57 protein-coding genes (1 of these 57 only partly in view) are annotated in these 56313 nt (G+C 59.0%); 30 read left to right on the plus strand and 27 right to left on the minus strand.

Annotated features, from left to right (window positions below; translation table 11 throughout):
• The 6 genes from Q1B27_RS22415 to Q1B27_RS22440 all read left to right on the plus strand — a co-directional run.
• Positions 1-74, plus strand: a 74-nt coding sequence (locus tag Q1B27_RS22415) for a hypothetical protein (RefSeq protein ID WP_202814033.1), incomplete at its 5' end; no start/stop codon positions are given.
• A 102-nt stretch (positions 75-176) separates the two neighbouring features.
• A complete protein-coding gene (gene rpsJ, locus Q1B27_RS22420) occupies positions 177-485 on the plus strand; it encodes a 30S ribosomal protein S10 (protein ID WP_085802629.1) in 309 nt (102 codons plus the stop codon).
• 15 nt (positions 486-500) lie between these two features.
• The gene (gene rplC / locus Q1B27_RS22425; RefSeq protein WP_299851563.1) at positions 501-1367 is read left to right on the plus strand and encodes a 50S ribosomal protein L3; all 867 of its coding nucleotides are present in this window, start codon (positions 501-503) and stop codon (positions 1365-1367) included.
• Positions 1364-1981 (plus strand): 50S ribosomal protein L4, encoded by a 618-nt coding sequence (rplD, locus tag Q1B27_RS22430; protein WP_299851566.1) that lies wholly within the window; start codon positions 1364-1366, stop codon positions 1979-1981. The genes rplC and rplD overlap by 4 nt, the downstream gene beginning before the upstream one ends.
• A complete protein-coding gene (locus Q1B27_RS22435; protein ID WP_299851569.1) occupies positions 1978-2274 on the plus strand; it encodes a 50S ribosomal protein L23 in 297 nt (98 codons plus the stop codon). The genes rplD and Q1B27_RS22435 overlap by 4 nt, the downstream gene beginning before the upstream one ends.
• Positions 2275-2424: 150 nt before the next feature.
• Positions 2425-2871 carry a hypothetical protein gene (locus tag Q1B27_RS22440; RefSeq protein ID WP_299851574.1) on the plus strand — a complete coding sequence of 149 codons (447 nt, stop codon included), beginning with the start codon at positions 2425-2427 and terminating at the stop codon, positions 2869-2871.
• A gap of 304 nt (positions 2872-3175) precedes the next feature.
• Here Q1B27_RS22440 and Q1B27_RS22445 read toward each other — a convergent pair whose 3' ends face one another.
• From Q1B27_RS22445 to Q1B27_RS22460, 4 genes are all read right to left on the minus strand, one after another.
• A complete protein-coding gene (locus Q1B27_RS22445) occupies positions 3176-4369 on the minus strand; it encodes a diaminopropionate ammonia-lyase (protein ID WP_299851578.1) in 1194 nt (397 codons plus the stop codon).
• Complete coding sequence (locus Q1B27_RS22450) at positions 4369-5517, minus strand: amidohydrolase (RefSeq protein ID WP_299851581.1); 1149 nt, start codon at positions 5515-5517, stop codon at positions 4369-4371. Before Q1B27_RS22450 ends, Q1B27_RS22445 begins: the two co-directional genes overlap by 1 nt.
• Before the next feature lie 164 nt (positions 5518-5681).
• Positions 5682-6170, minus strand: coding sequence for a type VI secretion system tube protein Hcp (locus Q1B27_RS22455; protein WP_299851584.1), 489 nt, complete (start codon positions 6168-6170; stop codon positions 5682-5684).
• A 234-nt stretch (positions 6171-6404) separates the two neighbouring features.
• Positions 6405-7970, minus strand: a complete 1566-nt coding sequence (locus Q1B27_RS22460; RefSeq protein ID WP_299851587.1) for a hypothetical protein — start codon at positions 7968-7970, stop codon at positions 6405-6407.
• On the opposite strand from Q1B27_RS22460, the gene lepA reads away from it, so the two are divergent.
• Positions 7969-9768, plus strand: a complete 1800-nt coding sequence (lepA, locus tag Q1B27_RS22465; protein WP_299851590.1) for a translation elongation factor 4 — start codon at positions 7969-7971, stop codon at positions 9766-9768. The two genes, Q1B27_RS22460 and lepA, sit on opposite strands and share 2 nt — an antisense overlap.
• Positions 9769-10292: 524 nt before the next feature.
• The gene (locus Q1B27_RS22470) at positions 10293-10838 is read left to right on the plus strand and encodes a hypothetical protein (RefSeq protein WP_299851593.1); all 546 of its coding nucleotides are present in this window, start codon (positions 10293-10295) and stop codon (positions 10836-10838) included.
• 232 nt (positions 10839-11070) lie between these two features.
• On the opposite strand, the gene Q1B27_RS22475 is transcribed toward Q1B27_RS22470, so the two are convergent.
• Positions 11071-11568 (minus strand): transposase, encoded by a 498-nt coding sequence (locus Q1B27_RS22475; protein ID WP_299851596.1) that lies wholly within the window; start codon positions 11566-11568, stop codon positions 11071-11073.
• A gap of 394 nt (positions 11569-11962) precedes the next feature.
• Here Q1B27_RS22475 and Q1B27_RS22480 point away from each other — a divergent pair, with 394 nt between their 5' ends.
• Entirely contained in the window at positions 11963-12205 is a 243-nt protein-coding gene (locus tag Q1B27_RS22480; RefSeq protein ID WP_299851599.1) for a hypothetical protein, read from the plus strand.
• A gap of 14 nt (positions 12206-12219) precedes the next feature.
• On the opposite strand, the gene Q1B27_RS22485 is transcribed toward Q1B27_RS22480, so the two are convergent.
• Positions 12220-12378 carry a hypothetical protein gene (locus tag Q1B27_RS22485; RefSeq protein ID WP_299851601.1) on the minus strand — a complete coding sequence of 53 codons (159 nt, stop codon included), beginning with the start codon at positions 12376-12378 and terminating at the stop codon, positions 12220-12222.
• A 55-nt stretch (positions 12379-12433) separates the two neighbouring features.
• The gene (locus Q1B27_RS22490; RefSeq protein WP_299851604.1) at positions 12434-12586 is read right to left on the minus strand and encodes a hypothetical protein; all 153 of its coding nucleotides are present in this window, start codon (positions 12584-12586) and stop codon (positions 12434-12436) included.
• A gap of 466 nt (positions 12587-13052) precedes the next feature.
• Between Q1B27_RS22490 and Q1B27_RS22495 the strand changes: the two genes are divergently transcribed.
• A complete protein-coding gene (locus tag Q1B27_RS22495) occupies positions 13053-13229 on the plus strand; it encodes a hypothetical protein (RefSeq protein ID WP_299851607.1) in 177 nt (58 codons plus the stop codon).
• Positions 13230-14227: 998 nt separating this feature from the next.
• On the plus strand, positions 14228-14410 hold the full coding sequence (locus tag Q1B27_RS22500) for a CTP synthetase (protein WP_299851610.1): 183 nt from the start codon (positions 14228-14230) through the stop codon (positions 14408-14410).
• Positions 14411-14534: 124 nt separating this feature from the next.
• Here Q1B27_RS22500 and Q1B27_RS22505 read toward each other — a convergent pair whose 3' ends face one another.
• Complete coding sequence (locus Q1B27_RS22505; RefSeq protein ID WP_299851613.1) at positions 14535-15293, minus strand: alpha/beta fold hydrolase; 759 nt, start codon at positions 15291-15293, stop codon at positions 14535-14537.
• A 91-nt stretch (positions 15294-15384) separates the two neighbouring features.
• On the opposite strand from Q1B27_RS22505, the gene Q1B27_RS22510 reads away from it, so the two are divergent.
• Entirely contained in the window at positions 15385-15759 is a 375-nt protein-coding gene (locus tag Q1B27_RS22510) for a hypothetical protein (protein ID WP_299851616.1), read from the plus strand.
• 98 nt (positions 15760-15857) lie between these two features.
• Here Q1B27_RS22510 and glyA read toward each other — a convergent pair whose 3' ends face one another.
• The gene (gene glyA, locus Q1B27_RS22515; RefSeq protein WP_299851619.1) at positions 15858-17141 is read right to left on the minus strand and encodes a serine hydroxymethyltransferase; all 1284 of its coding nucleotides are present in this window, start codon (positions 17139-17141) and stop codon (positions 15858-15860) included.
• Positions 17142-17314: 173 nt separating this feature from the next.
• Between glyA and Q1B27_RS22520 the strand changes: the two genes are divergently transcribed.
• The gene (locus Q1B27_RS22520) at positions 17315-18076 is read left to right on the plus strand and encodes an NAD kinase (RefSeq protein WP_299851622.1); all 762 of its coding nucleotides are present in this window, start codon (positions 17315-17317) and stop codon (positions 18074-18076) included.
• 402 nt (positions 18077-18478) lie between these two features.
• On the opposite strand, the gene prpE is transcribed toward Q1B27_RS22520, so the two are convergent.
• Positions 18479-20371, minus strand: coding sequence for a propionate-CoA ligase PrpE (prpE, locus tag Q1B27_RS22525; protein WP_299851625.1), 1893 nt, complete (start codon positions 20369-20371; stop codon positions 18479-18481).
• A gap of 240 nt (positions 20372-20611) precedes the next feature.
• Positions 20612-22891: an NADP-dependent malic enzyme gene (locus Q1B27_RS22530; protein WP_299851628.1), complete on the minus strand. Its 2280-nt coding sequence runs from the start codon at positions 22889-22891 to the stop codon at positions 20612-20614.
• Between the two features lie 217 nt (positions 22892-23108).
• Between Q1B27_RS22530 and upp the strand changes: the two genes are divergently transcribed.
• Both upp and Q1B27_RS22540 read left to right on the plus strand, forming a co-directional pair.
• Complete coding sequence (gene upp / locus Q1B27_RS22535; RefSeq protein ID WP_299851631.1) at positions 23109-23741, plus strand: uracil phosphoribosyltransferase; 633 nt, start codon at positions 23109-23111, stop codon at positions 23739-23741.
• Between the two features lie 65 nt (positions 23742-23806).
• Positions 23807-24691 (plus strand): hypothetical protein, encoded by an 885-nt coding sequence (locus tag Q1B27_RS22540; protein ID WP_299851634.1) that lies wholly within the window; start codon positions 23807-23809, stop codon positions 24689-24691.
• Positions 24692-24766: 75 nt separating this feature from the next.
• Here the strand turns inward: Q1B27_RS22540 and Q1B27_RS22545 are convergent, their stop codons facing one another.
• The 5 genes from Q1B27_RS22545 to Q1B27_RS22565 all read right to left on the minus strand — a co-directional run bounded on the left by Q1B27_RS22545 (position 24767) and on the right by Q1B27_RS22565 (position 29648).
• Complete coding sequence (locus Q1B27_RS22545) at positions 24767-25792, minus strand: hypothetical protein (RefSeq protein ID WP_299851637.1); 1026 nt, start codon at positions 25790-25792, stop codon at positions 24767-24769.
• A 241-nt stretch (positions 25793-26033) separates the two neighbouring features.
• Complete coding sequence (locus Q1B27_RS22550) at positions 26034-26504, minus strand: SRPBCC family protein (protein ID WP_299851640.1); 471 nt, start codon at positions 26502-26504, stop codon at positions 26034-26036.
• A gap of 157 nt (positions 26505-26661) precedes the next feature.
• Complete coding sequence (locus Q1B27_RS22555; RefSeq protein ID WP_299851643.1) at positions 26662-27171, minus strand: hypothetical protein; 510 nt, start codon at positions 27169-27171, stop codon at positions 26662-26664.
• Between the two features lie 150 nt (positions 27172-27321).
• On the minus strand, positions 27322-27777 hold the full coding sequence (locus Q1B27_RS22560; protein WP_299851646.1) for a DUF6623 family protein: 456 nt from the start codon (positions 27775-27777) through the stop codon (positions 27322-27324).
• A gap of 242 nt (positions 27778-28019) precedes the next feature.
• Positions 28020-29648 (minus strand): AMP-binding protein, encoded by a 1629-nt coding sequence (locus Q1B27_RS22565; RefSeq protein ID WP_299851649.1) that lies wholly within the window; start codon positions 29646-29648, stop codon positions 28020-28022.
• 122 nt (positions 29649-29770) lie between these two features.
• Here Q1B27_RS22565 and Q1B27_RS22570 point away from each other — a divergent pair, with 122 nt between their 5' ends.
• From Q1B27_RS22570 to Q1B27_RS22580, 3 genes are all read left to right on the plus strand, one after another.
• The gene (locus tag Q1B27_RS22570; RefSeq protein ID WP_299851794.1) at positions 29771-30418 is read left to right on the plus strand and encodes a sulfotransferase family 2 domain-containing protein; all 648 of its coding nucleotides are present in this window, start codon (positions 29771-29773) and stop codon (positions 30416-30418) included.
• A gap of 252 nt (positions 30419-30670) precedes the next feature.
• Positions 30671-31303, plus strand: a complete 633-nt coding sequence (locus Q1B27_RS22575; RefSeq protein ID WP_299851652.1) for a Hint domain-containing protein — start codon at positions 30671-30673, stop codon at positions 31301-31303.
• 192 nt (positions 31304-31495) lie between these two features.
• Positions 31496-32182, plus strand: a complete 687-nt coding sequence (locus Q1B27_RS22580) for a LysE family translocator (protein WP_299851655.1) — start codon at positions 31496-31498, stop codon at positions 32180-32182.
• Between the two features lie 134 nt (positions 32183-32316).
• Here Q1B27_RS22580 and Q1B27_RS22585 read toward each other — a convergent pair whose 3' ends face one another.
• From Q1B27_RS22585 to Q1B27_RS22625, 9 genes are all read right to left on the minus strand, one after another.
• Complete coding sequence (locus Q1B27_RS22585) at positions 32317-34512, minus strand: 3-hydroxyacyl-CoA dehydrogenase NAD-binding domain-containing protein (protein ID WP_299851657.1); 2196 nt, start codon at positions 34510-34512, stop codon at positions 32317-32319.
• On the minus strand, positions 34509-34994 hold the full coding sequence (locus Q1B27_RS22590; RefSeq protein ID WP_299851660.1) for a cupin domain-containing protein: 486 nt from the start codon (positions 34992-34994) through the stop codon (positions 34509-34511). The genes Q1B27_RS22585 and Q1B27_RS22590 overlap by 4 nt, the downstream gene beginning before the upstream one ends.
• Before the next feature lie 3 nt (positions 34995-34997).
• Positions 34998-36209, minus strand: a complete 1212-nt coding sequence (locus Q1B27_RS22595) for an acetyl-CoA C-acetyltransferase (protein WP_299851663.1) — start codon at positions 36207-36209, stop codon at positions 34998-35000.
• 14 nt (positions 36210-36223) lie between these two features.
• Complete coding sequence (locus Q1B27_RS22600) at positions 36224-36859, minus strand: glutathione S-transferase family protein (RefSeq protein ID WP_299851666.1); 636 nt, start codon at positions 36857-36859, stop codon at positions 36224-36226.
• Between the two features lie 271 nt (positions 36860-37130).
• On the minus strand, positions 37131-38288 hold the full coding sequence (locus Q1B27_RS22605; protein ID WP_299851669.1) for an acyl-CoA dehydrogenase family protein: 1158 nt from the start codon (positions 38286-38288) through the stop codon (positions 37131-37133).
• A 14-nt stretch (positions 38289-38302) separates the two neighbouring features.
• On the minus strand, positions 38303-38515 hold the full coding sequence (locus Q1B27_RS22610; RefSeq protein WP_299851672.1) for a hypothetical protein: 213 nt from the start codon (positions 38513-38515) through the stop codon (positions 38303-38305).
• 40 nt (positions 38516-38555) lie between these two features.
• Positions 38556-40334: an acyl-CoA dehydrogenase C-terminal domain-containing protein gene (locus tag Q1B27_RS22615; protein ID WP_299851675.1), complete on the minus strand. Its 1779-nt coding sequence runs from the start codon at positions 40332-40334 to the stop codon at positions 38556-38558.
• Positions 40335-40376: 42 nt separating this feature from the next.
• On the minus strand, positions 40377-40778 hold the full coding sequence (locus Q1B27_RS22620) for a MerR family DNA-binding transcriptional regulator (protein ID WP_299851720.1): 402 nt from the start codon (positions 40776-40778) through the stop codon (positions 40377-40379).
• Positions 40779-41113: 335 nt separating this feature from the next.
• Positions 41114-41488, minus strand: a complete 375-nt coding sequence (locus tag Q1B27_RS22625; protein WP_299851722.1) for a MerR family DNA-binding transcriptional regulator — start codon at positions 41486-41488, stop codon at positions 41114-41116.
• Positions 41489-41604: 116 nt separating this feature from the next.
• Here Q1B27_RS22625 and Q1B27_RS22630 point away from each other — a divergent pair, with 116 nt between their 5' ends.
• The 3 genes from Q1B27_RS22630 to Q1B27_RS22640 are packed head-to-tail and all read left to right on the plus strand — an operon-like array spanning position 41605 to position 43848.
• Positions 41605-42027, plus strand: coding sequence for a PaaI family thioesterase (locus Q1B27_RS22630; RefSeq protein ID WP_299851726.1), 423 nt, complete (start codon positions 41605-41607; stop codon positions 42025-42027).
• Entirely contained in the window at positions 42027-42536 is a 510-nt protein-coding gene (locus Q1B27_RS22635; RefSeq protein WP_299851729.1) for a PaaI family thioesterase, read from the plus strand. Before Q1B27_RS22630 ends, Q1B27_RS22635 begins: the two co-directional genes overlap by 1 nt.
• Positions 42529-43848, plus strand: a complete 1320-nt coding sequence (locus Q1B27_RS22640) for an MATE family efflux transporter (RefSeq protein WP_299851732.1) — start codon at positions 42529-42531, stop codon at positions 43846-43848. The genes Q1B27_RS22635 and Q1B27_RS22640 overlap by 8 nt, the downstream gene beginning before the upstream one ends.
• Before the next feature lie 50 nt (positions 43849-43898).
• On the opposite strand, the gene Q1B27_RS22645 is transcribed toward Q1B27_RS22640, so the two are convergent.
• Complete coding sequence (locus Q1B27_RS22645) at positions 43899-44453, minus strand: flavodoxin family protein (protein ID WP_299851735.1); 555 nt, start codon at positions 44451-44453, stop codon at positions 43899-43901.
• 110 nt (positions 44454-44563) lie between these two features.
• On the opposite strand from Q1B27_RS22645, the gene Q1B27_RS22650 reads away from it, so the two are divergent.
• The 6 genes from Q1B27_RS22650 (at position 44564) to Q1B27_RS22675 (ending at position 51128) form a co-directional block, all read left to right on the plus strand.
• Complete coding sequence (locus Q1B27_RS22650; protein ID WP_299851738.1) at positions 44564-45757, plus strand: bifunctional 2-polyprenyl-6-hydroxyphenol methylase/3-demethylubiquinol 3-O-methyltransferase UbiG; 1194 nt, start codon at positions 44564-44566, stop codon at positions 45755-45757.
• Between the two features lie 4 nt (positions 45758-45761).
• Positions 45762-46421 (plus strand): SOS response-associated peptidase, encoded by a 660-nt coding sequence (locus Q1B27_RS22655; protein ID WP_299851741.1) that lies wholly within the window; start codon positions 45762-45764, stop codon positions 46419-46421.
• 181 nt (positions 46422-46602) lie between these two features.
• Positions 46603-46938, plus strand: coding sequence for a cupin domain-containing protein (locus tag Q1B27_RS22660; RefSeq protein ID WP_299851744.1), 336 nt, complete (start codon positions 46603-46605; stop codon positions 46936-46938).
• Between the two features lie 212 nt (positions 46939-47150).
• On the plus strand, positions 47151-50168 hold the full coding sequence (locus Q1B27_RS22665; protein WP_299851747.1) for an aminotransferase class III-fold pyridoxal phosphate-dependent enzyme: 3018 nt from the start codon (positions 47151-47153) through the stop codon (positions 50166-50168).
• A gap of 18 nt (positions 50169-50186) precedes the next feature.
• Positions 50187-50603, plus strand: a complete 417-nt coding sequence (locus Q1B27_RS22670; RefSeq protein ID WP_299851750.1) for a hypothetical protein — start codon at positions 50187-50189, stop codon at positions 50601-50603.
• A 75-nt stretch (positions 50604-50678) separates the two neighbouring features.
• Complete coding sequence (locus Q1B27_RS22675) at positions 50679-51128, plus strand: copper chaperone PCu(A)C (RefSeq protein ID WP_299851753.1); 450 nt, start codon at positions 50679-50681, stop codon at positions 51126-51128.
• 58 nt (positions 51129-51186) lie between these two features.
• On the opposite strand, the gene Q1B27_RS22680 is transcribed toward Q1B27_RS22675, so the two are convergent.
• Positions 51187-51990 carry a helix-turn-helix transcriptional regulator gene (locus Q1B27_RS22680; RefSeq protein ID WP_299851756.1) on the minus strand — a complete coding sequence of 268 codons (804 nt, stop codon included), beginning with the start codon at positions 51988-51990 and terminating at the stop codon, positions 51187-51189.
• A 147-nt stretch (positions 51991-52137) separates the two neighbouring features.
• Here Q1B27_RS22680 and Q1B27_RS22685 point away from each other — a divergent pair, with 147 nt between their 5' ends.
• The 3 genes from Q1B27_RS22685 to Q1B27_RS22695 form a co-directional block, all read left to right on the plus strand.
• Positions 52138-53730: an ABC transporter substrate-binding protein gene (locus Q1B27_RS22685; protein ID WP_299851759.1), complete on the plus strand. Its 1593-nt coding sequence runs from the start codon at positions 52138-52140 to the stop codon at positions 53728-53730.
• A gap of 84 nt (positions 53731-53814) precedes the next feature.
• Positions 53815-55434, plus strand: coding sequence for an amidohydrolase (locus tag Q1B27_RS22690; protein WP_299851762.1), 1620 nt, complete (start codon positions 53815-53817; stop codon positions 55432-55434).
• 128 nt (positions 55435-55562) lie between these two features.
• On the plus strand, positions 55563-56313 hold the 5' portion of the coding sequence (locus Q1B27_RS22695) for a 4-aminobutyrate--2-oxoglutarate transaminase (RefSeq protein ID WP_299851765.1). The gene runs 527 nt beyond the window's last position; 751 of the gene's 1278 nt are visible here — the first part of the coding sequence; it begins with the start codon at positions 55563-55565; the stop codon falls past the right edge of the window.

Below are 56313 nucleotides of genomic sequence, written 5' to 3' on the forward strand. Positions count from 1 at the left end.
ACGGCCTGCGCTTCGCCATCCGCGAAGGCGGCAGAACCGTCGGCGCAGGCGTCGTCGCCAAAATTATCGAATAATCCCTAAAAGGCCCCGGAGCGATCCGGGGCAGGGTTCGACGAGGGGGGCCGGGTGGTCCGGCCTTCCTCCTATCAACTCCAATGCCGTGAAAGGCTAAATGAATGCAAAGCCAAAACATTCGCATCCGGCTTAAGGCGTTTGACTACCGTGTACTGGACGCCAGCACACAGGAAATCGTCAACACTGCCAAGCGTACCGGTGCCGACGTCCGTGGGCCCATCCCGCTGCCGAACAAGATCGAGAAATTCACTGTTCTGCGTGGCCCCCACGTGAACAAGAAATCCCGCGATCAATGGGAAATCCGCACGCACAAGCGCCTGTTGGATATCGTCAACCCCACACCCCAGACCGTGGACGCGCTGATGAAGCTCGACCTGGCTGCCGGTGTGGACGTTCAGATCTCGGTTTAAGGAGGGCACCTGACAATGTTGCGCTCTGGTGTAATTGCAAAGAAAGTCGGCATGACCCGGCTTTTCATGGAAGACGGGCGGCAGGTGCCGGTAACCGTTCTTCAACTGGATAAACTGCAGGTCGTTGCCCAACGCACACCCGAGGCCCACGGCTATGCCGCGGTGCAGCTGGGTGCCGGCACGGCCAAGGCAAAGCGGACCTCGAAAGCCATGCGTGGCCATTTCTCGGCTGCCAAGGTGGAACCCAAGCGCAAGGTCGCTGAGTTCCGCGTGGCACCCGAGGCGATGATCGAAGTCGGCGAGGAAATCACCGCGAACCACTACTTCGAAGGTCAGTTCGTAGACGTCTGCGGCACCTCGATCGGTAAGGGTTTCGCAGGGGCCATGAAACGCCACAACTTTGGTGGTCTGCGCGCCTCGCACGGTGTGTCGATCAGCCACCGTTCGCACGGCTCAACCGGTCAGTGTCAGGATCCGGGCAAGGTGTTCAAAGGCAAGAAAATGGCCGGCCATATGGGCGCTGCTCGGGTGACCACGCAGAACCTGCAAGTGGTCCGCACCGATGCCGATCGTGGTCTGATCATGATCAAGGGCGCCGTGCCGGGCTCCAAAGGCGGTTGGGTGACAGTCAAGGATGCGGTCAAGAAACCGTTCCCTGAAAACGCCATTCTGCCCGCGGGCCTGAAATCCATGGCCGAAGAAGCCGCGAAAGCCGCTGAAGAAGCCGCTGCTGCCGCCGCCGCCGAAGCAGAAGCCGCAGCAGCCGCTGCCGCCGAAGCCGAACAGGCCGCGATGGAAGCTGCCGAGGCAGAGGAAGCCAAGGTAGATACAGTTGCCGAAGCAGAAGCTGCTGAAGCCGAGAAGAAGGAAGGCGAGGAATGAAACTCGACGTGATCAAACTGGACGGCAAGAAGGCCGGCTCGGTCGATCTGGGCGAAGAGATCTTCGGCCTGGAGCCGCGCGCGGACATCCTTCACCGTGTCGTCCGCTGGCAGCGCAACAATGCGCAGGCCGGTACGCATAAGGTCAAGACCCGGTCCGAAGTCAGCTATTCGACCAAGAAGATCTATCGCCAGAAAGGCACCGGTGGCGCACGCCACGGCGCCCGTTCGGCACCGATCTTTCGTGGTGGTGGCGTGTATAAAGGCCCGGTTGTCCGTTCGCACGGGCATGAACTGACCAAGAAGTTCCGCAAGCTTGGCCTCAAGCACGCCCTGTCGGCCAAGATGGCCGCTGGTGAGCTGGTGGTGATTGATGAACTGAAATCGGCAGGCAAAACCGGCGCTTTGGCCAAGCAGGTCAAGGATCTGGGCTGGAAGCGCGCGTTGATCATCGACGGCGCCGAGGTGAACGCAGATTTCGCCAAGGCCGCCCGTAATATCGAAGGTCTGGACGTGCTGCCGTCGATGGGCGCAAACGTTTATGACATCCTCAAGCGTGACACTCTGGTGATCACCAAGGCGGGTGTCGAAGCACTGGAGGCTCGGTTGAAATGAGCGCGAAGGCACAACATTACGACGTGATCCGCAAGCCGGTCATCACCGAAAAGGCCACCATGGCGTCCGAAAACGGCGCGGTTGTCTTTGAGGTGGCGATGGACAGCAACAAGCCCCAGATCAAGGAGGCTGTCGAGGCGCTCTTTGGTGTGAAGGTCAAAGCGGTCAACACCACGATCACTAAGGGTAAGGTCAAGCGGTTCCGCGGCGCATTGGGTCGTCGCAACCACATCAAGAAGGCCTACGTAACCCTTGAAGAGGGCAACACGATCGACGTGACCACCGGTCTTTGATCGAGACGCATTGAAAAGATTGAAAGGCCCTCGCGAAAGCGGGGGCTTTTTTCATTTTTGCCAATAACCGCTTTGAGCCCTTTGTGACGAATGCTGCCCTGAGAGCGAATGACTGTTTAACGACATCAGAGCTGATAGACGAGTGAAGTAGTGAGAAGATTTGAAAACCGCGGACAGAGCGAGTTGACCGAAAGGAAATTCAACTTAGTGCTTTCTATGGTCGCTTGCTTTGTCGCTGTGGAAGCGGGCGCTTTAGTCGTTTGCACTGGGATAATGGTCCTCGAAGGCGGTCTATTCGCAAGTCTTGATGGAATTGCTGTGTGGGCATTCGCACAGCCAGTAATACTTTTCATCGCTCTTGGCTCCATGCCACTGGGAGCACTTTTGCGCATGGTTTTGGGTTTGGCATTTGAGCAGCCGCTTTCTGTTGCTCTAATTGCCGGAGGTATGGTTGGACTAGTTGGATCAGCTCTTTTTGCCTTTTTCACCAATGATGGTTTGTTCGCTTGGGTTCGGGCAATGCCGCTAGGATTGGTTGCCGGGGTCGTCGGCGGATGGACATGGTGGCGGATTGAGAAACCGTTTCTTGATCGTTAAAAATTGTTAGACAGCAAAGACTCATGAAAGCTGCCATTGGAGCAATCGCATCGAAAGTCGGAAAGGCCCGCAGAGCCGATGGCGGCACCAAGATCATTGTGGACTTTTGAGCCGTTCATTCCATCAATCTCGCTCGGCTTGTCCGGGCCGCTACCGGCTTCTTTCAGGAGGGCGCTTTGCAACGTACCAGCCCTTAGGACCGTTGAAGTATCGGTGAAGAATGTGCGTTTAAATTCCGGCCCGATATACTCTCCAGGTCGGGTTGCGGCCCTCCCGCATTTTGCATCGCCACGCAAGTTGCCTTTCAGGCGGCGTCGCGGCCTTCCATGATCATGCTGAAAATCTCGGGGTCCGTCACGCCTTCGGATCCGATCAGCAGTACGCGCGCCTGACCGTCGATGCCAAGCGTATCGGCCAGGGCGGCATCTTCCCGGATTGCGATCAGCACGGCCAGCCCGGCGATGGCGCTTTCGCCCGCCTCAATGGCGGTGTCGCCTTCCAGCGGGCGGGCCATCAGGCGTACGGTCGGGGCCACGATGGCTTCGGGGATGGTCAGGAAATCGCTGGCTTCTTCCGCCAGGATTTCCCAGGCCAGTTGCGACGGCTCGCCGCAGGACAGGCCCGCCATTAGGGTTTCCTCGGCAATCGCCACATTGGTTGCGGTGCCGGTCTTGGCGCTCTCGAACAGACAGGCGGCCAGTTCGGGTTCCACGATCAGCACCCGTGGCATCGCATCGCCCCAATACTGCCGCAACCCGGCGATCACGCCTGCGGCCAGTCCGCCGACACCGCCCTGCAGGAACACATGGGTGGGTGCGCGTTCCAGCGCCTCGCAGATTTCCTGTGTCATCACCCCATAGCCCGACATCACATCGCGCGGCGGTAGTGAATAGCCGGGCCAGGACGTGTCGGACACCACGAACCAGCCGTTTTCCTCGGCCTCGGTCTTGGCCAGCGCAACGGATTCGTCGTAATCGCCGTCGATCCGGATCACATCCGCCCCCAGATCGCGCATTGCGCTTGCCCGGCCTTCGCTGACCTCGGCGTGAATATAGATCCGGCAGGGCGCACCCCACCGCTGACAGCCCCAGGCCAGTGACCGGCCATGATTGCCATCCGTGGCCGACACCAGCGTAATGCCCGCAACCGCGTCTGCGTATTTTCCGGTGCGGATATCGGCCAGGCTTACCTCGTTCCCGGTGCGCCGGGCGACCTCACGCTGCAACACCCGCTGCGCCGCGTAAGAACCGCCCAATGCCTTGAAACTGCCCAGGCCAAAGCGCGGCCCCTCGTCCTTGTACAGGATCTCCCCCACGCCGATCCGCGCCGCAAGCGTGGCAAGCGAGACCAGGGGCGTCGGCGCATGGCCGTCCCACTGGGTGATCTCGGCGCGCGCCGTGGCAAAATCATCGCGCGTCAATACACGGGTCGCGGCATCGCCGGTCTTGCGGGTCGCGGCCACATGGCCAAGGCGGGCAGGGGGAAGCAGAGCGGTCATCATGTATCCTGTCTTGCTGGAAGGCGATCACGAACCAGCGCCGCCCAGAAGGCAGCCCCGATAGGTAAAAGCGCGTCGTTGAAATCATAATCGCTGGCATGCAGCGGTTGTCCGTGCGGGCCATCCTCGCCATTTCCCAAAAGCAGGAAACAGCCCGGCACCGCGGCGCTGAAATGCGCAAAATCCTCGGAAAAACTCATGGGCGGGCGATCCGGGATGGTCTCAAGCCCGGCGGCGCGCGCGGTGCGGACCGCCGCGTCAACCGGCGTTTCGGCGTTGATGACCTCGATGAACTCGGTGTTGAAACGTACCGTCGCACTGATCCCATGCGCCGCCGCCACACCGTTCACGATCTGGCGCATGAACGCCTCGATCGCCTGCCGGTCCTCGGGCAGACGCGCCCGCGCATCGCCCTTCAGGACCGCATGGCCCGGCAGCACATTGCGTTGACCGTCGGTCAGGAATTCCGTCACCGACACCACCGCGCTCGAACTTGGTGCCAACTTGCGCGACACGATGGTTTGCAGCACGCTTACCATCTCGGCGCCCACGGTGATCGCATCGACCCCGACCTGCGGCATCGACGCATGGCCCCCCTTGCCGGTGATCTCGATCTCGAACAGGCTCTCGCTGGCGCAGATCTGCCCCACACGGGTCGAGACCTGACCCACCGGCGCGCCGGGCAGGTTGTGGATGGCATAGACCTCGTCGATGGGAAACCGTTCCAGCACGCCTTCGTCGATCATCGCCTGCGCGCCCAGGCCGTGTTCCTCGTTGGGCTGGAAAATGAACACGACCGTGCCGTCGAAATCGGGATCGCCGGCCAGCGTTTCCGCCGCCCCCAGCAGCATCGTCATGTGCCCGTCATGGCCGCAGGCATGCATCACGCCGGAATTTTCCGAGACATAGCCATGCGTGCTCGTCTCAAGGATCGGCAGCGCATCCATATCCGCGCGCAGCCCGATCGCCCGGTTGCCGCCGCCCGCGCGCAAGATGCCGACCACCCCCGCGCCCTCATGCACCTCAAGGCCAAGCCCGCGCAATATTCCGGCCACGGTCGCCTTGGTCCGCGCCTCCTGAAATCCCAGCTCGGGATCGCGGTGGAAGGCATGGCGTTGCTGGATCAGTCTGGCGTGTAGGTCGTGCATATCGGGTCTCTGCTAAGGTTGCGCGTAGCATAGGTAACCACGGGCGCGGTTTAGCGTCAAAGATCACCTGATCGGTGAGGAAAATTCTACCGAAACCGCCCAGGCTTGATCGTTTTCCAACGACCGGCGGCGCCCGGCCTTCGCCTCATGCACAACCCGCCGGCTCAGACACCGGCCGTAATATCGAATTCTATTTCATGCTCAGTCCCGGCGTTATTGTTGCCGTCCGTCTCGATGTAAAGGATTCCAATATTCTCGAAACTGATCTCGACCCGCTCACTGATCACCTCCAGCGGGTCATCCTGCCCGTCATTGAACATGTGATAGGTCTTCAGCGTGCAATTGGTCATGGTGATCTTGAGGTAATCCAGATGGCTGCGCCCACTTGTTGCGTGATGCACCTTCAGCACGATCTGATCGAACGCCTTTCCCTGCATCACCGCCAGCGCGAGATAGGGCGAGGCGGCATCATAGAACTTGTGCACCTCCAGCGGCGACACCATCGCCCGCCCCTTGGGCCGCCCGGCGCGCGCGCCCTTGACCTTGCGCGTCACGCCCCATTCCAGCCCATGCACGTCAATCGCGTCCGGATGGTTCGCGTCCTTGCTTTCACCAGGGATGTTGGGAATGGTCAGAAAACCCTTGATCGGCATAATGGTATCTCCAAATAAATTTCTATTATGAGCAGAGTGTAGCACGAGAAACTTTTCCCGCGAAGCTGCCTGCGGATAAACCGGTCCCGCCCGGTTTGCCCGGGCAGCGCCCGACCTCCCCCCGGAGGGCGTTTTTGCAACGTTGAGTCAGATAAATGGGCTGGGGCTTTGGATAGGTCGGTCTGGACAAGCTCCGTGCCAAGCGCCCCCAGGTCGGCCGCCGCCCTTCGTTTCCTACATCAATAACGCAAAGATGGTGGCGCCCAGCAAAATTAAATCTTTCAAAGTTAACAACACCTCACCAGACTCATATAGCGGATGCGATTTAATCGCTTTGGTTGTGCGGATCAGAATGCTGATTTTCGCGACTCGGCTGAAAATCCGTGTGGCTTCGTCCGCACCGGGCAAGGCAGGGGCCCCGCTTGGCAATGGTCCGGTTGCATCGTTGATCAGCGTTGGAATATCGTGATCCCAATCGTCGGCCAGCGCAGGCTCGGAAATTGCCCGAAGCATGGGTAAGGCGGCTTCCAGTTTTTCCTTCGCGCCCTCGGGCAGTTCACGGATCACCTGTTCGCTAAGAATTTTCCGGTTTTCTGCCACTTCCGGATGGGTGGCCCTGATCGCGCGTGCGCCTTCCTCGACAGCAGCCTGCAACGCGAGGTTTTCTTCGCTCGGAGGTAATTCATCACTTAGTATCTGCCGTGTCAGACCCGCGTGAACACTGACAAAACCCATCTCGATCTGCTGTGGGTCATTGCCGTATTTCGTCGCGACGCGGCGCAACACCCGCACCTCGCGCGACTGGTCGTGCAAGCCGTTGGACGGGTTGGCTAAGGCGTCGTCCAGCGCGTCCTCTACCTGCGTGAGCGTCGCGCCCAGAAGATCGGGTTTGGCGACCTCAATGGGAACGGTGAAGAACTTCGCGCTTTCCTGATTGAATTCAACCCGCTCGGCCTGAGGTGTCTTTTCTGAAAGGAACTCAGCCCTGATCCGCTCAATCTCCTCGGCCACCGCCTCCGGCCCGGACTCCCAGATCGCGTCCTCAATCAACGCCACCCGCCGCTGAAGTTCCCAATCCATCGGCTTGCCATCGAGAAACCCCTGATACCACTCGCGCCAAAACTGCCCATAGAGCGGTCGAATGATCAGCGCACTCAAAAGACGTTCCGTCGCGTCTCGAAGCTGTTTGGACTTTTTCTCCGGCCATATTGGTTCGAGCAACATAAAGGTAGGGCCTGGTTCCAATGAATTAAGCAAGGCGGGGGATACTTCTAAATCGGTTTCAGTTGCGTACTGGTTGTTCGTACGAAGACGGGTAACAACGTTCACAAATGATTCAAAATTCTGCCTGGTTCTAAGCTCACTGCTTGTATGATCTGCTGGATTGAAAGCAGCCAACCCACCAACATCAAAAAAAGAGAGGAGGACCGGATCATCATCGACCAGATCAATGGCTTGCTTGGTGATTGTTGATTGAAATGTACTTCGCGCTGCATCCTCTGCATCGAGATCGCCATATCGTGCAAATACCCCAAATTGCAAAGTGAACCGAAAAGCCGCAAAATAGGATAAATCCGGCCAACCTTGTGCAGTTTCGATTTTCTTGTCGAAATTCACCAAACTGCGTAATTGCCATAAAAAGGCTAGTGCTCTTGACGAGGTGGCACTTTGATTTCTGAAATCCATATTTTGACGGTGTCCTAGAATAATTGGTACGCCTGATCCGGATTGGCGGGCATAAGTGGTTTGGTTCAAGCCACCTTGACCAACCCCCATTTCCCATACATATCCCGAAACCATGACAGACCTCGCTCATATCCGCAATTTCTCGATCGTGGCCCATATCGACCACGGGAAATCCACGCTGGCCGACCGCCTTATCCAGTCCACCAACACGGTGGCGGATCGGGACATGAAGGAACAGCTTCTCGACAGCATGGATATCGAGCGTGAGCGTGGCATCACCATCAAGGCCAACACCGTCCGCATCGACTATACCGCCGACAATGGCGAGGCCTATGTGCTCAACCTCATCGACACGCCCGGCCATGTCGATTTCGCCTACGAGGTCTCCCGCTCCATGCGCGCGGTCGAGGGCTCGCTACTGGTTGTCGACAGCACCCAGGGGGTCGAGGCGCAGACGCTTGCCAATGTCTACCAGGCCATCGACGCCGACCACGACATCGTGCCGGTGCTGAACAAGATCGACCTGCCCGCCAGTGATTGTGACCGCGTCGCCGAACAGATCGAGGACGTGATCGGCATCGACGCCACCGGCGCCATCCAGGTCAGCGCCAAGACCGGCGTCGGCATCCACGAAACGCTGGAGGCCATCGTCGCCCACCTGCCGCCCCCCACGGGCGACCGTGACGCGCCCCTCAAGGCGATGTTGGTCGACAGCTGGTATGACGCCTACCTTGGCGTGATCGTCCTTGTCCGCATCATGGACGGCGTCCTGAAAAAGGGCGACCGCGTCAAGATGATGTCGAACGGCTCGGTGCACCATGTCGACCGCATCGGCGTCTTCAAACCGGAACGCGCCGATATTGCCGAGCTGGGACCGGGCGAAATCGGCTTCCTCACCGCGTCGATCAAACAGGTCCGCGACACCCGCGTCGGCGACACGATCACGCACGAAAAGAAAGGCGCGACCGAGGCGCTGCCGGGCTTCAACCCGTCCCAGCCCGTCGTCTTCTGCGGCCTCTTCCCGGTCGATAGCGCCGAATTCGAAGACCTGCGCGATGCCATCGACAAACTGGCCCTTAACGACGCCAGCTTCTCGTATGAAATGGAAACCTCCGCCGCGCTTGGCTTTGGCTTCCGCTGCGGCTTCCTGGGCCTTCTCCACCTTGAGGTCGTGCGCGACCGGATCGAACGCGAATACGATATCGAACTCATCACCACCGCGCCCAGCGTGGTCTATCACGTCTACATGCGCGACGGCTCGCAGATCGAACTGCACAACCCCGCCGACATGCCCGACCTGACCATCGTCGACCACCTCGAAGAACCGCGGATCAAGGCCACCATCCTTGTCCCCGATGAATTCCTCGGCGATGTGCTGAAACTCTGCCAGGACCGCCGCGGCATCCAGCTTGACCTGACCTATGCGGGTAGCCGCGCGATGGCCGTCTATGACCTGCCCTTGAACGAGGTGGTGTTCGATTTCTACGACCGCCTGAAATCCGTCACCAAGGGCTACGCGTCATTTGACTACCAGCTCACCGGCTATCGCGAGGATAACCTGGTGAAAATGTCCGTGCTGGTGAACGAGGAACCGGTCGATGCGCTCTCCATGATGGTCCACCGCGACCGGGCCGAGGCGCGCGGGCGTGCCATGGTCGAAAAGCTCAAGGACCTGATCCCGCGCCACATGTTCAAGATCCCGATCCAGGCGGCCATCGGCGGCAAGGTCATCGCCCGCGAGACGCTCTCCGCGATGCGCAAAGACGTGACCGCGAAATGCTACGGCGGCGACGCGACCCGGAAGAAGAAACTGCTGGAGAAGCAGAAGGCGGGCAAGAAAAAGATGCGCCAATTCGGGAAAGTGGATATTCCACAAGAGGCGTTTATCAGCGCTCTCAAGATGGACAGCTAAAGCTGGCCATCTTGCGCGCTGAAAAGGCCAGTGCGGGAAAGCGGTTCACGAAGTGAATTGCGGCCGCACCCCGGTTAAGATGATACGGGATGCTATTGAAGATGGATGGGTGAAGCCGGTAAACATGTTTTGGGAGTCAAATATTGGTAGCATTGACTGAGAATAGTATTGCGTCATTTTGAAAAAATTCACCTGCAATGTTGGCGTTTTTTAACCTGAGAACCAACACTGTTTCGTGACATCTCATTGGCATGCCGCAAAATCGACTTATTTTTTTGGCAATATTTGAACGTCAGAAATATGGGCGCCCTTAAATTGGTGTTAACCTAATCTGTCGTACTCAACCGGGAGTTTCCTAGGGTGTAGACATGCAAATTGACAAATCCTTTATGATTACAGCTCTTTTTGCGTTTTTGACGATGCTTGTTCTAGGCGGCATTTTCCTAGCATTTTTGGCCGCAGCCATTTAAATCTCTCAAATACCTAGATAAACTCGCTGGCTGAGAGTATTTGAGGTCTTTTCAATGTATCAGTGGATAAAAACCGCGTCGGCAACCTTTGCTGGAGGCGCGGTTGCGCTTGGGCTCTTGGCAATTCCGACATACCTATGGTTGCCTCGTGAATTTGACCGGCTTGATTCAAGACTGATCGCCGTAGAAGAAAACCAAAAAACGATCATTACCCAAGCTCAAGAATCATTGCAGATTTCTAAATCGATATCGGAGTCGATTGAGGCCAGTTTGTCGGATGTAGATGGCAACAAAAAGATGATTGGGTATCTCGCCGCTAGCTTCGACAAAGAGAAGTCGGTTTTGATCACGCTACTCCGAGAAAACCTACCGACTGAAATGGTCAATTCTTGGGAAGCAGAAGGAAAGTTCGAATTCCTTGGGGCGTCCATGATCAATGGAGACGGATATCTCTTCATCGATAAGTCGATGCTCGGGAGTTTCACACTGCAAGAACAAGATATTCTTATACGACTTGGTTCCAACGATGGAATTCAGCTGGTCTATTGGGATAAATCGCTTTTTCCAGGATATTCAGCTTTCCAAGAGTCGAAGGAATAGCAAGCGTAGGGTGCGTGCTCGCACGCACCATCTAACCTCGACACCTGCGCAATGGTGCGTGAAATCACGCACCCTACATCTTTGAACATCCGGCGCGACAATCGTATTACCGTGCGCCATCTCGATCCCGGATGCGCGTCCCGCGCTTGCTTGAAACCACGCCCGGCGCTCCGCCCTTTCGCGCCTCAATCCGTCCGCCGAACGGTATGTCGGGTGGTGTCCGACCCGGCGCTCATCCCGGCATCATCAAATCCATGTCGGACTGAAACCGCGCGTCGCGGTGAACGCTGGAATAGCGCCAATCCTGTGGTCTCTCGACAAGCCCGTGTTTCACCGGGTTCATCCAGCAATACCGGACATGGGCCCAATAATCGGCCTCGTTGCGAATGTGATGCTCCCAGAACCGGCGCTGCCAGATGCCCCGTTCGCATCGCGCGTCGTGGCTCGCCCGTGTCCTCGCCTTTGGCACTCCGCGCGAGAACCGGCTTTTGATCAATCGCCACCGTGTCGAGAAATCAGCGTCGCCCATGGGCAATGTCCATACCGCGTGCAGATGGTCGGGCAGGACCACCCAGGCGTCGATGGCAAACGGCCTCTCGGCCTTCGTTGCGCGTACCGCCGTTCGAAGCCGCGCGATTTCAGAGACCAGCAGCCCCGAACCGCGCTGCGCAAGTGCCACGGTGAAAAACACCGTCGCACTGGTCACGTCAGGTCTGCGGTAATCGGACATGTCGCCAACATGGCGGCAGAGTGGTTAACGGTCGGTGAAGCGGGTAGGGTACCTGCTTGCACGCACCAACGTCCGGCCCGACATCACGGTGAACAACCATTCTCATCGGCTGCCGCACCGCGCGTCCTGTTAACTTCGCGAAATACCGATTTCTGCACCGACAAAATACCGACGTAATACCGACGTGATACCGATATGGGATTTTGCCATGATTTCAGCGCCTTAACCCTGATTCCTGCCCCGATCTACGTCAGGTGCGTTCCCGTGCTTTCCCGCATCCGCCAAATGCCGTTTGAGCGAACACCCGCCCTGTCCCGGCCCCGGGGCGCGTCATGGCTGCGGCGCGGGCACTGTCGTGCTATTCTAACGGGGTATTCAACGAAAGGATTGACCGATGAAACCAATTGCACTGGCACTTACAGTTCTGCTCACCGCCACGCCGGTTCTGGCGTCGCAATGCCCCGCGGACATGGCGGCGATTGATGCGGCCCTGGCGGCGGGTACGTCGCTATCCGATGCGGATCTGGCGCAGGTCAAGGCCCTGCGGGACGAGGGCGAAAGCCTGCATGGCTCCGGCGATCACGCGGCCTCGGTCGAGACACTGGCCAGAGCCAAGAAAATGCTTGGTTTGGAATAGGTTAGCGTCAGGCCTCAGAACAGCCCGTCATCGCCGTCCTGCTCGGCGGCCTTGTCGGCCATCAGGGCGCCGGTGGCCCCCACGGCGGCTGCTCCCACCACGGCAGGCGTGCATCCCGCAAGGGCGACGCTGCCTGTCAGCATTGTCAGTGCTACCCAGAATTTCAATGTCATCTCAGCTCTCCTCACCCTCTTTTGGTCTGGCGTTCCGGTCCGTGCAGTTCGGGTCTCAGAAGAGCCCGTCATCGCCGCTGTTTTCCGCCGCCTTGTCGGCCACGACAACCGCCGCCGCCCCCGCGCCCGCGATCACCACTGGGGCACAGCCCGACAGTCCGGCAAACCCGGCAGCAAAGCCCAGGGCAATCCAGATTTTCGAATTCATACCAACTCTCCTCAATTCACGTGCTCTGTGACCAGTCGCGTGGCATTTCCACCCCAACGCCGGCCTTTTTATATGTTTTTGTGCACCCTTGATGGGCGTCACAGCCTGTAGTCGCGCCATTTCTGACTGCCCTCCCTTATCACATTCTTTTCCTGGGCCGAAGCGCCATATCGCCATTTTTGTCGCGAATGTGACAGGGGTTGCAGAAAATCCAGAACCGCCACATTCATGCCGCATTCTGCCAAGGCGTCCGTGGATGCCCTTATCCGACATGCCAGGCTGCAACGCCCTGCCGACGCGCCGCGTCATCTAAGCAATTGAAAATAAAAGAATCCATGAGGCGTTGTCAGCAATATATTTTCCCACAGGGAAACAAACAGTTTCTAACAAACCTATTCTATTTGCCCCATTTTCGTCACAAAATGGCAAGGCTGTAAACTTACTGGTATGGGGAAACGTAACGAGTATGAATGTTGACTATGTAGCGGTCGCGCGCCAGCGCCGTTTGTCGGCGCTTGAGGTTTTAGAGCGTCGGCAACCTGCATTGCCCGGATTGAGCAAGCCCAAGATGGCGCCGCATCCGGATGATGTGAATATCCTGCCTCTGCGCGACAGGATTGTGTATCAGCTGACCACGTCCTGACCGCAATTTCCGAATCGCAACCGGGGTTTTACGCCCGGTTTCACAAAAAACACCGGCCCCCGGCCGGTGTTTGACTGTCTGCGGCATGAAAAACGACCGGATCCGCAGAAATTTGAACGCTCGAAACCTGTCTTTTGTTTGGTTAACGTAACCCTGCCGAAACACATCGGAAAACCAGGTTATCCACAGATATTTCCCCAATTAATCCAATATCTTATCCCCAAGAAATTTGCATGTGACTCAAGTTTTATCTTGCGTGATGTGCCCCGCTTGGTGAACCTTAAGACATCGCAACGGTTTTCATAAACCAGCGCGGTACGCGACGGCTCCTCGGGGCCCGGACGGTGGGATGCGGGTCTTCGGATTATCGCCCCTTTCGTCAGGGTCCAAGTGGGATCAGGCCGAATTTCGATGTCCTTCGGGGCGCTGGAATTTACCTGGAACTGCTGGGTCAGAGCACGCCAATCCGCGCCTTCGGGCAACGTGCGGCACCGCCGATCCGACCCTTCGGGCAAGGTGAGGCACTGCCGATCTGATCCTTCGGGTGATGTGAGGCTGGGGTGGGCCTTCGGGTTTATCTCTTCACGGGCGTGCCGCCCTTCGGGGTTGGTATGTTCGGGTAGGCGTCAGGGTGTGGTTTCGGCCACAATGCAAGGACCGCGTCTGAGCACCTGGCGCCTTATCCGATTCCGGCAGTTTTTCTTATGCATCAAAACGAAAGCAAACGGGGCCCGCTGCCATTGGCAAACCGGACCCCGCCGTCAGTGGATGCTACCGCGTCTATGCACCTGTGTGATCAGTCCTACACGCGGGGCCACAGCAAATCAACAATATGTCGCGGTGTCGCGTAAGTTTTCCGCAATATCGGTGCTGCCTGTCCATAAATAGTGGCGGGTCGGCAACGGGTCCGATCTCCCTCTGACACAGATCAATGTCCACCCATTTCGTGAAGGTTAAACTGCGGCCTGAAACGCGCTCCACCACCCATCGGAGGCCCTATGTTCCGCCTTGCCCTGATCCTGCATCTTTTCATCGGCTCCACTTTGGCCGGGTCTGCCGTCATCGCCGCCCTTGCTTCGGGCCATGACACCCTGATCCCGATCCTGATCGCCGCCGCAATCGGTTTTTGCGCGGCCTTCCCGGTCAGCTGGGCCGTCGCCCGGAAACTGTGGCAGGGTTGATCTTGGATTAACGGCGCAGGTTTTCCCGAGGTTGCCAGAAAAACAATACTGCCGCTTGGGTCTCTGGTCCGCGCCAGTACTATGTGTACACAATGCGCGTACATAGTTTACACAGTTACAACATTTACCGGTCAAGCCAGGCGCGAATTGCGGCCTCGAATTCGCGGGGTTTCTGGGCGTGCAACCAATGCTCGGCTCCGGGGATTTTGGCAAACTGGGCGTTGGGGAAGAGGCGTTTGATTTCTGGTCGATGCTCTCTTTTTACGTAATCCGACAAAGCCCCGGACAGAAATAGCGTCCCACCCTCGTAGCTGCCTGAAATTTCCGGGAACCCGATAATCTTTGGCATTTCTTTTTCCAGCACCTCGAGATTCAGAATCCAGCGCCGGTTCTTCACGTCAAGCGATTGAAGAAAAAAGGAAATCAGTTGTGGATCATCCACCAGAGGTTCCAGCAATGCAGTCACGTCCGAGCGTTTTTCGATCCCGCTCAGATCCACGGCTTTCATCGCGTCGATATATTGAATCTGGGTATGCGCATAGCCGACGGGTGCGATGTCTGCCACGATCAGGCGGTTCACCAACTCGGGCTTTTCAATCGCCAGCATCATTGATGCTTTGCCACCCATTGAATGCCCCATCACATCAAACGGACCATCGAGACCAGAAAGCACTTCGGCCAGATCATTCGCAAGATCTTGATAAGAATGGCTTTCTTTCCAATCACTTTGGCCGTGATTGCGCATGTCAACCGCCACGACCTGCCGGGTATCCGATAAGCGCTTGGCAATTACGCCCCAATTGCGACCCGAACCGTAAAGGCCGTGTGCGATCAACAATCCTGGTTGATCCGTCGGTCGGCCATGTGTGATCGTGTTCAACATGGGTTGATTGATAACGTCGCAACCAGCTAAAAACCAGCCCCATTGAGGCCGCGTGCACGAGCGGCTAGACTGTCGATCGGGAGATCGCCAAGTGATTGAAATCGAAAAGTTTCATAGCCGTGTTGCGGCGCTGGAAACCTTGATGCAGACCAAGCTGGGGGTGCGCGGCCCGTCATTGTCGGCGCGTTTCAAACGGGCCGGGCGGCGCCTGCCCAAGCGGATCCAAAAGGCTGGGCGGGTTATTTCCGAGGCACAGACCCTGTCGGCAAATCCCAAGTTGGCACGGCTGCTGGACCCGAAAAGGCTCAACGCGGCCTTCGCCGATGTGACCACACATCTTGAGACGATCGACCCCGTGGACCGGCGAAAAGGGCTCGTGCTGGGGGTCTTGGGGGGGATGGTTTTCAACCTGATCCTATTGATCGCGGCGATCCTTGCACTGCTTTACTGGCAGGATGTAATTTGACGGTGGGTGCCGTTTAATACAGGAAACTCAAAGTTGTAGCCGCATAAATAACCCCGCACAGCGATACTGCACGGGGTCATTTCAGACGTAAAAGTCAATCAGTGGTTGGGGTAGAGCGGGAAGCGCGCGCAAAGCTCGGCAACCTCGCCTTTGACCTTCTCTTCAACCGCGCCGTTATTGTCTGGCCCATTGGCGGCAAGTCCGTCCACGACCTCGACGATCCAATCGGCGATCTGACGGAATTCGGCCTCTTTGAAGCCGCGGGTGGTGCCGGCAGGCGTTCCCAGACGGATGCCTGACGTCACGGTCGGCTTTTCCGGATCGAACGGGATGCCGTTCTTGTTGGTCGTGATATGCGCACGACCCAGGGCGGCATCGGTGATGTTACCTGTCACCTTTTTGGGGCGCAGGTCGACCAGCATGACATGGGTGTCTGTGCCACCGGTGACGATGTCCAGACCGCCCTTGATCAGTTGATCAGCCAGTGCGTTGGCATTGGCCTTGACCTGTTTGATGTAGCCCTTGAACTCGGGGCGCAGTGCCTCGCCAAAGGCCACAGCCTTGGCGGCGATCACGTGCATCAGTGGGCCGCCCTGAATGCCAGGGAAGATGGCCGAGTTGACCTTTTTGGCGATCGCCTCATCATTGGTCAGGATCATGCCACCACGCGGGCCACGCAGGGTTTTGTGGGTGGTGGTGGTGGCCACATGCGCGTGCGGGAAGGGCGAGGGATGCTCGCCCGCAGCGACCAGACCGGCAAAGTGGGCCATATCGACATGCAGATAGGCGCCAACCATATCGGCGATCTCGCGCATGCGAGCAAAGTCGATGACGCGCGGAATGGCGGAGCCGCCAGCGATGATGATCTTTGGGTTGTGCTCTTTCGCCAGTTCCTCGATCTGGTCGTAGTCAATCAGGTTGTCCTGCTGACGCACACCATATTGCACAGGGTTGAACCACTTGCCCGACTGGTTGGGGGCCGCACCGTGGGTTAGGTGACCGCCCGAGGCCAGGTTCATGCCCAGAATGGTATCGCCTGGTTGGATCAGCGCCTGCATGACGCCTTGGTTTGCCTGAGAGCCCGAGTTCGGTTGTACGTTGGCAAATTCGCAGCCAAAAAGCTGCTTGGCACGGTCAATCGCCAGGTTTTCGGCTACGTCCACATACTGGCACCCACCGTAATAGCGACGCCCGGGATAGCCTTCGGCGTATTTGTTGGTCATCACGCTGCCTTGCGCTTCCATAACGGCAGCAGAGACGATGTTTTCGCTGGCGATCAGTTCAATTTCATCGCGCTGGCGGCCCAGTTCGTCAGTGATGGAGCCATAAAGTTCGGGATCGCGCGAGGCGAGGGATTCTGTGAAAAAACCGGAATCAGACATGGGGTGAGTCTCCGAAAGGGGTTGCGGTTGAAAGATTTCCTATAGGAAACATCGCAGGGGTGTAAGCCTGTAAAGCGACATTTTCCCCTGCAGGTCCGTCAATACTGGTACAGCGGGGCAACTTGTGGTTCGATCGGAACCAACCGATGCGCTTTGGAAACAGGACATGCCGTATGGCCAGTAAGATTGCCTTTGTCGCCAGTGATGTGCCTTCGGCGCGAAAATCGCATGCCGCGTTGGCCAAACGCTATGGCAACGTGCTCGAGGAAGAGGCTGATGTGATCGTGGCGTTGGGCGGTGACGGGCTAATGCTACAGACCTTGCACCGGACGCAGGGTTTGGACGTGCCGGTCTATGGCATGAATCGCGGCACGGTCGGCTTTTTGATGAACGAGTATAATCGTGACGATCTGCCCGAACGTTTGGAGGCTGCAATCGAAGAGGTGATCAATCCTTTGTCGATGACGGCGAAAAGCGTCGATGGCAGCATGCACGAGGCGCTTGCGATCAACGAGGTATCGCTATTGCGGGGGGGGCCGCAGGCGGCCAAGCTGAAAATCACCATTGATGGCAATCTGCGGATGGAAGAACTGGTTTGCGATGGTGCGCTGTTGGCTACCCCGGCAGGATCGACCGCGTATAACTACAGCGCGCACGGCCCGATCTTGCCCATCGGGTCCGATGTGTTGGCGCTGACAGCGGTCGCCGCGTTTCGACCCAGACGGTGGCGCGGCGCGCTGTTGCCCAAGACCGCCACGGTGCGCTTTGACGTGATCAATCCCAAGAAACGCCCGGTCATGGCCGATGCGGACAGCCGTTCGGTCCGCCAGGTGTTGTGGGTCGAGATCAGATCAGAACCCAGCATCGCCCATCGCATCCTGTTTGATCCCGGCCATGGGCTGGAAGAGCGTCTTATTCGCGAACAATTTGTTTGATGCCTCGGAAACCAGATTTTTGAAGAATCTTTTGAAATCAAACAGATGAACTGATGTTATCTGATAACAATCAATTGCTATTGCCTGTCTGAGCCCTAAGGGGGCTATGTACCGCTACCCGATGAGTGGTGATTAGGAAGACTACGAAATTAATAACTGGGTGGGGTAATGCGCCGGAGTAATAACATAAAGGCCGTGTCTTTATCGGTTCTGATTTTGGTCAGTTCGGTCGTACCTTCTGATGCAAACGACAATCGTGGTTATGTGTACGAGTTTCTACAGCGTACTGTTAGTTTGTCTCAGGAATTCCTGCATGGGGTGCACGACCTTTTCACGCCGTAGTCGCGTGTTTTAGTATATCGGGCAGGTGCCCCCGCGTCGAAAGGCGCGGGGGCTTTTTTGTCAGCTTTGCGCGTAGCCGATGGTTTGCAGCGCATCCTTGATTTCGTCCAGAATGACCGGGTCGTCGATGGTCGCGGGCATCTTATAAGCCTGGCTGTCGGCGATGCTGACCATCGTGCCGCGCAGGATCTTGCCAGAGCGGGTTTTAGGTAGCCTATCGACCACCACTGCCAGTTTGAACGCCGCCACCGGGCCGATTTTGTCGCGCACCAGTTTGACACATTCCTTGATCACGTCCTCATCGCTGCTGGCAGAACCTTTGTTGAGGCACAAAAAGCCCACTGGCAGTTGCCCTTTCAACTGATCGCTCACGCCGATGACGGCGCATTCCGCGACCTCCGGGTGGCTGGCCAGAACTTCTTCCATGCCGCCCGTCGACAGGCGATGCCCGGCCACGTTGATCACGTCGTCGGTGCGCGCCATGATGTAAAGGTATCCATCCTCGTCAATCATCCCCGCGTCGCCGGTTTCGTAATAGCCGGGGAAGGTTTTGAGATAGGACTTGCGGTACCTGTCCTCGGCGTTCCACAGGGTCGGCAGGGTACCCGGGGGCAAGGGCAGTTTGATCGCAATCGCGCCCAACTCATTCGGGCCCATCGGGTGGCCGCCTTCGTCCAGGATCTGCACGTCATAGCCCGGCATTGGCACGGTGGGCGATCCGATCTTGACTGGCAGTGCTTCGATCCCGGCCGGGTTGCCGACTATCGTGTAGCCGGTTTCGGTCTGCCACCAATGGTCATAGACCGGCACCTTCATCACATCTTGTGCCCATTCGATCGTGTCCGGATCAGCACGCTCTCCAGCCAGGTAGAGCGCGCGCAGGCAACTGATGTCATAGCCTTTGATCAGATCGCCTTTGGGGTCGTCACGTTTGATCGCACGGAAAGCTGTTGGCGCGGTAAAGAAGGTGCGTACGTTATGTTCGCTGATCACCCGCCAGAAGGTGCCTGCATCGGGGGTGCCGACCGGTTTGCCTTCGAATACGATAGTGGTGTTGCCGTGGATCAAAGGCCCGTAACAAATGTAGCTGTGCCCAACGACCCAGCCCACATCCGACGCCGCCCAGAACACATCGCCCGGATCGACGTTGTAGATGTTTTTCATCGTCCAGTTCAGCGCTACCAGATGGCCGCCAGTGGGCCGAACCACGCCTTTGGGTGCGCCGGTGGTGCCCGAGGTATAAAGGATATAGACAGGATGATTGCCCTCAACCGGGACGCATTCGGCAGGTGCAACACCTTCCTGTGCCTCGTACCAGTCGTGATCGCGCCCGGCCGTCAGTTCGGCAAGTTTCTCATCCCTTTGAAAGATAAGACAGAAGTCTGGTTTGTGCTGGGCCAGTTTGATTGCGCCATCCAGCAGGGGCTTATAGTCGACCACGCGCCCCGGCTCCAACCCGCACGAGGCGGCGATAATCGCCTTGGGTTGCGCATCGTCGATCCGTACCGCCAGCTCATTCGCGGCGAAACCGCCGAAGACAACGGAATGGATCGCACCCAGTCGAGAGCAGGCCAGCATAGCCTCAAGTGCCTGTGGCACCATCGGCATGTAGATGATGACCCGGTCACCCTTCTCGACGCCCTTGGATCGTAAAGCACCGGCAAGTGACGCCACCCGGGATTGCAATTCGCCATAGCTGACCTTCTCTTTCCTGCCGGTGATCGGGCTGTCATAGATGATCGCTGTCCGGTCACCATTTCCGGCTTCGACATGGCGGTCCACGGCATTGTAACAGGTGTTGACCATGCCATCGCTGAACCACTCGTAGATCGGAGCGTTTTCGTCAAAAAGTGCTTTGGTCGGCTTCTTTGTCCAGTCAATTGCACCGGCGGCTTCCATCCAGAAACCTTCCGGGTCTTTTTTCCATCCCTCGTAGACGTCATTATACGCCATGTCTTCCTCCTCCGGTAATCCGTTGCCCTACTGTTACGAGATCGCCTGACCATGCGGCAAGACAGTTACCGTTAGCAGCGGCGGATTGGCGCGGCTATTTGCAGTAATTGACAAAATCAGCCTGAATATTTTTGCAAACCCTGAAAAATCATGCGGCTCAAGCGATACACTTGGCCATTTTTGCAAAACTGCAAATATTTATCTGCAAACTAGCGTGCTCAGAATCATAGCTGGTCGGAACTATCCGTAATGCGCCACCGGCGTCCCGGCGATGGCTGCCATATTCAGCAATCCACGCGCCGTGATTGACGGGGTGACGATATGCGCCCGATTGCCCATACCCATTAGGATCGGACCAACTTCGAGCCCGCCGCCTTTCATCTTGAGAATATTGCGCACGCCCGATGCAGCGTCGGCGTTTGAGAAGATTAGAACGTTCGCGGCCCCCTCCATCCGGTTGTCAGGCAGCAGACGCTCGCGTAGTTCCGCATCCAAAGCGGCGTCGACATTCATTTCACCCTCATAGCTGAAATCGCGTGGTTCGCTGTCCAGCAGTGCCAGCGTGGCCCGCAAACGCTTGCCGGAATCCTCACCCTGATTGCCGAATTGCGATTGCGAGCAAAAGGCGATCTTCGGCTCGACCCCGAAGCGTCGTACATGCCGGGCGGCACCAATCGCGGCCCGAGTCAGGTATTCCGGGTCGGGGAAGGTGCGCACATGGGTATCAGCGATGAACAATGGCCCGTCTTCCAGGATCATCATCGAAAGCGCGCCTTGCGGTTTGCAATCCTTGTTGCCGAGAACCTGGTTTACGTAATTCAGGTGCCATCGGTATTCGCCAAATGTGCCGCAGATCATGCTGTCAGCCTCGTCCCGATGCACCATGACTGCACCAATGGCGGTAGAGTTCGTGCGCATCACAGCACGGGCCAGATCGGGCGTAACTCCCCGACGCTTCATGATCTCGTGATAGCTGCCCCAGTAGTCGCGATATCGCGGATCATCCTCGGGGTTGACGAGGCGGAAATCACGTTCGGGGCGTATCTCAAGCCCAAGTTTTTCACAGCGTTGTTCGATCACCTTGGGGCGACCGATCAGGATGGGCTGTTCGCTGGTTTCCTCCAAAATCGCCTGGGCCGCGCGCAAGACGCGTTCATCTTCACCCTCGGCAAAGACGATGCGGCGCGCTTCCTTTGATGCAGCCTCAAAGACCGGGCGCATGAAGAGAGCAGATTTATAGACCGAGGCGTCCAGCTTGTCCTTATAGGCCTCGAGATCTTCAACCGGGCGCGTTGCCACGCCCGTTTCCATCGCGGCGCGGGCCACAGCGGTCGAAACGATGCCAGAAAGCCTGGGGTCAAACGGTTTGGGGATCAGATATTCGGGTCCAAACGTAAGCTCCTCACCCTGATAGGCCGCGGCCGCTTCGGCGCTTGTCGTTGCGCGGGCGAGTGCTGCGATGCCCTCGACACAGGCTACCTGCATCGCGTCATTGATCTGCGTAGCTCCGACATCCAGGGCGCCACGAAAGATGAAGGGAAAGCAAAGTACGTTGTTGACCTGATTGGGGAAATCGCTGCGGCCAGTGGCGATGATTGCTTCAGGCGCAACTTTACGGGCCTCGTCCGGCATGATCTCGGGTGTCGGGTTGGCGAGCGCAAAAATGATGGGGCGCTCGGCCATTTTGGCGACCATTTCGGGCTTTAGGACATTGGGCCCAGACAGGCCCAGGAAAAGGTCTGCCCCTTCGATCACCTCGTCCAGCGTGCGCATGTCGGTATCCTGCGCGAACGCTTCTTTCTGCGGGTTCATGTCTTCGGTGCGACCCTTGTAGACAAGCCCGTGGATATCGCAAAGAAAGATGTTTTCGCGTTTCACGCCCAGTTTCAGCAGCATGTTGAGGCAGGCAATCCCCGCCGCACCGCCACCCGTTGAGGTGATCTTGATATCCTCGAACTTCTTGCCGGCGACGTGCAGGGCATTATGGGCCGCCGCGCCGACAACAATCGCTGTACCATGTTGGTCGTCATGGAAGACCGGGATACTCATCCGCTCGCGGCATATCTTCTCAACGATAAAGCAGTCAGGCGCTTTGATGTCTTCTAGGTTTATAGCGCCGAATGTCGGGCCAAGCGCGCAGACAATTTCGGCAAGCTTCTCAGGATCGCTTTCATCGACCTCGATATCAAAGCAATCAATATTGGCGAATTTCTTGAATAGAACCGCCTTGCCCTCCATGACGGGTTTGCTGGCCAGCGCGCCGATATTTCCAAGCCCCAAAACCGCTGTGCCATTGGTGACAACCGCCACCAGATTGCCGCGTGCCGTGTAACGGCTGGCATCGGCTGGATTTGCCTGGATCTCAAGGCAGGCTTCGGCAACGCCGGGGGAATAGGCGCGGGCCAGGTCACGCCCGTTGGCCAGTGGTTTCGTGGCGCGGATTTCCAGTTTTCCGGGCTTGGGGAATTCGTGATAGAGCAACGAGGCCTGGCGTAAATTTTCCTTTTGGCTGTCGTTCATTATCACTCTCCCATTTTTTAGTTTAGCATTAAACTATTTTATTACCGCCGTCGATACGGCAGGTTTTGCAGCAGTTTCAGGTCAAGGTTGCATAATGGCGGATGTGGACGCAATCGCGAATTGATATGCCCGGTGACGATGGCGCTTGGGCATTGCCCTTCGTGTCGCTTTCTGGGAAGAAAGATAAGCTGCCACGCATCCAAAGACAGGAGACCCCATGACCCAGCATCTGACCGTGGTGAACCACCCGCTGATCCAACACAAACTGACTTTGATGCGTGAGAAAGAGACGTCGACGGCAGTGTTTCGTCAATTGCTGCGCGAGATCAGCCAGCTTCTGGCCTATGAAGTCACCGACCAGTTGCCGATGACCACGCGTCGGATTGAAACCCCGCTGCAAGAGATGGACGCGCCAGCGCTTGACGGTCGTAAGCTGGCGCTGATTTCGATCCTGCGCGCTGGCAATGGATTGCTGGACGGGATGTTGGAATTGATCCCCTCGGCCCGTGTTGGCTTTGTCGGGCTTTACCGGGATGAGGAAACGCTGAAGCCTGTCCAATACTATTTCAAGGTGCCGGATCATCTGGATGAGCGTCTTGTCATCGTTGTAGATCCGATGCTGGCAACCGGAAATTCATCGGCCGCAGCCATCGACCTGCTGAAACAGGCGGGTGCCAAGGACATCCGTTTTCTCTGCCTGTTGGCGGCGCCTGAAGGGGTGGCCAGAATGAAAGAAGCACACCCTGATGTGCCCATCGTAACCGCGTCTCTTGATGAGAGATTGAACGATGTGGGATATATCCTGCCGGGACTAGGGGATGCGGGTGACAGGATGTTTGGCACTAAATAAGCTATCTACTGTTTACTGGCGCGCGAAAATAGGGCAGTCTGTCCCCAATTGTTCTGGGGATAAAAATGAGCATATCGAGAGTGTTTGCGGCCGCTGCCATTGCCGTAACTTTCAACCTGAACAGCGCACAGGCACAGACCTTGTCAAATGGTCTGATTCCCGCTGAATTTCCACCAAGCTCGTACAAGGGCCGACAATATGTCGACAGCGAGGGCTGCGTGTTTATCCGCGCGGGTGTGGATGGGAACGTCACCTGGATACCGCGCGTGACGCGCAGCCGCAAAGCGATCTGCGGCTTTCAGCCTACATTCGCACGTCAGGCAAAACCTGTTGTGGTCGAAGCCCCTGAGGCGGCGACGGTGGTCGCGCCACAGCCGACCTATCAGCCTAAAAAGGTAAAGCGCACCACAAGAGCGGCGGCGCAGGCACAGCCAGTGTTGCCCGCCGCAAAAAAGGGTGATCCGGCTTGTCGGGGTGGCAACGCCGTGTCGCAGCAATATGTGGGGCGGGTCGGCGAGAATGTGCGTTGTGGCCCGCAGCAGGGCTCTTTGTCAGCATATTCACAGCACCGCAATAGTCGCAGTGGTTCATCAGGGCATGCCCAAGATCAGGTTCAGTCGGCGACAACACGCGTCGTGCCGCGCCATGTCTACGAGAGCCAAATGGTCAGCGTGCCGGGTATTGGCATTCCGGAAGGGTACAAACCGGCCTGGGATGATGACCGGTTGAACCCGCGGCGTGTGCATCAGACGATGGCTGGCGAGGCACAGATGAATCAGGTCTGGACACAGACATTACCGCGCAAACTGATCCGGCATGATGCAAGCGCAGCCACCTCAAAAAGCCAGACGGGTCAATATGTTGCGACAAGTCAGATCGGGACGACCGTGACGGTTTCAACACGGTCTAAACCTGCAAAGTCAACACAGCGTAAGGGCAACGAACGCTAGGGGCAGGGCGGGCTTGCACGCGGTGCGGCAGAAACTCTGGGCATTGGTGTTTCGGATAACCTAGCGCAGATTACCTCAACCGCCGCAGATGCCTTGCAGACGCACCCAGTTTGCGTCGCTGAGGACCGGGTCTGTTTCGATGCCCGCAAGGGGGTCGGCCTCGATCAGGCCCAGCGTGGTTTCGCCCGATATATCGACCGCATAGGCATAGGGCGTAGAGCGTACCGACCATGTTTTGAACCCGGCCAGTAATATGTCTTGCGGCAAGGGTTTTCGGGGGCCCGTCAATAGATGTTTGGCATAGGAATTCAGCGCATCGGGCTTGATTTCCCCGGTGGTCAACAGATTGAAGCTGGACCAAAAACCGTTGTATTTCAAAAGCCTGTCCAGCGGATCATAGAGTTCTGCACGCAGGCGCTCGGCGACGATGTAACCCGCCAGAACGTCTGGTTCCTCGTGATCTTCGACGAGGGCGCGGTTGATCAGGATGGTACTGCCGGGGAGATGGGTGGCCTTGGCGACGCCGCCCCGGACGACCAGCAACCGGCCGGGGCCGTTGGGCGATGGAAGTCTGCGGGCGAGGGAGGCGAGGGCGGCATCGCCATCAGCCTCGTGGCAGGCGGGGCCGGTAATGCGCTGCATGATCGCGAGCAGGGATTGCCCGATTTCGACCCGCTTCACATCCGGGACGACCGAAACCGCATGGGCACGCATGGCCCCCGGCAGCCAGAAGGTCAGCAGCGCCACGACCGCCGCCATCGACGCCAGAAACAGGACCAGCCGCAACCGGCCCGGATGCGGGCGTTGACGGTCAACAGCAGCACGCAGCTTTTCAATCGCGGTGACCATTTCCCGTTCATTTTCAGGGAGTTCCAGCGTTTCACCGGGGTCACCATCGGGGTGGTAAATCGCCGGGCGCTTCCCGGGATTGAGGCGTTCAACCGCCGGAATGGACCAATGCGCCAAGGGCCGTTCCCGGAGATCGGTGATGACCAGCGTGGCATCCCCGATGGACACGATCACCTCGGTGCGCTGCGCGTCCGGGGTCGCGCGCCACAGTCCCGATGCTTCGAGACGCTGATACTTGTCGAGTGCGGTCATTGGGGTGCGGGCCTGCTCTGCCTTCTTTTCGAGGATATTAACACCGCGTACCCCGCTCGGGCAATTGGTGATCGGGGGGTCAGCCTCGAATCACGGAGAAATCCCCGGTTAACAAGGCAAAACCCGTCCCGGGGTCACGTCGGTATAACGTCGGTATTTTGTCGGTATTACGTCGGTGCGGCGCACCTAAAAACCCTGCGTTAACAGGGCGTGCGCTTTTGCGGAAGCTGCGCGTGCGACGTTATTCCGCGAATTGTTCCTCGACAGCAGCCAGACCGGATTCGTAAATGCCGGCGATGGTGTCTTCCATGCTGGGATCGTCGGACTTGAAGCGGCCTTCCCATGTGATGGTGGTGCTTTTGAGTGTTTCGACAGACAAGGTGGCGATGTAATTCTCGACCGGCAGGGGCGAGCTGACGATGCTGTAAGTGTAGGACAGCCCGGGTTCGACCGCGATGCGTTTTTCAACAAACTCGGCGCCGCTGGTCGTATTGAGAATGCGGTGCAGTGAGCCATCTATCACTTTGAGGCTGCAACTGCTGACCGCAGGGTGCCAATCGTCAATGTCGCAGAAATCGCCGACAACGTTCCAGGCCTGCTGAGTTGACACATCGAGATCGATCAGCCGCGATACGGTGTAATCTTCGGCACTGGCGCTGGATGCGAGCATGCTTATGAATGCGGCGAGCGTGATTTTAAAGGTATGTTTCATTGAATGTCCCCATCGAAAACACCGAGTATACGAGCGTTTTTCTGAAACACCAGAGTGGCCGATTGCATCGCGCCTGGCGGTTTGATCAGCGGTTTCTTCAACTTGCAGGTAAAGAGCGAAGCGCAAATCCTAGTCGGTTTGGCGCTTCGCAATCGGGTCAGTCGTCGCCACCGGTTCCGCCTGTGCCGCCGTCGCAGTCATTGCCGCAATCATCGCTGGAACAGTCGACGGCAAAGAAACGTTCGGTCTTGGGATCGGGAATTGCGGGCCAGTAGGGTTCTGCGGCGGCCTCTCCGAAGGTGGTGCGATAATCGTCGAGGAAGCGCTTGTAGTCGCGCGTACCCATCGCCAGCGGTTTGGCCCCGGGCCCGTCATAGCCGCGCACGTTTGGATAGTGGTGGATGAAACCGCCACCGAGCTTGTTGCAGAAATTTTCGTAGATATGGGTGAACAGAATGAAGGTGTGCCACAGCTTGTCGATCGGCCCCCGCATCCCGTAGCCACGTTCGGCGGCGGCGCTGAGGGCGAGGAACCTTTTCAGTTCACGCTCGTGCCGCTGGGCCTCGGATTTCGAGAGCCCGGTCTCTTGCCGATAGCGATAGATTACCTTGTCGAGCGGGAAGGCCATCGCGCGTTCAATCATTTCGGTTTTATCACATTTGGTCATTTCAATTCTCCTGATATTTACAAAGTTTGGGGGACGAGATCATCTCTCGCCTGATCCCCGAACGGTGTGAGTGTCACCTGAAATACCGGCGAACCGTTGGGGTGAAACCGGGCGGCTGCTATATGCGGGAAAGCCGCCCGGGAACTGGGGTCAGGTGCGTTCTTCGAACCACGCGCCGGCGCCGACAAAGCGGACCCTGCCGCGGCTGTCGTCGAACCGGACCCGGACCGACATGCAGAGCGGGCCCGAGCAGATGGCGTCGGGCAGGTTGAAGTTTTCATTCAGGGTTCTGCCGGTCCAGTTGAGCCCGCCCGCATGATAAATCCGGGGGCTGGCATTGCCGCCCTGGGATTCGTGCACGTTGACCTCTTCGACGACGGCATAATTGTTTACGTAGCCCCGCAGGTACGCGTGGTAGTGGTCTGCGGTGTCATCATCCAGCGTGCTGGCCGAAGGGATGGCAAGGTGGAACCAGTTCCAAGTGCCGCCGTTCTGCTGGATATCGGTGCCGAAACCGGCGCGTCTGATGCGTACATTACGGAAGAAGTCTTCGTATTCTACCTGTACGGCAACGCCGTGCGTCCACAATCTGAACGTATCGCTCATGGTAATTTCTCCTTAAAAATGGTGCGCTCAAATCGAGCGCGATCGTCTAAAAAAATTTTTGCATATAGTGGGGGGAGTTTAGCACGCTTAGGTGGATTGGAATATGTGCAATATTCCACCAAAAGGCGAGTTTGACGTAACGTTGGCAGGGTTGACAGCGCGGGATTCCACGGCGCGGCGCGCGGGTTTTCAGCACGCGGCGATGAGGTGGCCGCGCGTTCCGGGACCGAGAGAGAGCGGGTTCAGAGGTCTTGTGCGACTTTGCGCAGTTCGAACTTCTGGATCTTGCCGGTGGCGGTTTTGGGCAGTTCCTGAAACACCACCCGCTTGGGGGTTTTGAACCCGGCCAGGTTTTCACGGCAATAGCCGATCAGCGCGGCCTCGTCGGCAGCGGCGTTCTTTTTCAGCTCGACAAAGGCGCAGGGCACTTCGCCCCATTTGTCGTCCGGCTTGGCGACCACGGCACAGAGCAGCACATCGGGATGCGCCATCAGCACGCCTTCGACCTCGACCGACGAGATGTTTTCGCCGCCCGAGATGATGATGTCCTTGGCGCGGTCGGCGATCTTGAGGTAGCCGTCGGGATGTTGCAGGGCGATGTCGCCCGAGTGGAAATAGCCCCCGGCAAAGGCCTCGGCGGTGGCTTCGGGGTTTTTCAGATAGCCCTTCATCACCGTGTTGCCGCGGATCATGATCTCACCCTGGGTTGCGCTGTCCATCGGGATCTGGGTCATGGTTTCGGCATCCATCGAGGTGATGTCCTCGGCCATGGGCATCAGCACGCCGGTGCGGGCCTTGATGGCATAACGTTCATCCTCGGGTTTGTCGTCCCAGTCGCTGTGCCAGAGGCATTCGGTGACATGGCCGTAGGTTTCGGTCAGGCCGTAGACCTGCATCACGTCAAAGCCCAGCGGTTCGATCTTGCGCAGGGTGGCGGCGGGGGGCGGGGCCCCGGCGGTGAAGACTTTGACCACGTGGTCGAATGCGCGGCGGTCTTCGTCATCGGCATTGACGATGGTGTTGAGGACAATGGGCGCGCCGCCGAAATGGCTGACCTTCTCGTCGGCGATGAGGTCATAGATGCCCTTGGCGGTCACGTCGCGCAGGCAGATCACGGTGCCGCCCAGCAGGGGCATCATCCAGGTGTGGTTCCAGCCGTTGCAGTGGAACAGCGGCACGATGGTCAGGTAGCGCGGATGCAGCACCATTTCCCAGCTGATCACGGTGCCCATGGTCATCAGATAGGCGCCACGATGGTGGCAAACCACGCCCTTGGGTCGCCCGGTTGTGCCCGAGGTGTAGTTGAGCGAGATGCTCTCCCATTCATCCTCGGGCATGATCCAGGCGAAATCGGGATCGCCGGTGGCCAGCAGTTCCTCATAGGTCATGTGATTGCCCGAGGCCGGATGGCCGGCCTGATCGTCGGGCACTTCGATGAGGATCGGGGCGGGGCCGTCCATCTGCGCGATCGCATCCAGCGCCAGGGGCAGGAACTGGCTGTCGACCAGCACGGCCTTGGCCTCGCCATGATCAAAGATGTAGCCGACGGTGTTGGATTCGAGCCGTGTGTTGATCGTGTTCAGTACAGCACTGCAGGCGGGCACGCCGAAATGCGCCTCGGCCTGGGCGGGGACGTTGGGGATGAGCGTGGCGACGACATCGCCGGGTGTCACGCCCAGCCTGGCCAGCCCCGAGGCCAGCCTGGTGCAGCGCTCGTAATATTGTGCATAGGTGCGGCGGGTATCGCGATAGACCACCGCTTCGTATTCCGGGAAAAGGCGCGCGGCGCGGCGCAGATGTGACAGCGGTGTCAGCGGCACGAAATTGGCGGCGTTCTTGTCCAGTCCGGTTTCGTCGTTCATCCAGCCCATCGGTCTCTCCCTGATTCTGTCCCTTCGGCGCGGTTAACAGAGAATATTCGAATTGCGCCAGCGATCAATTTTTAAATGTCAGACAATTGAATTTGCCCCGGCGGAGCCCTAGCGTGGGGCGCATGATCATCTCGTCCGGGCGCAATTACATCTTTGTCCATATCCCCAAGACCGGGGGGACGTCGCTGGCGCAGGCACTGGAGGCGCGGGCGATGAAGGATGATGTGCTGATCGGGGATACGCCCAAGGCGCTGAAACGGCGGCACCGGCTGAAGGGTGTGCAGGCGGTGGGGCGGCTGTGGAAGCATTCGACATTGGCGGATATCGACGGGCTGGTGCCAATGGCGCAGATCAGGCGCGCCTTTACCTTTACGCTGGTACGCAACCCGTGGGATCGGCTGGTGAGCTATTATCACTGGCTGCGGGATCAGAATTTCGACCACCCGGCGGTGGCTTTGGCGCAGGCGCGCGATTTCAGCGGGTTCCTGAATGCGCCCGAGACGCAAGGCGCGCTGAGGGCGCAGCCCTATGGGCACTACATGACCGCCGGTGATGGGCAGGAACATTGCCGCGCCTATCTGCGGCTGGAGCATTTTTCGGCGGATGCCGCCCCCCTGTGGGATCATCTGGGGTTCGAGCTGAGCCTGCCGGTGACCAACCGGTCGCGGCGGGCAGGGGCCTATCAAAGCTATTACACCGATGCCGACCGGCGACTGATCGAAGGCATTTCTGCGCCCGATATAGGGCGATTCGATTATCGATTCGAATAACCGCCGCGGCCCGGATTCTCCTAAATACCTGAATTGCCGCGGCAAAATCGTGAACAATCGCAGAGCCGGGCAATTGATTGGCCACAATGGGGCGACATTGCCTTAATTCTGCCCCGGTTCGGCCCAAGAGCCGGCAAAAGAAGCCCGCAAATTGAACGGGTTAACGCCACAGTCCGGCTGCCACCGGAATTTCGTGAGGGGATGCAAGAAATGCACGGATGGACATTTGAACGAGACGGGAAAACCCGCCGTATGTCAGACATAACAGGCGCCTATGACGGCGGTGCCACCGGGGTAATGACGGGCCTGTCGGTGGAAACCAAAGTCGCCTCTTCAATGGGATGGCGCAAGGTGGACGCGTTAACGGAAGGCGACAGGGTGCTGACCTTTGACGCCGGCATGCAACCGATCAGTAAAATTTCACGCTTGCAACTTTGGAATGGCGATGGTCCCTGCCCGGATCGTTTCTGGCCGCTGGAAGTTCCGGCCGGGGCCCTGGGTAATCGCGAATTGATGAGGTTGCTGCCGAACCAAAGTGTGATGATCGAAAGCGATGCCGCCGAGGAGGTTTATGGCGATCCGTTCACCCTTATACCAGCCGCAGCGCTGGACGGGCTGAACGGTATACGCCGGTTCGAACCCGATCCCGGGTTCGAGGTCTATATCCTGCATTTCGAAAGCGATCAGGTGGTCTTTGGCAATAGCGGGGCATTGTTTTTCTGCCCCTCGGCCCGTGACCTGCTGGAACATGCTTTCGATACGGTCGAGCAGTCGACCTATGTTGTGAGACCGCTGAGGGAAGCGCGTATTTTAGCGGAAGAAATACGCGTGGCCACGGCAGCGGTCTGCGACGTGTCACCATGCGCAGGCATGGTCGCCGCCTGACGGGCAAAGAAGAAGGCGGCACAAAGAAACCGCGCGGCCTGCATGGGAGCCGCGCGGTTTTTTCATGTCGGTGGTGATGCTTTGTCGGTGATACTTTTTCAGGCGCAAGGTCAGGGTTTAAGACGCCAGCGATGGATGATCGGGCGACCACCGCTTTGAAGTCGACCAACCACCGCTTGCGGATTTCATCGTTTGACCGGATCACAGCCGATCCCTACGATCATCAGAACAGTTGGGGAGATGGCGATCATGGCGATGGAGACATATCTGATATATCTGGCAGCGGTCGCTGTATTTTTCGCGACCCCACCCGATACCAGCCAGCTTCTGATTATCTCAAACAGTATCCGGCACGGGTTGCGAAGAAGCGTTTGCACCATTGCGGGCGATCTGACGGCAAACTGTCTGCAAATGACCGGTGCAGCGTTCGGTCTGGCGGCGATCATCGCGACATCGGCAAGTGCGTTTATCTGGATCAAGTGGCTTGGTGTTGCCTATCTCATCTGGATCGGGCTGCAGTTGATACTGTCGAAAGAGCAGTCATCGGATGTTGACGCAACTGCGTCGGGTCACGCGTTTCGGCTTTTCCGGCAAGGTTTCGTGACGTCGATGGCGAACCCGTTCGCGGTTGTCTTTTTCGGCGCGCTGTTTCCGCAATTCATCGACCCCACATTGCCGGTGCTGCCACAGCTTTTCATCCTCGGGGTGACATATCTTTTGGTCGATGGGGCGATATTGCTGCTGTGGGGATGGATGGGTATCCGCGCCGCCACGGCGTTGAAGCGGTTTTCCTTTGCGGCCGTGAACAAGGTCTGTGGCAGTCTTATGATCGCGGCAGCGGCGTTGCTGGCAAGCAAGGATTTCCAGCCCGAACGCTGAGAACTGAGCATCTGAAAATGCAACCTGGCAGGCATTGGGTCGTTCTGTCCAATCCGCAAACACACCAAAGCCGCCTTTCGGCGGCTTTGGTCTTTCAGGTTTTTACCGTCGAATTGACGACCTGATACTGCTGATCAGGCGGCGTCGGCCTGTCCGGCGAAACGGCCATAAAAGCTCTGGTTCTTTTTCGCCATGTCGCGCAGCAGGTCGGGCGTGGTAAAACGCGGGCCAAACTCATTGGTCAGTTGATCACAACGTTCGGCCGCATAGGGCGTGCCGATGATGTCAAGCCAGCTGAACGGGCCGCCGGACCACGGCGCAAAACCCCAGCCCAGGATCGCGCCCACGTCGCCTTCGCGGATGTCTTCCAGCACGTCTTCTTCCAGGGCGCGCACCGCTTCCAGAACCTGCGCGAACATCAGGCGATGTTGCACGGTGATCAGATCAGGCTGGTCGTCGGCAGCGGGATATTTCGCGGCGATGCCGTCCCAATAACCCAGACGTTTGCCTTTTTCGTCGTAGTCGAAGAAGCCGGCATTGGATTTGCGGCCCAGACGGCCTTCGCCTTCCATCCAGAAGATCACCTCGTCCACCGCCTCGTCCGGGTAATCGTCGCCCATGGCGGCGCGGGTGGCGCGGGCGATCTTGGCACCCAGATCGATCGAGGTCTCATCGACCAGTTGCAGCGGTCCGACCGGGAAGCCCAGCTGGCGCGCGGCATTGTCGATGAGCGAGGGCGCCACCCCTTCGGCGACCATGCGGATGCCTTCGTTGATGTAGGGGATGATGCAGCGGTTGGCATAGAAGAAGCGCGCGTCGTTGACTACGATCGGCGTCTTCTTGATCTGGCGGACGTAATCCAGCGCCTTGGCCACCGCGACCGGGCCGGTCTGCTGGCCCTTGATGATCTCGACCAGCAGCATCTTTTCGACTGGCGAAAAGAAATGGATGCCAATGAACTTCTCGGGCCGCGCGGACGCCTTGGCCAGATCGCTTATCGGCAGGGTCGAGGTGTTGGTGGCAAAGATGCACTCGTCGCTGGTGACGGCCTCGACCGCCTTGGTGACCTCGGCCTTGATCCGTGGATCTTCGAACACGGCCTCAATGATCAGGTCGCAGCCCTTGAGTGCGTCGTAATCGGTGGTGGCGGTGATGAGGGAAAGAACCTTCTCTTTCTTCTCTTCGGTCGCCTTGCCGCGTTTGATGCCCTTGTCCAGATAGGTGGCGGTATAGTCTTTGCCGCGGTCGGCGGCCTCCTGTTTCTGGTCGATGAGCACCACTTCGATGCCCGCCATGGCCGATACAAGCGAAATGCCCGCACCCATCATGCCCGCGCCCATGACACCGACCTTCTTGACCGTCTGATCGGGGGCCTCAGGGCGGTTGGCGCCTTTTTCCAGTGCTTCCTTGTTGATGAAAAGTGAACGGATCATCGCCGCCGAGCTGGGGTTCATCAGTACATTGGTGAACCAGCGCGCTTCGACCTTGAGGGCGGTATCGAAGGGCACTTGTGCGCCCTCATAGACCGCACTGAGCAGCGCCTTGGCGGCGGGGAACGCGCCTTGCGTCTTGCCGTTGACCATGGCCGAGGCGCCCACGAAGGTCATGAACCCGGCGGGGTGATAGGGTTCGCCACCGGGGATCTTGTACCCCTTCTCGTCCCAGGGTTTGACGAATTTCGGCTCTGACAAAACCCATTCACGGGCTTTTTCGATCAGCTCATCCGCGGGGACGACCTCATCAATCAGCCCGCCGGATTTGGCTTTCTTGGGATCGCTCAGCTTGCCTTCGAGCAGGAAGGGCGAGGCACCCATGGCCCCCAGCTTGCGGGTGAGGCGCGCGGTGCCGCCCATGCCGGGGAAGATGCCGACCATGATCTCGGGCAGGCCGATCTTGGCCTTGGGATTGTCGGCGGCAAAGATGCGGTGGCAGGCCAGCGGGATTTCCAGGCCGATGCCAAGCGCTGTGCCGGGCAGGCAGCAGGCGATGGGCTTGCCGCCTTTGTTCTTGTCGTCCATGCCGCCGCGTTCGATCTTGCGCAGGATGGCATGGGTTTTCATCAGCCCGTCCATCAGGCCCTGCGCGGGGTTGTCCCCGGCGCTTTCCTTCATCTTGGCGATGATGTTGAGGTCCATGCCCCCGGCGAAAGATCCGTCCTTGCCCGAGGTCAGAATGATGCCCTTGATCGCATCGTCGGCCAGCGCCTGATCAATCAGCGCATCAAGGTCCAGAAACCCCTGCTGGTTCATCACGTTCATAGACTTGCCGACCGTGTCCCAGATGATGATGGCCACGCCATCGGCGTCGGTTTTCATTGTAAAATCAGTCATGTGTTCTCTCCCGTTTCGGGTGCTTTGAAAGGGCTACCATCCTTGTGGGTAAAGGTGGCATGTCCGTCATTGATGGCGACCATCAGGTCGACGTCTGAATAGGTGGCGACTTCGCTTGGGCCGCGCGTACCGATGACCAGAAAGGCAACCGGCGCGTCGCTGCGGTTGACGAAGTGATGCCCGTTTGGGTCATTCGCCGGAAAGGCGGCGCAGTCGCCGGGGTTCATTTCAGTCTCGCCGTGATCGTCGATCAGGGTGCAGATGCCTTTGGTCACCATCACGAATTCATCTTCGTTTTGATGCCAGTGCCGGAGCGAGGATTTCGCACCGGGTTCCAGCATCACAAGGTTCGCACCGAACTGTGACAGCCCGCCCGCATCGCCCAGGCGCAGCGAAGACCGCCCCGCCATTTCGGAATCATAAGGCGCGGGGTAAATCGAGCCGGTGCGCGGCTCGATTTTGGATTGGTCGATCACCGGCATGGGTCAGACCCGCTCGATGATGGTGGCGGCACCCATGCCCGATGCGATGCACAGCGTGGCAAGACCGGTTTCCTTATCGGTGCGCTCCAACTCATCCAGTAGGGTGCCGATGATGATGGCACCGGTGGCGCCCAGCGGGTGGCCCATCGCGATCGAACCGCCATTGACGTTGACTAGTTCAGGATCGACATCAAACGCCTGCTGGAAGCGCAGCACGACCGAGGCGAAGGCTTCGTTGACTTCGAAAAGGTCGATATCGCCGATCTGCATGCCTGAATCGGCAAGGATTTTCTGGGTTGCGGGCACTGGGCCGGTCAGCATGATCGTAGGATCGGTGCCGATCTTGCAGGTCTGGCGGATGCGGGCGCGGGGCTTCAGCCCGAATTTCTTGCCGAACTCTTCGTTGCCGATCAGCACACCGGCGGAGCCGTCAACGATGCCGCTGGAATTGCCCGCGTGGTGGATGTGATTGATCTTTTCCAGATGCGGGTATTTCAGCTTGGCCACGGCATCAAAGCCCGGCATCACCTCGCCCATTTGCTGGAAGGCGGGGTTCAGGCCGCCCAGGGACTGCATGTCTGTGCCGGGGCGCATGTATTCATCATGATCCAGGATGGTCAGACCGTTCTGATCCGTCACGGTGATGACGGATTTATCGAAACGCTTGTCTTCCCACGCAGCTGCGGCGCGCTGCTGGCTGGTCATTGCCAATTGGTCCGCCTGATCGCGGGTAAAGCCGTATTCGGTCGCGATGATATCGGCGCTGATGCCTTGCGGGACGAAATAGGTTTCCATTGCAACGCTGGGATCGACGGCGATGGCGGCCCCGTCGCTGCCCATCGGCACGCGGCCCATCATCTCGACCCCGCCGGCGATATATGCCTCGCCCGCGCCGCCCTTGACCTGGTTGGCCGCCAGATTGACGGCTTCCATGCCCGAAGCGCAGAACCGGTTGATGGCCAGGCCGGGAATGGATTCGTCCAGATCCGAGGCCAGCACGGCGGTGCGCGCCAGACAGCCACCTTGTTCTTTCACCTGCGTGACATTGCCCCAGATCACGTCCTCGACCGCGTGGCCATCGAGCCCGTTGCGGTCCTTGAGTGCATTCAGAACCTGGGACGAGAGGCGCACAGCAGTGACCTCGTGCAAGCTGCCATCTTTGCGGCCCTTGCCACGCGGGGTGCGCACGGCGTCATAGATAAAGGCGTCGGTCATGTTCGTTCTCCTTGTCAGGCCCGGTCCGCGGGGGAGCCGGGCATCAGGTCATATGGGTGTTTCCAGCCGGGGGTCGCTTCGATATTCGAAAGCCACCGGTCGATATGGGGCCAGTCCTTGCGGTCGAAGCCGAAAGGCTCGGGGTAGAACAGATAGCCACAGCACGAGATGTCGGCATTGGTGATGCCGTCGCCGACAATCCAGTCGCGGCCGTCGAGATGGGTGTTGAGCGAGGCATACGCGGCCTTGAGGCGGCCCTGCATGAAGGGGATCACCTCGGTCGGGCGTTTGTCTTCGGGCAGGAAGTTCATCAGGAAACGGGTCATACCGGCCTGGCTGGAAAGCTTGTGATTGTCCCAAAAGACCCACCGCATTACTTCGCGCTGTTCGGCCGCATCCTTGCCGCCGAACTTGCCAGTCTTTTCAGTGATATACATCTGCATGACGCCCGATTGGGTCAGCGTGGTGTCGCCATCGACCAGCACCGGCACTTCGCCCATGACGTTGATCTTGCGGAATTCCTCGCTTCGGGTCTCGCCGCCGAAGAAATCGACATAGACCGGCTCCCAGTCCAGGCCGCTGAGTTCCAGTGCAAGTGCGGCCTTGTAGGCGTTACCGCTTTCTCCCATGCAATAGAGTTTGATCGTCATGCGCGTTCTCCCGGTGTTGTGCAATTTATCGCTGTTGGTTTTGAGTATTTTGACCAAGAAGAAGCAGGGGGGTGTTTACCTGCTGTTAACCGCAATGCGCTGTGATCGGCGATGCGGTACAGGCTGGAGAGCCGATGACCGCCCAAGGAGAAGCCCTGTTCCGTCGCCTGATGCCAATTGGCCCGTGTGCGGGGCAGGGTGGACCGCCTGTCTTCTTCTTGGTCCAAATACTCCCGCCGGAGGCGTCCCGACGGTATTGTCTGGTGCGTGGTCATGAGGGCTTTCCTTCGGTGAAGCTACGCGAAATCAGCTCTTTCATGATTTCATTGGTGCCACCGTAGATGCGCTGGACGCGGGCGTCAGCCCACATTTCCGCGACCGCGTATTCCTGCATGAAGCCGTAGCCGCCGTGCAGTTGGACGCATTCGTCCAGCACGTCGCACTGGGTATCGGTCATCCAGTACTTGGCCATCGCCGCCTTTTCGACGCTCAGCGCGCCGCGCATATGTTCCGCGATGCATTCATCAAGGAACGCACGCGCCACCTTGGTTTTGGTCAGGCATTCGGCCAGCTTGAAACGGGTGTTCTGGAACCGGGTCAGCGGGCCGCCAAAGGCTTCGCGTTCCTGGGCGTAGGCAATGGTGCGTTCGACCGCGCCTTCCATGGCGCCCTGCGCGCCGCAGGCGATGATCAGGCGTTCCTGCGGCAGCTGTTCCATCATCTGGAAGAAGCCCCGGCCCTCATCGCCGCCCAGGATGTTTTCCGGCGGGATTTCCACATTATCAAAGAAAAGCTCGGAAGTATCCGCAGCATGCAGGCCAACCTTTTCAAGATTGCGACCGCGGCTGAAGCCGTCCGCACCCTTTGCCTCGACCACCACCAGAGAGATGCCGCGTGCGCCTTCCTTGGGGTCAGTCTTGGCCGCGACGACGATCAGGTCGGCGTGCTGGCCGTTGGTGATGAAGGTTTTCTGACCCGAGAGGCGATAGGAATTGCCCTCGCGCAGGGCCTTGGTCTTCATGCCTTGCAGGTCCGATCCGGCACCCGGTTCGGTCATCGCCAGCGCGCCGACCATCTCGCCTGAGACCATTTTGGGCAGCCAGCGTTTTTTCTGATCATCGCTGCCGTAAGACAGGATGTAATGGGCGACGATGCCGGAATGAATGGGGTTGCCCCAGCTGGCCAGATTGGCGCGGCTCTGCTCCATGCAGATCACCGCCTCGTGGCCGAAATCACTGCCAGCACCGCCGAATTCCTCGGGGATCGAGGGGCACAAGAGGCCCAGTTCACCCGCTTCGTTCCAGGTCTCGCGATCCATCTCGCCCTGTTTGCGCCAGCGTTCGTAGTGCGGCCCCCATTCATCGGTGATGAATTTCGCCGTCATCTCGGCCAGCATCCGGTGTTCGTCTGTCATCCAGCTTGATGTCATCGGCTGCGTCCCTGTCATTTCTTGCGCGTTTCCAGCTCGGAATTGAAAATCCTGAGCCGGTGCGAAAACGTGTCTTCGTTGATCACGCTGTCGAAATTTTCAAAGAGGAAAGACAAGGCCTCGCCCTCGTCCAGCCCGGCCTCTTGCGCGAAACGTCGGAGGCGCCGAAACCCATCCTCGGTCATCGCGGCGTTGAAACGGCGGGTCAGGCGAAAGCGTTTGGGCATGTCTTTCCTCTCTGTCGGGTGGGGTTTCCCCCACCATCCCTCAAAACTGGCCGGCCTCCAATGCCATAACGGGATCGGCGCCGGTTTCGATCCGGGCCAGGTGCAACGCGGTCGCGGGCAGCCGGCGTTTCATGTAGTAACGGCCGGTCGCAATTTTAGTCTCGTAGAACTGCGTATCCGAGGCCCCGCCATCAAGGGCCGCCTGTGCTGCCTTGGCCATCTGCGCCCACATCAACCCGAGGCAGACATGACCGAAGAGATGCATGAAATCATAGGAACCTGACAGCGCCGCATTGGGGTTCTTCATGCCGTTTTGCATGAAATACATGCCCGAGGCCTGTAAATGCTTGGACGCTTCTTTCAGCGGGTCAAGGAAATCGGCCTTGAGTGCCTCATCGCCCTCGTTTTCCTTGATGAAGCTTTTGATCATGTCAAAGAAGGCCATGATCGGTTTGCCGCCATCGGTGGCCAGTTTGCGGCCCACCAGATCCAGCGCCTGCACGCCGTTGGCACCTTCGTAGATCATGGCGATCCGGGCGTCGCGGGTGAACTGGGACATGCCCCATTCCTCGATATAGCCATGCCCGCCATAAACCTGCTGCGCCAGCACGGTCATGTCATAGCCCTCGTCGGTCAGGAAGCCCTTGATCACCGGCGTCAGCAGCGACACCAGACCTTCAGCGGCCTCGTCCCCACCGCGATGCGACTGGTCGATCATCTTGGACCCCCAGAGCAGGAAGGCGCGTCCGCCTTCGACAAAGCTTTTCTGATCCATCAGTGACCGGCGGATATCCGGGTGCACGATCAGCGGGTCGGCCGGGCCATCGGGGTTTTCATCGCCGGTCACGGCGCGGCCCTGGAGGCGGTCCTTGGCGTATTCCAGCGCGTTCTGATAGGCAACCTCGGCCTGCGCCAGACCCTGCATGCCAACACCGATCCGGGCCTCGTTCATCATGGTGAACATGGCGCGCATGCCTTTGTGTTCCTCGCCCAGCAGGTATCCTGTCGCCTCGTCATAGTTCATGACACAGGTCGAATTACCGTGAATGCCCATCTTCTCTTCGATCTTGCCGCAGCTTACGCCATTGCGTTCGCCCAGGCTGCCGTCTTCGTTGACGATGAATTTGGGCACAATGAAAAGACTGACACCCTTGATGCCTTCGGGGCCACCGGGGATCTTGGCAAGGACCAGGTGGATGATGTTTTCGGCCATGTCATGTTCGCCGGCCGAGATAAAGATTTTCTGGCCCGTGATCTTGTAGCTGCCATCGCCCTGCGGTTCCGCCTTGGTGCGCATGAGCCCCAGATCGGTGCCGCAATGCGGTTCGGTCAGGTTCATGGTGCCGGTCCATTCGCACGACGTCATCTTGTGCAGATAAGTGGCCTTCTGCTCGTCCGAGCCGTGCACCAGAATGGCCGAGGCAGCACCATGGGTCAGGCCCTGATACATGGTGAATGCCTGGTTTGCGGCAGAAGACGTTTCGCCGACTGCGGTGTACATGATGTAGGGCATGTTCTGACCGCCGAATTCCTCGGGCAGGTCGATGCCGGGCCAGCCGCCCGCCTTGATCTGTTCGAACGCATCCTTGAAACCGGTGGGCGTGCGCACGACGCCATTTTCCAGCACACAGCCTTCGGTGTCACCCACCACGTTGAGGGGCGAGAGAACCTCGGAGGCCACTTTGCCCGCCTCTTCCAGAATGGCACTGGTAAAATCTGCATCCAGATCGGCATAGCCGGGGGTGCTGTCTTCGGACACGTTCAGAACATCGTGCAGGATGAACTGCATGTCTTTTATCGGGGCGGTATAGCTGGGCATCGGTGGTCTCCCTTTGGTCTTGGGTCGCGAATGGTGTGGCGGTTATTCCGCCGCGTTCTTGGTGTTTCTGAGCGAGGCAAGCATCTGGTCGCCCCATTTCATCTGGTCGCGCAGGTCTTCGATGGCGACATCAAGCTCATCGCGCTGGCGCTCCATCTCGGCCAGGCGTTCCTTGGCAATTTCATAGGCGCGTGACAACTGGGTGAATTGCTGGTCGCCCTTGTCATATAGGTCAAGCAGCTGCCGGATCTCTTCAAGGCTGAAACCAAAGCGCTTGCCACGCAGGATCAGCTTGAGCCGGGCGCGGTCACGTTTGGTAAAGAGACGCTTCTGGCCATCCCGGATCGGGAACAAAAGCTCTTTGGACTCGTAAAAACGCAAGGTACGGGGGGTTACCTCGAACTTGTCGCACATCGCGCGGATTGTCATCGTATCGTCGGTCATCGGTTTGCCTATTTTCACACACAAGATGAGAGGTATCTGTGCGCCTCGGGGATTCGATACAACAGCAGGATGTGTTGACGTAACCGATACGTCACGTCACTTTTAAGTTGACGTAAGATAAGGCAAGGTAAAGTTGTGATTTTGGTAATTTTGTTAGGCGGAATCTGGCTGTCAGCGGTGGTTTTGATTTTGGCTGGGCTGCTGCTTGCCGTTAACCCAAGGCCGAGGAAACCTGCAAACCTGCCCCGTCTTATGCCTTGCAACGCGTGGATTTTCCCCGGTGGATCGTGTTGAGCGCAACGGGTTTGTCGCTGACCGTCACCAAATAGTAATACCTAGTTGCTTTCCAGCGACCCCACGGTTTCGTCGCGCAGCGCTTTGAGTTCATCTATCGCTTGGTCCAGCTGGGCGCGCTGTTCGGCCAGTTCCCCCAATTGTTGATCAGCAAGCTCGATCCAGCTGCGCATCTGCGCTTCTGTGCCCTCATGCTCGTAGATCAGCAGCCATTGCCGAATATCTTCCAGTGCAAAGCCGAATTTGCGACCGCGCAGGATCAGCGTCATCCGGGCGCATTCCCGCGCGCCATAGTATCGTGACCGGCCCTGCCGTTCGGGTTGCAGCAATTCAATATATTCGTAGTAGCGCAGCGTGCGTGGCGTCACGTCGAACTTGGCGCACATTTCCTTGAACGAAAGTTTGGTATCAGGCATCGTTTCAGGCTCTCCCATCCCCAAGCGTAAGTTCAACCGCGCGCGGGTGCAACAGGTGCCCTTGCGGCGATTGCATTTTGCGGCTCATAAAGGGGCAACTTGCAGGGGAGCGCCGGATGAGCGTCGATAAAGTCAAACTGGCCAAACAATTCATGGGCGCGCTGCCGCACGCGCGGGCGCTGGGCATGACCTTGACCGATATTGGTGAGGGCCGGGCCGAGTTCACGATGGATTACGATGAACGCTTCATCGGTGACCCGGAAACCGGTGTCATTCATGGTGGCGCGGTGTCGGCGCTGATGGATACCTGTTGCGGGGCGGCGGCGCTCAGCCATCCGTCGTCACCCGGCAGCACTGCAACGATAGATCTGCGGATTGACTATATGCGGCCGGCCACCCCGGGCCAGCAGATCAGGGCACAGGCGGAATGCTATCACGTCACCCGGTCCGTGGCCTTTGTGCGTGCCCGCGCGATTGACGAAGATGACAGCCTGCCCGTGGCCACCGCCACCGGCACCTTTACCGTGGAGGGCAAGTGATGTCCCGCCGCAAGCCCGAACCGGTTCAGGTGGTCAAGCAGCGCCGCGATGCGGCCCTGAAAGCGCTGGTCGACGGTGTGCCCTATATCCGGTTTTTGGGGATCGAGTTTGAACGGCGCGGTGACGAGTTGACCGCGTTGATGCCATTTGACGATAAGCTGATCGGCAACCCGATCCTGCCCGCGCTGCATGGTGGGGCGACGGCGGCGTTTCTGGAGGTGACCGCGATCATCGGGCTAAGCTGGTCGATGCTCTGGGAAGAGATCGAAAGCGGCGCCTTCGACCCTGATGCACTGCTTGGCGGGCAGATGCCGCGCTTGCCGAAAACCATTGATTTTACAGTGGATTACCTGCGGTCGGGCCTGCCGCGTGACGCCTATGCACGGGCGCAGGTCAACCGCTCGGGCCGGCGTTATGCCAGCGTTCACGTCGAAGGGTGGCAGGACAATCGCAACCGCGCCTTTGCACAGGCCACGGGTCATTTCCTGATGCCCAAGCGCGATGGCTGATACGAGCCGCGCCGTCACGCACAGGCGAGTGCTTAACATCGCGGGGCCGATCGTGCTTGCCAACGCGACCGTGCCCATTCTGGGTCTGGTTGACACCGGCGTGGTCGGACAGATGGGACAGGCCGTGCCGATCGGTGCTGTGGGCATCGGTGCCATCATCGTCACCGCGATCTACTGGATGTTCGGCTTTCTGCGCATGGGCACGACCGGACTGACCAGTCAGGCGCAGGGGGCGGGCAAATCCAGTGAAGTGGCGGCGATGCTGACCCGGGCGCTGATGATCGGCTTGGCGGCTGGCGTTGCGATCATCTGTTTGCAGGTTCCGGTGTTCTGGGCTGCCTTTCAGGTGTCCCCCGCCAGTCCCGAGGTCGAGGCACTGGCCCGCGATTACATGCAGATCCGCGTGTTCAGCGCGCCTGCGATCATCGCGATGTTCGGTGTTACCGGCTGGCTGATCGCGCTGGAACGCACCCGTGCCGTGCTGGCCATGCAGCTTGTGATGAATGGCCTGAATATCGGTCTTGACCTATGGTTCGTGCTGGGGCTGGACTGGGGGGTGGCAGGGGTCGCCTGGGCCACGTTCTTTGCCGAATGGTCCGGGCTGATGCTGGGGCTTTGGCTTTGTCGTGACGTGTTCCGGGTGCCAGCCTGGCGCGACTGGGCGCGGGTCTTTGACCGCGAAAGATTGCGCCTGATCTTTTCGGTCAATTCCGACATCTTCCTCAGAACATTGATGCTGGAATGCATTTTTGTCTCGTTCCTGTTTCTGGGGGCTGATTTCGGCGATGTGACGCTGGCCGCCAATCAGGTGCTGTTGCAATTTTTGCACCTCACCGCCTACGCGCTGGATGGGTTTGCCTTTGCGGCCGAGGCGATGGTTGGGCAGGCGCTGGGTGCACGTGACAGGTCGCGTCTGCGCCGCAGCGCCATTGTCACAAGCCAATGGGGCCTGCTGACCATCCTTTTGCTGTCCATCGCGTTTGCGCTTTTTGGCGGAGCGATCGTCGATCTGATGGCCAAGGCGGTGGAGGTGCAGGCAGAGGCGCGCATCTATCTGATCTACATGGTTTTGACGCCGCTCACCGGTCTGGCGGCCTGGATGCTGGATGGTATCTTTATCGGGGCGACCAGAACGCGTGACATGCGGAACATGATGGCAATCAGCCTGGCAGTCTATATCGCGGCCGTCACGGTTCTGGTGCCCCTGATGGGCAATCACGGCCTGTGGCTGGCGCTGCTGATCAGTTTCATCGCACGGGGAGTGACGCTGGGCCTGCGTTATCCCGCGCTTGAGGCTGCGGTGGCACGCTAAGGAAAACGCCGTTGGTTCGAGACACCGGGCAAGAGGAGAGCCCGAGACGTTTACCGGGTCCAGCGTGCTGCGGCCAGTTTGATGCGTTCACCGAAACGACGGGCCGTTTCCAGATCACCGGGCTCGATCAACTGCTCCTTGTCGCGCGATGACGTGGCCATCAGGCCCAGGTGGCTGCCATCCCGGTTCAGCCCCGGATTTTCCGGTGCCACCGGTGCGCCAATCTGGTTCGGGCCGATCCAGACCATGCCCATCTGCGCGGCATAGATTGCCAGCCGCATCAGCGTGTTCAGCTTGTCGCCCGACGGGTATGTCGCAACCGTGAATCCACCCGCGATCTTGTCGGCCCAAAGCTGATCTGCCCAGCGGTCGGACGCCTCTTCGAGGAACGTATCGAACCGCGCGGCGGACGAACCCATATAGGTGGGTGTGCCAAAGAGAATGGCATCGGCCGCATCCAGCATGTCCCAGTCATCAGAGGTCATTTCCTCGACATCAATCAGCCGGGCCGGGTCGGCCCCGTCGGCCACGGCGTGTGCCAGTCGGCGGGTATGCCCGTTGCCGGTGACGTAGACGATAGCGATTGTGGGGGTCTGGTGGCTCATCGTCGCGACGCTGCCCGAGGATGGTGCGAAAGGCAAGAGCCGGGTTTTGGGTTTTGCATTTGCCGCCCGATGCAGCCTATCTTGCGCCGAAGGACAGGCAAGAGGCAGTAATGAATCAGGTCAAAGACCAGTACGAGGCGTATCCCTATCCGGAACGCGACCCCAAGGATGAAGCAACGCGCCTGATCAGCGGCTCGCCGTCGCATCCGCTGGAAATCGATCATTACCTTTTCGCCGGTCAGCGTGACTGGTCACAGCCTTTGCGGGTGCTGGTTGCGGGGGGCGGCACCGGCGACGGGCTGATCCAACTGGCGCACATGCTGACGCAGGCGGGCAAGCGGTACGAGATCACCTATGTTGATCTGTCCCGTGCCTCCCGCAAGGTCGCTGAGGCACGGGCGAAGGCGCGCAAGCTGAAAGACATACGGTTCGTCACCGGCAGTTTGCTGGACGCGCCCGAGCTGGGGACATTCGATTACATCGACTGCTGCGGTGTGCTGCATCACCTGCCGGACCCGTGCGCCGGGTTTCAGGCGCTGCGCGACGCATTGGCCCCCGGTGGCGGGTTGGGCTTCATGGTCTATGCGCCCTATGGCCGTTCGGGTGTCTATCCGCTGCAAGAGGCGTTTGGCGCTTTATATGAGGGCATGTCACCCAGGAACCGGCTGAAAGCCGCGCGCAAGATCGTCGCGGCCCTGCCCGAGGGGCATCCGTTCAGGGGAAATCCCAATCTGGGCGATCACCATGACAGCGATGCGGGCTTTTATGATCTGCTGCTGCATTCGCAGGATCGCGCCTTTGACGTGCCGCAACTGGTTGAAACGATGGCCGGCGCCGGGTGGGAGTTGAGCGGTTTCACCATGCCCGCGCTCTACGATCTGTCGCGGATCACCGAGATGCCGGCACATCTGGACAGGCTTGCGGCGATGAGCGTTGCCGAAAAGCTGCGTGGCACGATCAAGACGCATGTAGGGTATGCCGTACCTGCGGGCGAAGGCCGTGCGCCCGCCAGCGGGAAAAACCGATCCCTTGTGCCGCATCTGAAAGGGGTTGAAGCGCGCCTGCTGGCCCAGGCAGTCGCGCAGGGTCAGGCCCCCAAGCTGAGCTTTGCCGGCGTCAACGCGCAGCTGCGCCTGCCCAAACCCGCGGCCCCCCTGATCGCAGCCATCGACGGGCGCCGCAGCCTGACCCAGATCGCCGCCGTGACCAAGACCGATCCGATCGGGATGGGCGCCATTTGGGCCCGGATCGAGGCTGAACTGACCGCTTGGGGCATGCTGCTTTATTCCGGGATTTTGCGCTAACACCATGTGCGGACGGATTGCAAACACCCTGCCGACGGACGCGATGGCGCAGCTTTTTGCGGCGCGGCCCGCCAACAACCTGCCGAAGATACCCAATTTCAATATCTGCCCGACCGATCAACTGCATGTTGTCAGCCTGAATGACGGGCGGCGACATCTGGATGCGATGCGCTGGGGGTTCTTGCCGCATTGGTACAAGACGCCCGATGATGGCCCGCTTTTGATCAACACTCGGGCGGAAACGATTGCCGACAAACCAGCCTTCCGAAGCGCCTGCCGCAACCGACGATGCCTGATCCCGATCACGGGGTTTTACGAATGGACCAAAGACGATGCGGGCAACCGTTTGCCGTGGTACATTTCGTGCCGGGATGACGCGCCGCTGGCCCTTGCTGGGGTTTGGCAAAGCTGGGCGCAGGGCGATGTGGTGATGCGCAGCTGTGCCGTGGTGACCACGGGCGCCAACAAGGCAATGTCATCCATTCATCACCGGATGCCGGTTGTTCTGGCCAAGGCCGATTGGCCCTTGTGGCTGGGCGAGGCGGGCAAGGGGGCCGCGACCTTGATGACCGCCGCACCGGAGGAGGCATTGCGTTTCTGGCGCGTGGACTCAAAGGTGAATTCGAACCGCGCCAGCGGCGCTGAGTTGATCGAGGCGCTCTGACCACGCCGGTCGTGATCTGGGCCTGCGATGGTGTTTCATCGGCCACGAAGGGCCTGATGCGCCCATAAATTCGTCCGGTAAGAGCGCTGGAATACCCCGATGTCGCCAACAATATTGGGTGCTTGCAGTCGCGGGCAAATCGGCAGAGCTTTGCAATGGTCACATGTCAAAGGATCTATTCATGCCCTATCCGAATTTTATCAAAGAGTTTCCCAGCATTGATGTGCCTTTCCCAGAGGATGTGGTGCAGACAGCGGTGATAAAGTCAGACTGCGGCATGGTCGCTTTCTTCACCTTTCTCAAGGATATGGAACTGCCCGTGCATTCGCATGGAGCGCAATGGGGCACGGTTGTGGAGGGCAAAATCGAATTTACCATCGGTGAAGAAACCAGGGTTTACAGGGCCGGTGACAGCTATTCGATTCCGGCTGGCGTTGAACACGGGGCGATGATCACGGCGGGAACCAGGGTCATTGACGTTTTTGAAGAGGCCGACCGGTACCCGATAAAGACCTGACAGGACTTTACTTTTCCCGTGTTTTTCCAATCATGTATGGCCCGCCTCAGACGACCATTCCTGCAGGGATTTCACGCGCGAACGGGTCAGAACTGCTCAATTGTGACCCGGGTCTAGAAAATCCTATGCGTGGGAAATTTCTGGGGTTCAGATCGGCTGAAAATTCAGGCTAACTGTCGTCAAATCTTGAATGCAGAACAGGTGCCCCGACGATGACAGCGCATTGGCAAGAAACACTGGCCGACATCTGGGGGATCACCGCTACGTTACGCCCGCTCGACGGCGAGTTTGATCTGAATTTCATGGTCGACGGCACGCCCGGCTATGTACTCAAGGTGATGCGGGCGGGATGTAACGTAGATCTCGTCGATATGCAGTGCCGGGCCATCGCACATCTCGGGGCCTTGGGCACCGACACCCCCGTGCCCGGCGTCGTGCCCACGGCATCGGGGGATCTGTTTACGCAAGCGCCGGACGAAAACGGGGATAGCCGTATCCTGTGGCTGCTGGAAAGGGCTGAGGGCATTCCCTATGCAACCTACCGCCCGCATACGTCCGATCTGGCGCACGCGCTGGGCCGCCACCTGGGCGCAATGGACAAGGCGCTGGCGGATTTCACGCATCCTGGTCTTGCCCGCGATTTCAAGTGGAACCTCGCACAGGGTGACTGGATTGCGAACCGCACCAGCGTGATCGCCGACACGGTTCGACGCGCTAGGCTCGACCGGATTGCCGACGGTTTCAAAGCAATCAAACCAGCGCTGGAGGCGCTGCCAAAGGTCGCGATCCACAATGACCTGAATGATTATAATATTCTCGTTGCGGGCGATCTTTCTGAGCCACCGCGGATTTCGGGCCTGATTGATTTCGGCGATATGTGTGCCGCCCCCCGCATCTGTGACCTTGCCATTGCCGGGGCCTATCTGGTGCTGGATCACGACGACGCCGAAGGGATGCTTGCCGCGCTGGTTTCAGGCTATCACGCTATTCACCCTCTCACCCCGGAGGAGGTTGATATGATCTGGCCGCTGGTGCAGATGCGCCTGGCGGTCAGCCTGGTGATTTCGACCCAGATGGCGATGGAAAAACCCGACGACCCTTACGTCGTCATTTCCCAGGCGCCTGCGTGGCGTTTTCTCGAATCCGACCAGATCAACACCGGTACCATCGCCCCGCGCCTGCGGGCCGCCTGCGGGTTGCCCGTCACCGATGCCGCGCCGCGCATCATGGCATGGCTGGATAAGGAGCGAGGAAATTTCGCGCCCCTTATCGGTGAAAAGCTTGATGAGGTGCCCATGGGGTCGCTCTCGGTCGAGGTCAGCACCACGCCTCAGAACCCGTTTCACATCACCGCTGAAGAGGCTGCAACAGCCGGTGCGGAATATCACCGGGACGCGCCGGTCTGGATGGGGTATTACCGCGAGCCGCGCCTGATCTATACCGAGAGCTTTTTTCGCCTCGGCCCGTGGAAGGCCAGCGACCGGCGCACCGTGCATCTTGCCGTCGATGTCTTTGCCGACGCGGGCACACCGCTTCACGCGCCACTGGCCGGTACGGTCGAATTCGCGGGCTACCGCGAGGCCAATCTGGATTATGGCGGGCTGGTCATTCTGCGCCACGAAACGCCCGAGGGTGACAGCTTTTTCACGATCTACGGGCATCTCGCCAAAGCCTCAGCCGAGGCATTACAGCCGGGTCAGAAAGTCGAGAGGGGCGCGGCATTCGTCCAGCTGGGCGTAGCTGCAGAAAATGGCAAGTGGAGCCCGCATGTGCATTTCCAACTGGCGCTGACACTTGAGGGCTATGGCGATGATCTGCCCGGTGTGGCGTCGCCCGATCTGCTGGATCTCTGGACCGGGCTTTGTCCCAACCCGGCGGCGCTGCTGAATCTGGCGGACGAAAAGACGCGGTTCCAGCCGGCGAACCGTGCGGCGGTGCTGGACAAGCGCCGCCAGAACTTCGGTGCCAACCTCAAGCTGACCTATGATCAGCCGGTCATGCTGATGCGCGGCTGGAGACATCACCTCTTTGACGAATGGGGCCGGCCCTATCTGGACGCCTATAACAACGTGCCGCATGTCGGCCACGCGCATCCGCGCATTCAGGCGGTGGCGGCGGACCAGCTCAGGCGGATGAATTCGAACACCCGTTACCTGCATCCCGCCCAGACCGCATTTGCCGAGAAAATCCTGTCGAAAATGCCCGACGATCTTTCGGTCTGTTTCTTCGTCAATTCCGGGACCGAGGCCAATGAACTGGCCCTGCGGCTGGCCCGCGCCCATACCGGCGGCAAGGATATGGTGACGCCCGATCATGGCTATCACGGCAACACCACCGGCGTGATTGATATTTCTGCCTACAAGTTCAATGCCCCCGGTGGCGTGGGTCAGCCCGATTGGGTGCACCTGATCGAAGTGGCGGACGATTATCGCGGCAGTTTTGGCCGCGATGATCCCGACCGGGCCGAAAAATTCGCCGCACTGACAGACGGCGCGCTGGACCAAATCGTGGCACGTGGCGGCACGCTGGCCGGGTTCATTGCCGAAACCTATCCCAGTGTCGGCGGCCAGATCATTCCGCCCAAGGGCTATCTGGCGGGCGTCTGCCGGCGCATCCGTGCGGCAGGTGGTGTGTGTATCGCCGACGAGGTGCAGACCGGGCTGGGTCGTCTGGGCACCTATTATTTCGGGTTCGAGGAACAGGGCGTCGTGCCCGATATTGTGGTCATGGGCAAGCCCATCGGCAACGGTCATCCGCTGGGTGTGCTGGTCACCACGCGCGCCATTGCCGACAGTTTTGCGAAAGGCCCCGAGTATTTCTCGACCTTCGGTGGCTCCACCCTGTCCTGCCTGATCGGCAAGGAGGTGCTGGATATCGTCGATGATGAAGGGCTGATGGAAAACGCGCGCTTCATGGGCGAAAAACTCCTGACCGGGCTGCGCGCATTGCAGGATGAGTTTGACCTTGTCGGCGATGTGCGGGGCAGCGGCCTTTTCATCGGGGTCGAACTGATCCGTGACCCGCAAAGCCGCGCACCCGGCACCGAGATCGCAGCTTACGTCAAGAACCGGATGCGCGACGCCCGGATTCTGCTGGGCAGCGAGGGGCCACATGACAACGTCCTGAAAATCCGCCCACCGCTCACCATCGACGCGGAAGGCTGCGAGATGATCCTGCACTGCTTGCGTCGCATATTGCAGGAGGTGACAATCCGGCAGGCGCTGAGCTAAGCCGACAAAAGGCGCAAGTTGACGCGGCATCGCAGGCAAGGCTTTTCAATCCCGGTGATGGTCTGTAACCATCCGGGCATGACTGGCCTTGTCACCAGATACCTGATCATTGCCCTGCTGACGCTGGGCATCGTGTTGCCGCAAGCCTCGGCCGCGCTGGCCGGGTTGGGTCTACTGGATGGCCGGCTGATCGTGATCTGCACCGGTGACGGTCTGCGCACGATCCGCATCAACGATGACGGCGAACCTGTCGAGACCGCGCAAAAGGTCGACCTATGCGCGCTTGTTCATGCGGCCGACACGTCTGAACGCGCCTTGCCCGCAGCTATCGCACCGCGATACCTCTTTACCACCGGCAAAACCCTGGCCGGACCTGTTTCACTCACGGCGCACTTTTTCTCTCCGTCACTTCCCCGCGGCCCGCCACTGGCTTGATTGCCCGCAATCAACGACCAGACAAACCACTGCCAGATCGCCCGCAGTGGCAATTCGCATAAATGGAGAGACAGAATGAAACCGACCCTGATCCTTACCCTTGCCCTGGGCCTGCCCACCCTTGCAACCGCCCATGATTTCACCGCCAAGGATTTGGAAATCCAGCATCCGATGGCCTTTGAAACCCCGGTGACTGCCAAATCCGGCGCGGGATATTTCATCGTCAACAACACCGGCAAGACCGACGACACCCTGCTTGAGGTGCGTGCCGATTTTCCCAAAGTCATGCTGCACAAATCCGAGGAGAAGGACGGCGTTGCCACCATGATGCATGTCGACAAGATCGACATCCCTGCCGGTGAGACGATCGAACTGGCGCCCGGTGGTTTTCACGTGATGTTCATGGGCCTTGATGGCGATCCGCTTGAGGAAGGCGAAAAGATCAAGGCCACGCTGGTGTTCGAACATGCGGGCGAGGTCGAGATTGAATTCAATGTCGAACCGCGTTCGAAAGCCGCCGAATAACCAAATCTGCCAAGAAGACCGGTCCGGCGCATCCCCCGCGCCGGATCGTAGCGGCCGCTCAGGTCAGGAAACTTGAACTGCCCGCCTCCTGTGCGCCCTCCCCTTTACCTTCCAGATAGCTGCGCACCGTCGGGTCGATATGTCGGCTGCGGATCGGGTACGCGCCACAAGCCCTCAGCGCGTCACGGGCGCTGACCCGTTCATCCACCCGTTTCCAGATAGACCGCGAGGCATAAGGGCTGACATGCGGACGCCACGCCACCCCCATCGTCATGCCGCGCAGGAATCTGACCTGCTGCCGGTGCGATGGCGTCAGAATCGTCTCGACAATGCTGCCCTCGCGCACCATCTCATGCTCGACCGCATAAATCCGGTTGCCGCGCTGCGCCACCATCCCCTCGTAACGTGAATTCTGATAGATACTGCCATCCTTGGCGCGGACCTTTTCCAGCGAGCGGCTCATGACATACCCATCCTTTTCATACAGCCAGATCAGGCTGCGCAGGATCATCCCGTCCCAGGTCGGCGTCTGGAAATGCGAGTGATAGAACCCAAGATACCGACGCAGCACCTTGGCCTGATCGCGAAACGCGCCGGTCATCAGATCGGCAGGCCCGCTGGCCGTGCGTTTCTGGTTCAGGATGTGGCGGCGCGTGAACTCTGCATGATCGGTAAAAAGATCGGCTTCGGACAGGTCGAAATACCGCGCGATGCGCCGCAGGTTATGCGCCGACGGCATGCCACCGCCGTTAAGATAGCGGTTGAATTGCTGCCGGTTGATGCCGATCTCGCGGCAGACCTGCGCGATGGATCCGTAATCGGCGCAAATGCTGCGCAGGTTTTCTGGAAAATCTTCGTCCATTAATGGGAATTCTTTCGTTGTTAGAAGCGTTATAGCGTCACTTTGCTTACATATGATTATAGTTGCACAGTTTATAGAATCAAATGGCCGTCCGATGATGCCCCCATATCACGGTTGTCACCGTGAGCGTTTCGGGAGGAAAGAGACATGGACGCACAGGAAAAACACGCGAAATGGCTGGTTGGTCAGATGGAAAAAGGCCGCATGTCGCGGCGCGAATTCCTTGGGCGCAGCACCGCCCTTGGTCTGGCAATGGGGGTCGGGTCCGGCCTCTTTGATGCCGCGCAGGCCGCAACACCCAGCAAGGGTGGGCATATGCGCCTGGCGATGGGCCACGGCGCCACATCCGACACGCTGGATCCGGCAACCCTGACCAACGGGCTGCAATGGGTCGTGGCTTACGGCGTCGCCAACACGCTGACGGAACTGGATGCGCACGGCAATCTGGTGGGCTCGCTCGCGACAGAGTGGAGTTCGTCGCCCGATGCTAAGGTCTGGACCTTCAAACTGCGCGACGGGGTGGAATTCCACAACGGCAAGACCATGACCGCCGAGGATGTGATCGCCTCGCTCAACTATCACCGGGGTGAGGAATCGACATCCGTTGGCAAGCCGGTGATGGACGCGGTGACCGAGATCAAGGCCGATGGCAATACGATCGTCGTGACTCTGTCCGCCGGTAACGCCGACTTCCCGTTCAATTTCAACGAGGCGACATTCGGCATCTACCCGGCCAAGGATAATGGCATCGACTGGCAGGCGGGCGGCTCGGGCGGCTATGTGCTGAAGAACGAACAGCCCGGTCAGCGCTATGAATTCGAACGCAACCCCAATTACTGGAAAGACGGGGCGGCCCATGCGGATACGATTGATCTGCAATCCATCACCGATCCGGCGGCGCGTCAGAACGCCCTGATCACCGGCGAGGTCGACTGTATCGACCGGGTCGAACTGAAGACCCTGGCGCTGATGTCCCGGACGCCCGGCGTTGTCATCGAAGAGGGTGCAGGCCCGCTGCATTACACTTTCCCGATGATGACCAAGATGGCGCCCTTCGATAATCTCGAACTGCGCAAGGCGCTGAAATTTGCGATCAACCGTCAGGATATCGTCGACAAGATCCTCTTTGGGCACGGCGTGGTGGGCAATGACCACCCCATCGGCCCGTCCTATCGCTATCACGCGGCGGATATCGAACAGAACAGCTATGATCCCGACAAGGCCAAGCACCACATGGAGAAATCCGGGCTGGGCAATGTCGATATCAACCTCAGCGCTTCGGATGCCGCCTATAGCGGCGCGCTGGATGCGGCGGTCCTGTTCCAGGCCTCGGCCAAGTCTGCGGGCATCAACATCAACGTCATCCGCGAGCCAAATGACGGCTATTGGTCGGATGTCTGGATGAAGAAACCGTGGAGCGCCAGCTACTGGGGCGGCTACCCGACCGAAGACACGATGCTGTCGACCGGCTTTGCCCCCGGGGCAGCGTGGAACGACACCCAATGGGATCACCCGGCATTCAACGAGCTGCTGGTCAAGGCCCGGGCTGAACTGGACGAGGGGCTGCGCGCCGAGATGTATCGCGACATTCAGATCATCCTGCGCGACGAGGGCGGAAACATCGTACCGATGTTCGCCAACGAGGTGCACGCGCGCAACGACAAGATCGGCCACGGCGATCTTAGCTGGGTTCGCGGGTTTGACGGCCGCCGCATCCTGGAGCGTTGGTGGATGGTGTGATCTCTTCTCCCGGATCATACCGGCCTTCCGTGCCCTTGTGGGCGCGGAAGGTTCGTTGCGGCAACCGATAGCGGAGTTTGGGGCATGGTGCAGGGGCAGACGCTCTATTTCAACGGCACGATCCTGACGATGGATGACACAAGGCCCAGCGTCGGCGCGGTGCTGACCGAGGGCGAGCGCATCATCGCGGTCGGCGATGAGGCATCCCTGCGCGCGCAGGTGACCGACGCGACCAATGTCGACCTACAAGGCCAGACCATGATCCCGGCCTTCATCGACCCGCACGGGCATTTCCCCGATCCGGGCTTTATCCGGCTGTTCCGCGTCGATCTGGCCCCGCCGCCGCGCGGCGACTGCACCGACATGGCCACCGCGCTGGCACGGCTGCGGGACAGGGCGGCGCAGACCCCCAAGGGCGAATGGATCATGGGGGTACTTTTTGATAACACCGCCATTGCCGAACGCCGCATGCCGACCCGCGCCGAACTGGACAGTGTGTCCACCGATCATCCGATCTGGGTGATCCATGCCTCAGGACATAACGGTGTGGCCAATTCTTACACCTTGCGGAAACAGGGCATAGACCGGCACACGCCCGATCCCCCCGGGGGGCGCTTTGGCCGTGACCCCGATACCGGCGCGCTGACCGGCCTCATCGAAGGCATCGCGGCGATGGGTGAGATGAGCGCTACGGATTTCCTGATCGACCGCAACCGTTTCTGGCAGGGCTTTGATGCGTGTCGCGATGAATACCTGTCCTACGGGGTGACCTTCGCGCAAAACGCCTGGACCTCGCGCGACATGCTGGACCATTTTGCCAGCCTGCCCCCCGGCGACGATCCGGGGATTGATATTCTGCTGCTTCCGATTGGAGAGCTGGAGCCCGATCTGACCGACGGTCCAAACCCGCTCGACTGGCGCGAAACCTCCTATTTCACCTTGGGCCCGCGCAAGCTTTTTACCGATGGCGCGTTTCAATTGCAGACCGCCTTTCTGACCGCGCCCTACCACAAACCGTCCAATCCCGATGCCCCCTGTGGCATGTCCTATACCGACACGGCGGAACTCAATGCGCAGGTGCTCAAACTGCATCGCCTGGGGTTCCAGATCCATTGCCATTGCAACGGCGATGCGGGCACCGACATGCTGCTCGATGCAATCGAGGCGGCATTGAAGGACACCCCGCGCGACGATCACCGGCATACGGTAATCCACGGGCAGGTGCTGCGCGACGATCAGATGGCGCGCATGATCCGGCTGGGCGTGACGGTCAGTTTCTTCTCGGCCCATATCCATTTCTGGGGCGACCGGCATTTTGACACGTTCCTGGGGCCAGAGCGTGCGGCGCGGATTTCACCCGCCGCCTCGGCTGAAAAACACGGGCTGCGCTACACGATCCACAACGATGCTTCGGTCACGCCCACGCGGCCCCTGCACCTGGCCCATTGCGCGGTGAATCGGCGCACCGCCAGCGGCCGTTTGCTGGGTGAAGATGAGAAGATTTCCGCCATGTCGGCGCTGCGCGCCCAGACAATCGACGCCGCCTGGCAGGTTTTTCAGGAGGATCAGCGCGGCTCGATCACCCCCGGAAAACTGGCGGATTTCGCGCTGCTCAGCGGCAACCCCTTGGAGGCGCCTGAGAAAATCGAACAGCTTGACGTCCGCCAGACGATCCGCCGCGGGGCCTGCGTTTACCGTACCTGAAGCATGATGTAATAATTTGATCAAATCCCGGATGAATCCGGTTGTGAACCCCGATAAACTTGATAAACCTCTGGCTGATCCGGCGCGCCATCCCCTTTTTGCGACCCGGAAAACAAGAGGATTTGACCATGCTGAATACAGAAATGAGCAGCAGACGCGACAGCGCGATTGCCCGTGGTGTCGGGATGATGACCCAGGTTTATGCCGAAAAGGCCCGCAACGCCGAGGTCTGGGATGTCGAAGGCAACCGCTATATCGACTTTGCCGCCGGCATTGCGGTGGTGAATACCGGCCATTGCCACCCCAAGGTGATGGCGGCGGTGGAAAAGCAGTTGAACGCGTTCACCCATACCTGCCACCAGGTGATGCCCTATGCCAATTACATCCAGCTGGCCGAGCGTCTGAACGATAAGGTGCCGGGTGATTTCGAGAAAAAGACAATCTTTGTCACCACCGGGGCCGAAGCGGTTGAAAACGCGATCAAGATCGCGCGCGCCGCAACGGATCGTCCTGCGATCATCGCCTTTGGCGGCGGTTTCCACGGCCGGACCTTCATGGGCATGAGCTTGACCGGCAAGGTCGTGCCCTACAAGAAAGGCTTCGGCGCAATGATGCCCGATGTCTATCACGTGCCGTTCCCGGTCGATCTGCATGGCAGCAATGCCAGCGATGCCATGGGCGCGCTGACCGGCCTCTTCAAGGCAGATCTTGATCCGGGCCGTGTGGCTGCGATCATCATCGAACCGGTGCAGGGCGAGGGCGGGTTCTATCCCGCGCCGGCCGAGTTGATGCGCGGGTTGCGCGCGCTTTGTGACGAACATGGTATCGTGATGATCGCCGATGAGGTGCAGACCGGGTTTGCCCGCACGGGCCACATGT

The sequence above is a fragment of the uncultured Roseovarius sp. genome (assembly GCF_947489715.1).
Classification (GTDB): domain Bacteria; phylum Pseudomonadota; class Alphaproteobacteria; order Rhodobacterales; family Rhodobacteraceae; genus Roseovarius.

Coding starts and splice junctions, on each gene's coding strand:
- rpsJ (WP_085802629.1), top strand. CDS start 177: ATGCAAAGCCAAAACATTCGCATCCGGCTTAAGGCGTTTGACTACCGT.
- rplC (WP_299851563.1), top strand. CDS start 501: ATGTTGCGCTCTGGTGTAATTGCAAAGAAAGTCGGCATGACCCGGCTT.
- rplD (WP_299851566.1), top strand. CDS start 1,364: ATGAAACTCGACGTGATCAAACTGGACGGCAAGAAGGCCGGCTCGGTC.
- Q1B27_RS22435 (WP_299851569.1), top strand. CDS start 1,978: ATGAGCGCGAAGGCACAACATTACGACGTGATCCGCAAGCCGGTCATC.
- Q1B27_RS22445 (WP_299851578.1), bottom strand. CDS start 4,369: ATGACCGCTCTGCTTCCCCCTGCCCGCCTTGGCCATGTGGCCGCGACC.
- Q1B27_RS22450 (WP_299851581.1), bottom strand. CDS start 5,517: ATGCACGACCTACACGCCAGACTGATCCAGCAACGCCATGCCTTCCAC.
- Q1B27_RS22455 (WP_299851584.1), bottom strand. CDS start 6,170: ATGCCGATCAAGGGTTTTCTGACCATTCCCAACATCCCTGGTGAAAGC.
- lepA (WP_299851590.1), top strand. CDS start 7,969: ATGACAGACCTCGCTCATATCCGCAATTTCTCGATCGTGGCCCATATC.
- Q1B27_RS22460 (WP_299851587.1), bottom strand. CDS start 7,970: ATGGTTTCGGGATATGTATGGGAAATGGGGGTTGGTCAAGGTGGCTTG.
- Q1B27_RS22470 (WP_299851593.1), top strand. CDS start 10,293: ATGTATCAGTGGATAAAAACCGCGTCGGCAACCTTTGCTGGAGGCGCG.
- Q1B27_RS22475 (WP_299851596.1), bottom strand. CDS start 11,568: ATGTCCGATTACCGCAGACCTGACGTGACCAGTGCGACGGTGTTTTTC.
- Q1B27_RS22480 (WP_299851599.1), top strand. CDS start 11,963: ATGAAACCAATTGCACTGGCACTTACAGTTCTGCTCACCGCCACGCCG.
- Q1B27_RS22485 (WP_299851601.1), bottom strand. CDS start 12,378: ATGACATTGAAATTCTGGGTAGCACTGACAATGCTGACAGGCAGCGTC.
- Q1B27_RS22490 (WP_299851604.1), bottom strand. CDS start 12,586: ATGAATTCGAAAATCTGGATTGCCCTGGGCTTTGCTGCCGGGTTTGCC.
- Q1B27_RS22495 (WP_299851607.1), top strand. CDS start 13,053: ATGAATGTTGACTATGTAGCGGTCGCGCGCCAGCGCCGTTTGTCGGCG.
- Q1B27_RS22500 (WP_299851610.1), top strand. CDS start 14,228: ATGTTCCGCCTTGCCCTGATCCTGCATCTTTTCATCGGCTCCACTTTG.
- Q1B27_RS22505 (WP_299851613.1), bottom strand. CDS start 15,293: ATGTTGAACACGATCACACATGGCCGACCGACGGATCAACCAGGATTG.
- glyA (WP_299851619.1), bottom strand. CDS start 17,141: ATGTCTGATTCCGGTTTTTTCACAGAATCCCTCGCCTCGCGCGATCCC.
- Q1B27_RS22520 (WP_299851622.1), top strand. CDS start 17,315: ATGGCCAGTAAGATTGCCTTTGTCGCCAGTGATGTGCCTTCGGCGCGA.
- prpE (WP_299851625.1), bottom strand. CDS start 20,371: ATGGCGTATAATGACGTCTACGAGGGATGGAAAAAAGACCCGGAAGGT.
- Q1B27_RS22530 (WP_299851628.1), bottom strand. CDS start 22,891: ATGAACGACAGCCAAAAGGAAAATTTACGCCAGGCCTCGTTGCTCTAT.
- upp (WP_299851631.1), top strand. CDS start 23,109: ATGACCCAGCATCTGACCGTGGTGAACCACCCGCTGATCCAACACAAA.
- Q1B27_RS22540 (WP_299851634.1), top strand. CDS start 23,807: ATGAGCATATCGAGAGTGTTTGCGGCCGCTGCCATTGCCGTAACTTTC.
- Q1B27_RS22545 (WP_299851637.1), bottom strand. CDS start 25,792: ATGACCGCACTCGACAAGTATCAGCGTCTCGAAGCATCGGGACTGTGG.
- Q1B27_RS22550 (WP_299851640.1), bottom strand. CDS start 26,504: ATGAAACATACCTTTAAAATCACGCTCGCCGCATTCATAAGCATGCTC.
- Q1B27_RS22555 (WP_299851643.1), bottom strand. CDS start 27,171: ATGACCAAATGTGATAAAACCGAAATGATTGAACGCGCGATGGCCTTC.
- Q1B27_RS22560 (WP_299851646.1), bottom strand. CDS start 27,777: ATGAGCGATACGTTCAGATTGTGGACGCACGGCGTTGCCGTACAGGTA.
- Q1B27_RS22565 (WP_299851649.1), bottom strand. CDS start 29,648: ATGGGCTGGATGAACGACGAAACCGGACTGGACAAGAACGCCGCCAAT.
- Q1B27_RS22570 (WP_299851794.1), top strand. CDS start 29,771: ATGATCATCTCGTCCGGGCGCAATTACATCTTTGTCCATATCCCCAAG.
- Q1B27_RS22575 (WP_299851652.1), top strand. CDS start 30,671: ATGTCAGACATAACAGGCGCCTATGACGGCGGTGCCACCGGGGTAATG.
- Q1B27_RS22585 (WP_299851657.1), bottom strand. CDS start 34,512: ATGACTGATTTTACAATGAAAACCGACGCCGATGGCGTGGCCATCATC.
- Q1B27_RS22590 (WP_299851660.1), bottom strand. CDS start 34,994: ATGCCGGTGATCGACCAATCCAAAATCGAGCCGCGCACCGGCTCGATT.
- Q1B27_RS22595 (WP_299851663.1), bottom strand. CDS start 36,209: ATGACCGACGCCTTTATCTATGACGCCGTGCGCACCCCGCGTGGCAAG.
- Q1B27_RS22600 (WP_299851666.1), bottom strand. CDS start 36,859: ATGACGATCAAACTCTATTGCATGGGAGAAAGCGGTAACGCCTACAAG.
- Q1B27_RS22605 (WP_299851669.1), bottom strand. CDS start 38,288: ATGACATCAAGCTGGATGACAGACGAACACCGGATGCTGGCCGAGATG.
- Q1B27_RS22610 (WP_299851672.1), bottom strand. CDS start 38,515: ATGCCCAAACGCTTTCGCCTGACCCGCCGTTTCAACGCCGCGATGACC.
- Q1B27_RS22615 (WP_299851675.1), bottom strand. CDS start 40,334: ATGCCCAGCTATACCGCCCCGATAAAAGACATGCAGTTCATCCTGCAC.
- Q1B27_RS22620 (WP_299851720.1), bottom strand. CDS start 40,778: ATGACCGACGATACGATGACAATCCGCGCGATGTGCGACAAGTTCGAG.
- Q1B27_RS22625 (WP_299851722.1), bottom strand. CDS start 41,488: ATGCCTGATACCAAACTTTCGTTCAAGGAAATGTGCGCCAAGTTCGAC.
- Q1B27_RS22630 (WP_299851726.1), top strand. CDS start 41,605: ATGAGCGTCGATAAAGTCAAACTGGCCAAACAATTCATGGGCGCGCTG.
- Q1B27_RS22635 (WP_299851729.1), top strand. CDS start 42,027: ATGTCCCGCCGCAAGCCCGAACCGGTTCAGGTGGTCAAGCAGCGCCGC.
- Q1B27_RS22640 (WP_299851732.1), top strand. CDS start 42,529: ATGGCTGATACGAGCCGCGCCGTCACGCACAGGCGAGTGCTTAACATC.
- Q1B27_RS22645 (WP_299851735.1), bottom strand. CDS start 44,453: ATGAGCCACCAGACCCCCACAATCGCTATCGTCTACGTCACCGGCAAC.
- Q1B27_RS22650 (WP_299851738.1), top strand. CDS start 44,564: ATGAATCAGGTCAAAGACCAGTACGAGGCGTATCCCTATCCGGAACGC.
- Q1B27_RS22655 (WP_299851741.1), top strand. CDS start 45,762: ATGTGCGGACGGATTGCAAACACCCTGCCGACGGACGCGATGGCGCAG.
- Q1B27_RS22660 (WP_299851744.1), top strand. CDS start 46,603: ATGCCCTATCCGAATTTTATCAAAGAGTTTCCCAGCATTGATGTGCCT.
- Q1B27_RS22665 (WP_299851747.1), top strand. CDS start 47,151: ATGACAGCGCATTGGCAAGAAACACTGGCCGACATCTGGGGGATCACC.
- Q1B27_RS22675 (WP_299851753.1), top strand. CDS start 50,679: ATGAAACCGACCCTGATCCTTACCCTTGCCCTGGGCCTGCCCACCCTT.
- Q1B27_RS22680 (WP_299851756.1), bottom strand. CDS start 51,990: ATGGACGAAGATTTTCCAGAAAACCTGCGCAGCATTTGCGCCGATTAC.
- Q1B27_RS22685 (WP_299851759.1), top strand. CDS start 52,138: ATGGACGCACAGGAAAAACACGCGAAATGGCTGGTTGGTCAGATGGAA.
- Q1B27_RS22690 (WP_299851762.1), top strand. CDS start 53,815: ATGGTGCAGGGGCAGACGCTCTATTTCAACGGCACGATCCTGACGATG.